Origin of the sequence: Falsiroseomonas selenitidurans, assembly GCF_012103215.1 — a bacterium.
Classification (GTDB): domain Bacteria; phylum Pseudomonadota; class Alphaproteobacteria; order Acetobacterales; family Acetobacteraceae; genus Falsiroseomonas; species Falsiroseomonas selenitidurans.
This window is the reverse complement of the sequence record NZ_JAAVNE010000003.1, coordinates 1-54597: the sequence shown is the minus strand read 5'-3', so window position 1 is coordinate 54597 and position 54597 is coordinate 1. Positions and strand designations below refer to the sequence as shown.

54 protein-coding genes (1 of these 54 only partly in view) are annotated in these 54597 nt (G+C 71.9%); 30 read left to right on the top strand and 24 right to left on the bottom strand.

Annotated features, from left to right (window positions below):
* Both HEQ75_RS02960 and HEQ75_RS02955 read left to right on the top strand, forming a co-directional pair.
* Positions 1-1313, top strand: the 3' portion of a protein-coding gene (locus tag HEQ75_RS02960; protein ID WP_168027438.1) for an FAD-binding oxidoreductase. Its footprint begins 229 nt before the window's first position; 1313 of the gene's 1542 nt are visible here — the last part of the coding sequence; its start codon lies off the left edge, out of view; its stop codon occupies positions 1311-1313.
* Positions 1304-2968, top strand: a complete 1665-nt coding sequence (locus HEQ75_RS02955) for an alpha/beta fold hydrolase (protein ID WP_168027437.1) — start codon at positions 1304-1306, stop codon at positions 2966-2968. The genes HEQ75_RS02960 and HEQ75_RS02955 overlap by 10 nt, the downstream gene beginning before the upstream one ends.
* 229 nt (positions 2969-3197) lie before the next feature.
* Here the strand turns inward: HEQ75_RS02955 and HEQ75_RS02950 are convergent, their stop codons facing one another.
* The 5 genes from HEQ75_RS02950 to HEQ75_RS02930 all read right to left on the bottom strand — a co-directional run bounded on the left by HEQ75_RS02950 (position 3198) and on the right by HEQ75_RS02930 (position 9819).
* The gene (locus tag HEQ75_RS02950) at positions 3198-3884 is read right to left on the bottom strand and encodes a GntR family transcriptional regulator (RefSeq protein WP_168027436.1); all 687 of its coding nucleotides are present in this window, start codon (positions 3882-3884) and stop codon (positions 3198-3200) included.
* A gap of 82 nt (positions 3885-3966) precedes the next feature.
* Complete coding sequence (locus tag HEQ75_RS02945) at positions 3967-5169, bottom strand: hypothetical protein (RefSeq protein ID WP_168027435.1); 1203 nt, start codon at positions 5167-5169, stop codon at positions 3967-3969.
* 116 nt (positions 5170-5285) lie between these two features.
* A complete protein-coding gene (locus HEQ75_RS02940; RefSeq protein ID WP_168027434.1) occupies positions 5286-6224 on the bottom strand; it encodes a dimethyl sulfoxide reductase anchor subunit family protein in 939 nt (312 codons plus the stop codon).
* Positions 6221-6958, bottom strand: a complete 738-nt coding sequence (locus HEQ75_RS02935; RefSeq protein ID WP_168027433.1) for a 4Fe-4S dicluster domain-containing protein — start codon at positions 6956-6958, stop codon at positions 6221-6223. Before HEQ75_RS02935 ends, HEQ75_RS02940 begins: the two co-directional genes overlap by 4 nt.
* Entirely contained in the window at positions 6955-9819 is a 2865-nt protein-coding gene (locus HEQ75_RS02930; RefSeq protein WP_168027432.1) for a molybdopterin oxidoreductase family protein, read from the bottom strand. The genes HEQ75_RS02935 and HEQ75_RS02930 overlap by 4 nt, the downstream gene beginning before the upstream one ends.
* A 159-nt stretch (positions 9820-9978) precedes the next feature.
* Between HEQ75_RS02930 and HEQ75_RS02925 the strand changes: the two genes are divergently transcribed.
* Positions 9979-10215, top strand: coding sequence for an AbrB/MazE/SpoVT family DNA-binding domain-containing protein (locus HEQ75_RS02925; RefSeq protein ID WP_168027431.1), 237 nt, complete (start codon positions 9979-9981; stop codon positions 10213-10215).
* 13 nt (positions 10216-10228) lie between these two features.
* Positions 10229-10645 carry a type II toxin-antitoxin system VapC family toxin gene (locus tag HEQ75_RS02920; RefSeq protein WP_328733361.1) on the top strand — a complete coding sequence of 139 codons (417 nt, stop codon included), beginning with the start codon at positions 10229-10231 and terminating at the stop codon, positions 10643-10645.
* A 9-nt stretch (positions 10646-10654) separates the two neighbouring features.
* Here the strand turns inward: HEQ75_RS02920 and aroC are convergent, their stop codons facing one another.
* The 3 genes from aroC to fabI are packed head-to-tail and all read right to left on the bottom strand — an operon-like array spanning position 10655 to position 12936.
* Positions 10655-11758 carry a chorismate synthase gene (gene aroC / locus HEQ75_RS02915; RefSeq protein WP_168027430.1) on the bottom strand — a complete coding sequence of 368 codons (1104 nt, stop codon included), beginning with the start codon at positions 11756-11758 and terminating at the stop codon, positions 10655-10657.
* A 7-nt stretch (positions 11759-11765) separates the two neighbouring features.
* Positions 11766-12071, bottom strand: coding sequence for a hypothetical protein (locus HEQ75_RS02910; protein ID WP_168027429.1), 306 nt, complete (start codon positions 12069-12071; stop codon positions 11766-11768).
* A gap of 16 nt (positions 12072-12087) precedes the next feature.
* Positions 12088-12936: an enoyl-ACP reductase FabI gene (gene fabI, locus HEQ75_RS02905; RefSeq protein ID WP_168027428.1), complete on the bottom strand. Its 849-nt coding sequence runs from the start codon at positions 12934-12936 to the stop codon at positions 12088-12090.
* Positions 12937-13049: 113 nt separating this feature from the next.
* Between fabI and pdxH the strand changes: the two genes are divergently transcribed.
* The 3 genes from pdxH to HEQ75_RS02890 are packed head-to-tail and all read left to right on the top strand — an operon-like array spanning position 13050 to position 16053.
* Entirely contained in the window at positions 13050-13631 is a 582-nt protein-coding gene (pdxH, locus tag HEQ75_RS02900) for a pyridoxamine 5'-phosphate oxidase (RefSeq protein WP_456237376.1), read from the top strand.
* 14 nt (positions 13632-13645) lie between these two features.
* Positions 13646-15130, top strand: coding sequence for a bifunctional aminoglycoside phosphotransferase/ATP-binding protein (locus HEQ75_RS02895; RefSeq protein WP_168027426.1), 1485 nt, complete (start codon positions 13646-13648; stop codon positions 15128-15130).
* 44 nt (positions 15131-15174) lie between these two features.
* Entirely contained in the window at positions 15175-16053 is an 879-nt protein-coding gene (locus HEQ75_RS02890) for a universal stress protein (protein WP_168027425.1), read from the top strand.
* A gap of 6 nt (positions 16054-16059) precedes the next feature.
* Here HEQ75_RS02890 and HEQ75_RS02885 read toward each other — a convergent pair whose 3' ends face one another.
* Complete coding sequence (locus HEQ75_RS02885) at positions 16060-16548, bottom strand: DUF1203 domain-containing protein (RefSeq protein ID WP_168027424.1); 489 nt, start codon at positions 16546-16548, stop codon at positions 16060-16062.
* A gap of 203 nt (positions 16549-16751) precedes the next feature.
* Between HEQ75_RS02885 and HEQ75_RS02880 the strand changes: the two genes are divergently transcribed.
* Both HEQ75_RS02880 and HEQ75_RS02875 read left to right on the top strand, forming a co-directional pair.
* Positions 16752-17462 carry a pirin family protein gene (locus HEQ75_RS02880; RefSeq protein WP_168027423.1) on the top strand — a complete coding sequence of 237 codons (711 nt, stop codon included), beginning with the start codon at positions 16752-16754 and terminating at the stop codon, positions 17460-17462.
* 160 nt (positions 17463-17622) lie between these two features.
* Positions 17623-19062, top strand: coding sequence for a calcium-binding protein (locus HEQ75_RS02875; protein ID WP_168027422.1), 1440 nt, complete (start codon positions 17623-17625; stop codon positions 19060-19062).
* A 2-nt stretch (positions 19063-19064) separates the two neighbouring features.
* On the opposite strand, the gene HEQ75_RS02870 is transcribed toward HEQ75_RS02875, so the two are convergent.
* The 3 genes from HEQ75_RS02870 to HEQ75_RS02860 form a co-directional block, all read right to left on the bottom strand.
* Complete coding sequence (locus tag HEQ75_RS02870; RefSeq protein ID WP_168027421.1) at positions 19065-19856, bottom strand: lipase family protein; 792 nt, start codon at positions 19854-19856, stop codon at positions 19065-19067.
* Positions 19853-20881, bottom strand: a complete 1029-nt coding sequence (locus HEQ75_RS02865; protein ID WP_168027420.1) for an NADP-dependent oxidoreductase — start codon at positions 20879-20881, stop codon at positions 19853-19855. The genes HEQ75_RS02870 and HEQ75_RS02865 overlap by 4 nt, the downstream gene beginning before the upstream one ends.
* A 106-nt stretch (positions 20882-20987) precedes the next feature.
* Positions 20988-23042, bottom strand: coding sequence for a 4Fe-4S binding protein (locus tag HEQ75_RS02860; RefSeq protein ID WP_209318319.1), 2055 nt, complete (start codon positions 23040-23042; stop codon positions 20988-20990).
* Between the two features lie 86 nt (positions 23043-23128).
* Between HEQ75_RS02860 and HEQ75_RS02855 the strand changes: the two genes are divergently transcribed.
* From HEQ75_RS02855 to HEQ75_RS02795, 13 genes are all read left to right on the top strand, one after another.
* A complete protein-coding gene (locus HEQ75_RS02855; RefSeq protein WP_168027419.1) occupies positions 23129-23851 on the top strand; it encodes a biotin/lipoate--protein ligase family protein in 723 nt (240 codons plus the stop codon).
* An 8-nt stretch (positions 23852-23859) separates the two neighbouring features.
* A complete protein-coding gene (locus tag HEQ75_RS02850) occupies positions 23860-24402 on the top strand; it encodes a DUF6505 family protein (RefSeq protein ID WP_168027418.1) in 543 nt (180 codons plus the stop codon).
* Positions 24399-25445, top strand: coding sequence for a DUF6352 family protein (locus HEQ75_RS02845; RefSeq protein ID WP_168027417.1), 1047 nt, complete (start codon positions 24399-24401; stop codon positions 25443-25445). The genes HEQ75_RS02850 and HEQ75_RS02845 overlap by 4 nt, the downstream gene beginning before the upstream one ends.
* Positions 25445-25963 carry a DUF3305 domain-containing protein gene (locus tag HEQ75_RS02840; protein ID WP_168027416.1) on the top strand — a complete coding sequence of 173 codons (519 nt, stop codon included), beginning with the start codon at positions 25445-25447 and terminating at the stop codon, positions 25961-25963. The genes HEQ75_RS02845 and HEQ75_RS02840 overlap by 1 nt, the downstream gene beginning before the upstream one ends.
* The gene (locus HEQ75_RS27780; RefSeq protein WP_209318318.1) at positions 25960-26580 is read left to right on the top strand and encodes a DUF3306 domain-containing protein; all 621 of its coding nucleotides are present in this window, start codon (positions 25960-25962) and stop codon (positions 26578-26580) included. Before HEQ75_RS02840 ends, HEQ75_RS27780 begins: the two co-directional genes overlap by 4 nt.
* A gap of 84 nt (positions 26581-26664) precedes the next feature.
* Positions 26665-26886 carry a hypothetical protein gene (locus tag HEQ75_RS02830; protein WP_168027415.1) on the top strand — a complete coding sequence of 74 codons (222 nt, stop codon included), beginning with the start codon at positions 26665-26667 and terminating at the stop codon, positions 26884-26886.
* A 159-nt stretch (positions 26887-27045) separates the two neighbouring features.
* Positions 27046-27681 (top strand): TorD/DmsD family molecular chaperone, encoded by a 636-nt coding sequence (locus HEQ75_RS02825; protein WP_168027414.1) that lies wholly within the window; start codon positions 27046-27048, stop codon positions 27679-27681.
* A 19-nt stretch (positions 27682-27700) separates the two neighbouring features.
* Positions 27701-27916, top strand: a complete 216-nt coding sequence (locus tag HEQ75_RS02820) for a twin-arginine translocation signal domain-containing protein (RefSeq protein WP_168027413.1) — start codon at positions 27701-27703, stop codon at positions 27914-27916.
* A 25-nt stretch (positions 27917-27941) separates the two neighbouring features.
* Entirely contained in the window at positions 27942-30863 is a 2922-nt protein-coding gene (locus HEQ75_RS02815; RefSeq protein WP_168027412.1) for a formate dehydrogenase subunit alpha, read from the top strand.
* 2 nt (positions 30864-30865) lie between these two features.
* A complete protein-coding gene (fdh3B, locus tag HEQ75_RS02810) occupies positions 30866-31462 on the top strand; it encodes a formate dehydrogenase FDH3 subunit beta (RefSeq protein WP_168027411.1) in 597 nt (198 codons plus the stop codon).
* Complete coding sequence (locus HEQ75_RS02805; RefSeq protein ID WP_168027410.1) at positions 31462-32652, top strand: formate dehydrogenase subunit gamma; 1191 nt, start codon at positions 31462-31464, stop codon at positions 32650-32652. Before fdh3B ends, HEQ75_RS02805 begins: the two co-directional genes overlap by 1 nt.
* A 79-nt stretch (positions 32653-32731) precedes the next feature.
* Positions 32732-33262 carry a molybdopterin-guanine dinucleotide biosynthesis protein B gene (gene mobB, locus HEQ75_RS02800; RefSeq protein WP_456237378.1) on the top strand — a complete coding sequence of 177 codons (531 nt, stop codon included), beginning with the start codon at positions 32732-32734 and terminating at the stop codon, positions 33260-33262.
* Positions 33246-34493, top strand: a complete 1248-nt coding sequence (locus HEQ75_RS02795) for a molybdopterin molybdotransferase MoeA (protein WP_168027408.1) — start codon at positions 33246-33248, stop codon at positions 34491-34493. The genes mobB and HEQ75_RS02795 overlap by 17 nt, the downstream gene beginning before the upstream one ends.
* Positions 34494-34503: 10 nt before the next feature.
* Here HEQ75_RS02795 and HEQ75_RS28680 read toward each other — a convergent pair whose 3' ends face one another.
* From HEQ75_RS28680 to fdhD, 3 genes are read right to left on the bottom strand one after another with little or no spacing between them, the layout of a single operon-like run.
* Positions 34504-34629, bottom strand: coding sequence for a hypothetical protein (locus HEQ75_RS28680; RefSeq protein WP_268887702.1), 126 nt, complete (start codon positions 34627-34629; stop codon positions 34504-34506).
* 46 nt (positions 34630-34675) lie between these two features.
* On the bottom strand, positions 34676-35308 hold the full coding sequence (gene mobA / locus HEQ75_RS02790) for a molybdenum cofactor guanylyltransferase MobA (protein ID WP_168027407.1): 633 nt from the start codon (positions 35306-35308) through the stop codon (positions 34676-34678).
* A complete protein-coding gene (fdhD, locus tag HEQ75_RS02785) occupies positions 35298-36194 on the bottom strand; it encodes a formate dehydrogenase accessory sulfurtransferase FdhD (RefSeq protein WP_168027406.1) in 897 nt (298 codons plus the stop codon). The genes mobA and fdhD overlap by 11 nt, the downstream gene beginning before the upstream one ends.
* Before the next feature lie 128 nt (positions 36195-36322).
* Here fdhD and HEQ75_RS02780 point away from each other — a divergent pair, with 128 nt between their 5' ends.
* The gene (locus HEQ75_RS02780; protein ID WP_168027405.1) at positions 36323-37474 is read left to right on the top strand and encodes a nitrogen regulation protein NR(II); all 1152 of its coding nucleotides are present in this window, start codon (positions 36323-36325) and stop codon (positions 37472-37474) included.
* 14 nt (positions 37475-37488) lie between these two features.
* Here HEQ75_RS02780 and HEQ75_RS02775 read toward each other — a convergent pair whose 3' ends face one another.
* Together HEQ75_RS02775 and HEQ75_RS02770 are read right to left on the bottom strand one after the other, a co-directional pair.
* Positions 37489-37944, bottom strand: coding sequence for a hypothetical protein (locus HEQ75_RS02775; protein WP_168027404.1), 456 nt, complete (start codon positions 37942-37944; stop codon positions 37489-37491).
* 127 nt (positions 37945-38071) lie between these two features.
* Complete coding sequence (locus tag HEQ75_RS02770) at positions 38072-40324, bottom strand: fused MFS/spermidine synthase (RefSeq protein WP_168027403.1); 2253 nt, start codon at positions 40322-40324, stop codon at positions 38072-38074.
* 192 nt (positions 40325-40516) lie between these two features.
* Here HEQ75_RS02770 and HEQ75_RS02765 point away from each other — a divergent pair, with 192 nt between their 5' ends.
* The 4 genes from HEQ75_RS02765 (at position 40517) to HEQ75_RS02750 (ending at position 45658) form a co-directional block, all read left to right on the top strand.
* Positions 40517-42058, top strand: a complete 1542-nt coding sequence (locus HEQ75_RS02765; RefSeq protein ID WP_168027402.1) for an acetolactate synthase large subunit — start codon at positions 40517-40519, stop codon at positions 42056-42058.
* A 5-nt stretch (positions 42059-42063) separates the two neighbouring features.
* Positions 42064-42837 carry a short-chain dehydrogenase/reductase gene (locus HEQ75_RS02760; RefSeq protein ID WP_168027401.1) on the top strand — a complete coding sequence of 258 codons (774 nt, stop codon included), beginning with the start codon at positions 42064-42066 and terminating at the stop codon, positions 42835-42837.
* Positions 42838-43046: 209 nt separating this feature from the next.
* Complete coding sequence (locus HEQ75_RS02755) at positions 43047-45281, top strand: ATP-binding protein (protein WP_168027400.1); 2235 nt, start codon at positions 43047-43049, stop codon at positions 45279-45281.
* Positions 45278-45658 carry a glyoxalase superfamily protein gene (locus tag HEQ75_RS02750; protein ID WP_209318317.1) on the top strand — a complete coding sequence of 127 codons (381 nt, stop codon included), beginning with the start codon at positions 45278-45280 and terminating at the stop codon, positions 45656-45658. Before HEQ75_RS02755 ends, HEQ75_RS02750 begins: the two co-directional genes overlap by 4 nt.
* 7 nt (positions 45659-45665) lie before the next feature.
* Here HEQ75_RS02750 and murA read toward each other — a convergent pair whose 3' ends face one another.
* The 4 genes from murA to HEQ75_RS02730 form a co-directional block, all read right to left on the bottom strand.
* Positions 45666-46919, bottom strand: coding sequence for a UDP-N-acetylglucosamine 1-carboxyvinyltransferase (murA, locus tag HEQ75_RS02745; RefSeq protein WP_168027399.1), 1254 nt, complete (start codon positions 46917-46919; stop codon positions 45666-45668).
* A gap of 61 nt (positions 46920-46980) precedes the next feature.
* Entirely contained in the window at positions 46981-47535 is a 555-nt protein-coding gene (dcd, locus tag HEQ75_RS02740; protein ID WP_168027398.1) for a dCTP deaminase, read from the bottom strand.
* Positions 47536-47596: 61 nt separating this feature from the next.
* On the bottom strand, positions 47597-47809 hold the full coding sequence (locus HEQ75_RS02735) for a hypothetical protein (RefSeq protein WP_168027390.1): 213 nt from the start codon (positions 47807-47809) through the stop codon (positions 47597-47599).
* Positions 47810-47811: 2 nt separating this feature from the next.
* The gene (locus HEQ75_RS02730; protein ID WP_168027397.1) at positions 47812-48786 is read right to left on the bottom strand and encodes a Bug family tripartite tricarboxylate transporter substrate binding protein; all 975 of its coding nucleotides are present in this window, start codon (positions 48784-48786) and stop codon (positions 47812-47814) included.
* Positions 48787-48890: 104 nt separating this feature from the next.
* Here HEQ75_RS02730 and HEQ75_RS02725 point away from each other — a divergent pair, with 104 nt between their 5' ends.
* Positions 48891-49670 (top strand): maleate cis-trans isomerase family protein, encoded by a 780-nt coding sequence (locus HEQ75_RS02725; RefSeq protein ID WP_168027396.1) that lies wholly within the window; start codon positions 48891-48893, stop codon positions 49668-49670.
* Positions 49671-49781: 111 nt separating this feature from the next.
* Here HEQ75_RS02725 and HEQ75_RS02720 read toward each other — a convergent pair whose 3' ends face one another.
* From HEQ75_RS02720 to HEQ75_RS02710, 3 genes are all read right to left on the bottom strand, one after another.
* On the bottom strand, positions 49782-50129 hold the full coding sequence (locus tag HEQ75_RS02720) for a DUF3597 domain-containing protein (RefSeq protein ID WP_168027395.1): 348 nt from the start codon (positions 50127-50129) through the stop codon (positions 49782-49784).
* 72 nt (positions 50130-50201) lie between these two features.
* Complete coding sequence (locus HEQ75_RS02715; protein ID WP_168027394.1) at positions 50202-51029, bottom strand: alpha/beta fold hydrolase; 828 nt, start codon at positions 51027-51029, stop codon at positions 50202-50204.
* Complete coding sequence (locus HEQ75_RS02710; protein ID WP_168027393.1) at positions 51029-52195, bottom strand: acyl-CoA dehydrogenase family protein; 1167 nt, start codon at positions 52193-52195, stop codon at positions 51029-51031. Before HEQ75_RS02710 ends, HEQ75_RS02715 begins: the two co-directional genes overlap by 1 nt.
* 65 nt (positions 52196-52260) lie before the next feature.
* On the opposite strand from HEQ75_RS02710, the gene HEQ75_RS02705 reads away from it, so the two are divergent.
* Positions 52261-53361, top strand: coding sequence for an aminotransferase class V-fold PLP-dependent enzyme (locus HEQ75_RS02705; protein ID WP_168027392.1), 1101 nt, complete (start codon positions 52261-52263; stop codon positions 53359-53361).
* Positions 53362-53374: 13 nt separating this feature from the next.
* Positions 53375-54484, top strand: coding sequence for a DSD1 family PLP-dependent enzyme (locus HEQ75_RS02700; protein WP_168027391.1), 1110 nt, complete (start codon positions 53375-53377; stop codon positions 54482-54484).
* The last annotated feature ends 113 nt before the right edge of the window (positions 54485-54597 follow it).

Sequence of the window (54597 nt, the reverse complement as noted above, 5' to 3'; positions counted from 1 at the left end):
CCGGCGTGGTGCCCCAGGCGCCGGCCGTGGTGGTGGATACCGGCCGCATGGCCGGCATCAAGGTGGATGCGCCGAACCTGACGGCGGTGGTCGGCGCTGGCGCCACCTGGCAGGCGCTGGCCGCGGCGCTGGCACCCCATGGGCTGCGCGCTGCCCAGGCCTCGCCCATCTCCGGCTCCGTCAGCACCATCGGCGGCACCGTGGCGCAGAACCTGCCGGGCGGGATGGACGGCATCCTCGGCCTGGCCGTGGTGCTGGCGGATGGCAATGCGGTGCGCACCGGCGCGCTGGCGCTGCGCAACGCGCCACCCTTCTGGCGGCACATGGGCCCGGACCTCACCGGCCTGTTCCTCGGCGATTGCGGCGCCTTCGGCGTGAAGACCGAGGTGGCGCTGCGCCTGGCGCCGGAACGCGAGGCCGCCTTCGGCTCCTTCGCCTTCGAGACCGGGGCGGCGATGATGGCGGCGATGGTCGGCATCGCCCAGGCCAATGTGGTGACCCGCGCCTTCGCCATGGACCCGGTGCGCAGCCGCAGCGCCATGAAGGTGGAAGCGGTGGAGGCGCTGCGCACGGCGGGTGCCGTCGCCGCCCGCGCCGGCTCCGTCTACAGGGCGATGCGCGACGTGGCGGGGCTGGCCCGCACCGCCCGCGGCGCGCAGGCCGAAGCGGCCTGGAGCCTGCACCTGACCGCCGATGGCGTGACCGAGGCCGCCGCCGAGGCCGGTATCGAGGCGGCGCGCCGCATCGCCCTCGGCGCCGGGGGCAGGGAGGTGCCGCCCTCCATCCCCAAGGCGCTGCGCGCGCGGCCCTATTCCATCCGCGGCCTGGTGGGGCCGGAGGGGGAGCGCTGGGTGCCGGTGCACGGGATGTTGCCGCTGGGCCAGGCGCGTGCCTGCCTTGCGGCGCTGGAGGCCCGCTACGCGGCGCTGGCGCCGGCGCTGGCGGAGGCAGGGGTGACCATCAGCCACATCATCTCCTCGCTCGGTGCCTATGTGACGATCGAGCCGATGTTCTACTGGCGCGACCGGCTGGACGCGCTGCACCTGAACAACCTCTCCGACAGCAACCGCGCCCGCTTCGGCGACTTCCCCGCCAACCCGGCAGCGCGCGACCTGGTGCGCGGGGCGCGGGAGGTGCTGTCCGGCATCATGGACCAGCACGGCGCGGTGCACGCCCAGATCGGCCGCTTCTACCGGCTTGGATCGCGCATGGAGCCCGGGGCGGCGCAGTTGCTGCATTCGGTGAAGGCCATGCTGGACCCGCGCGGGCGGATGAACCCCGGCGCGCTGGAGGGGGTGCAGGGATGCGGCTGACCCGTCACTTCCTGACGCTCGGCACGCGCCGGCTGCACTATACGCGCATCGGCCAGGGCCCGGCGGTGTGCCTGCTGCACGCCTCCCCCTGCTCCGCCAAGGTGCTGCAACCGGTGCAGGAGGTCTTCGCCAGCCATTTCACCGCGCTCGCCTTCGACACGCCGGGCTTCGGCCTGTCCGACCTGCTGCCGCAGGACCCGCCGGAGATCGAGGATTTCGCGGACGGCCTGGCGGCGGCGCTGGAGGCCCTGGGCGTGGACCAGGCCTCCACCTATGGCCGGCACACCGGGGCCTCCATCGCCGTGGAATTCGCCCGTCGCCACCCGGCCCGCTGCGCCATGGCGCTGACCGATGGATTTCCCGTGTTTTCCGCCAAGGCGGCGGAGGAACGGCTGGCGCGCTACCTGCTGCCGCTGGTGCCGCAATGGGATGGCGGGCACCTGCTGTGGCTGTGGTACCGCTATCGCGACCAGCATGTGTTCTGGCCCTGGCACAACCAGACCCTGGCCTTCCGCGCCGATACGGACGCGCCGGAGGCCGCGTTCAACCATCGCGGGGTGGTCGAATTGCTGGAGGCCGGCGATGGCTACCGCATCGGCTATGCGGCCGCCTTCCGGCATCGCGGCCTGGCGGTGCTGCCGGAGCTGACGGTGCCGGTCTGCTTCGGCAATCGCCCCGGCGACAGCCAGCACCGCACCATGGCGGCCTACCCGCCGGAAGCCTGGGTGCAGGAAATGCCGCGCGACCCGCTGGCCGCGGCCGCGGCGGAACGCGCCATCCTGCTGCGCCACAGGCCGCGCGGGGCGGTGCCGCCTTCGCCACTGGCCACGCCCATCCCGGGCCGCAGCACCACCAACTATGTCGATGTCGGGGGGCGGCAGGTGCTGGTGCGGGTGATCGGCGACCTGCATGCGGCGCCGCCGCTGGTGATCGCCCCACATGTGCCGGGCTCCTCCGCCCTGTACGAGGATCTGCTGCGGGCGCTGGGGATCCCCGCCATCGCCTTCGACCCGCCCGGGCATGGCGAGAGCGAGGCGGCCGGGGAGCAGGGTCCTGAGGCCTGGGCGGCGGCGCTGTGGGGGGTGTGCGACGCGCTGGGCGTGAAGGCCGCCCATCTGCTGGGCCACAATGCCGGCGCCACCACGGTGGTGGCCGCCGCCGCGTCGCGGCCGGACCGGGCGCTGTCCGTGCTGCTGGATGCGCCGATCGCCCTGCCGGCGCGGCTGCGCGCCGAATGGGCGCCGCGCTGGGCACCGGACGTGCTGCCCGCCTGGGATGGCAGCCATCTGCTGCGGATGTGGCACATGCGGCGCGACATGGGCCTGTGGTTCCCCTGGTGGGACCGCCGGCTGGAGAATGCCCGCGCCACCGAACCGATGGTGGAGCCGGCACGCCTGCAGGCGGAGATCCGGGAGGTGGCGAAGAACCCTGAAAGCTTCGCCCCGGCCTGGCATTCCGCCCTCGCCTGGCCGCTGCCGGAACGGCTCGCCGCCCTGCCGCAGCGCGTCGCCTTCCTGGCGGCGGCGAACGACCTGTTCGTGCAGTGCCTGGACCTGGCCTTGTCCCTGCGGCCGGAGGCGAAGCTGCACCGAAGCGGCGACGGCCCGGCGGACAAGGCCGCCGCCATCCGCGCGGCCCTGGCCGGGATCGCCTGACGCGCCCAGGCGGACCCGGCGGCAGCACGGTACCCAGGGGCCGCGCCACCGCGAGCGGACAACTGAAAAAGCCCTCTCCACCCGCCGGGGAGAGAGGGTCCGGGTGAGGCGGCGCGACGGTCGGGAGCGACCCCGTTTCACCGCAAGCGAAGACGGTGAAACGGCTCCAGCTTGTTGTTTCGACGCATTTTCCGAGTCGCCTTGCGAAGCCGCAAGGCTTGAAAATGCTCTATCCCGCCAGCTCGGCCTGCATCACCCCGGCCGGCAGCACCACGCGCAGCGCCAGGTCGCGGTCGGCGCGCAGGTGCTGGCGCATCAGGGTCTCGGCCGCCTCCGGCCGGTTGGCAATCAGCGCCTCGATGATCTCGCCATGCTCGGCCAGCGCCCGCTCCACCCGGCCATGGCGCAGCGTCAGCAGGCCGAAGCGGTGCACCTGGTCGCCGAGCTGCGCCATGAACTGCTTCAGCCGGGAATTGCCCGCGAGGTCGAGGATGCGGCCATGCATGAGCACGGAGCTGTCATAGGCTGCCCGCAGCCGCCCGGCATGCATATGGGCCACCGCGTCCCGGTGGTCCGCCTGCATGGCCTCGGCATCCGCCGGCCCCAGCCTTTCGGCGGCGATGCGCACGGCGAAGCCTTCCAGCTGTTCGCGCAGCTGGTAGACCTCGACGATGTCGTGCACCGAAAGCTCGGAGACCACGATGCCGCGCTGCGGCAGGATGCGCACCAGGCCGCCGCCGGCCAGCTCCCGCAGCGCCTCGCGGATCGGGGTGCGGCTGATCTGCAGTTCTTCCGCCAACTGGTTCTCGGACAGCAGGGCGCCGGGGGGGTAGCGGCTGTCGAGGATGCCGCGCCGGATCGCTTCCAGCGCCTGCTCGCGCAGGCTGCGCGGCGGTTCGGTCCTGTCGCTTGTCATCGCTGCGTCCGGTCGTGCCCCGCCTCCCGCCAGTGCGGGAAGCCCAGGCCAAGATGTATACCGGCCGCCGGCCCGGGGCAAATCAGACGGAGGAGGCGACCGCCGGGGCCAGCGCCGGGCTCTTCCCGGCCGGATGGCCGGGGTTGCGGAAGCGCAGCTCCCCTTCCGCCGCGCCATCCGGGGGCGCCACGCCGAACAGCTCCATCCGGCTGGTGCAGGCCACGGCGACCACATGCCGCGCGGCCGGTTCCGTCATCCAGCGGCGGGCGGCGCCTTCCAGCTCCAGCCTTTCGCGCAGCGCGCGCCATTCGGCGCGGTCCACATCCTCCACGAACATTGCCAGCAGGCCGGGGCGCGTGCCGCTCAGCCGACTTTCCGCCACCAGGGCGCAGCGGCGCGTCACCGCGGCGGCGATGGAATTCTCCCGCCCCGCGCGGGCCGCCATCACGAAGACGGAGCCGGAGCCGGGGGTGGCCGTCACCGCCAGATGCGCTTCCTCGCCGAACTGGGCGCGCAGCTGGGCGGGCAGGGCGCGGCCCGCGGCCTGGGCGCCGGCCAGCACCAGCGGGTCCAGCTTCAGCACCGCTTCCGCACTGGAATCCTGGCGCTTCTGCGCCGCCAGCAGGGCGGCGATGCGGCCATGCAGCTCCGCCACCTGGGCGTCGGTCGCCATGCCGCCGGGCAGGGTCATCTTCAGCAGGTAGCGGCCGGGATGCGCCGCCAGCCAGGTCTGCAGCTCCGGGTTCACCTTGTCGACCAGGGCGCACCAGTCGCCGCGATGCACTTCGCGGCCTTCCTCGGCCGAGACCGTCTCGCACACCACCTCGGCGGCGACGCCCTCGCGCTCGATCAGCAGGTCGAAGCTGGCATCCTCCGCCAGGCCGGCGAAGGTCACGTCGAAGCCGCGGCTGCGGTGCAGGGCGGCGGTGCGCAGCAGGTGGAACAGCGGCATCAGCGTGGCTTCGCCGGTCAGCCCCGCCGCGATCTGCGCCCGCAGCCGGGCGCGCTGGGCGGCCGGCAGGCGTTCCGCCAGTTGCACCGCTTCCCGGGCGAAGGCGCAGGCCAGGCGTTCCGCCGGGGTGGCGCGCGCCAGGGCGCGGGGATCGGCCAGGCGGGCCAGCACGAGTTCCAGCGCATGGCGCTGCTGCGCCGCCCGGCCGGAGAGCGAGGCCGAGGCCGTGCGCTGCGCCAGGTCACCCAGCCGTTGCTGCCAGAGCCTTGCCCCGCAAAGGGCCTGGAACCGCGCGAGATCGGCCGGTTCCGGCCGCTGGTCGGCGAAAGGCATCTTCGGCTTCTCGATCCTGCTGACCTGCTATCCCTAACGCCTTCCAGGGGTCGATCGTCAAGTTCCGCCTGCGTGATAGACGAGTATTTTCGTCGGAAATCGCCGCGGCGCCGCCGTCAGGCCTCCCCGGTGTAGAAAAGTGTCACCGTGTGGGTGGCCTCGGCGAACATCAGCCAGCGTTCCACCAGCAACCCGCCGAGCGCCAGCAGCGCCCCCGCCGCCAGCAGCAGCGCCGCCAGCGGGCCGCCCAGTGGCAGCGCCAGCAGCGCCAGCAGCGCCGCGCCGCCGAAGCCGCCCAGCGCCAGGCCGCGCAGCCGGTCGCGGTGCTTGCGGGCAATCCGGAAGCCCATCTCCCGCAGCAGCCAGTTCTGTTCGGTGTGCGGCGGATCCAGCGGCCGGGTGCGGCCGATGCGGCCGAGGCCCGTCGCGCTCTCGATGGTGGGCGTGCCGCGGGGCGGCTTCGCGTCGATGGCCGCCCAGTAGCGCCGCTTCAGCACCAGCGCCGCCAGCCCCAGCCCGATCGCCAGCAGGGCCGGCACCGTCGCCCGCCCGGCCAGTGCACCCAGCGCCGCCAGCAGCGCCGCGCCGGAAAACCCGGCGAAGACCATGTAGCCCGGCGCCACCAGCGGGTGGTGCCACTGTCGGATCGGCTTCAGCGAGGCGTAGATCATGCCGGTGCACCACACCGTGGCCGCCGCGCCGAGTGCCGCCAGCAGCCCGGCCGGCACCGCCAGCCCGTCCCACCCCGTCAGCAGCCCCAGCCCGAACAGCCCGGCCGGGACGAAGGTGGCAATGGCGGCCACGCCTTCCCGCGACAGCCAGGAGGAGCGCCATTGCGACAGCGCCCGCCAGGCACGTTCCGGCCGGCCGAGATGCAGCAGGGAGGAAGCCAGCCCGGCCACGATCAGCACCAGCGCCACCGCCAGCGCCAGCAGCCCGAATTCGGGGGCATGTGGCGCCATGCGCAGCGGCCGCAGCAGGCCCAGCCAGAAAAGCAGGCCATAGCCGGCGCCGGAGGCGGTGGTGAAGAAGACGATGGAGGGGGCGGGGTTCATCGGCTCAGCGCCCGGTCCAGCCAGCGCAGCAGCGGGTTGCGGATCTCCGCCGCGCTTGGCTGGGCTTCCGCCGGCGGGTTGGGGTTGGGCGCCGGGCGTTCGCGCGGCGGCAGGTACTTGTTCACCGGGCGGTAGCCCATCTCCGGCATCAGGTCGTAGCCGCCGCGCGCCGCGACCAGCTTCGAGACATCGCTTTCGGGGTCACCGAGGTCGCCGAAATGCCGGGCGGAGACCGGGCAGGCGATGACGCAGGCCGGCTGGCGCTGCGGTGCCGGGATCGTCTCGTTGGTGATGCGGTCGACGCAGAGGGTGCATTTCTTCATCACCCCCGCATCCTCGTCGAGTTCGCGCGCGCCATAGGCGCAGGCCCAGGCGCAGAGGCCGCAGCCGATGCAGGCCTCCGCATTCACCAGCACGATGCCATCCTCCGCCCGCTTGTAGCTGGCGCCGGTGGGGCAGACGGTGACGCAGTCCGGCGTCTCGCAATGCAGGCAGGAGCGGGGGAAATGCACGGTGCGCCCGGCCTCGCCCTCGCCGGCCTCATAGGAATGGACCCGGTTGAACCAGACCCCCTCGGCGCCGGCGGAATAGGGCTGGAAGTCCGGCAGCGGCGCCGCATGGCCGCCGGCATTCCATTCCTTGCAGTTGGTGGCGCAGGCCTGGCAGCCGACGCAGGTATCCAGGTCGATGACCAGGCCAAGCTTCTTCGCGGAAGGCGGCGGCAGTTCGGTCATCGGCCGGGCCTCCGCAGGATGCCGGGCACGGCGGGCATGTTGGGCGGTGCCTTCAGCGTGGTGGGGTGCGGCGCGGTCTGCGCCGCTTCCCCCGGCGTGCATTTCGTCACGGCGACGCGCAGGTCATACCAGGCGGCCTGGCCGGTCACCGGGTCCGCATTGGCGCTGCGAAAGCCTTCCTGCGCCGGCAGCCATTCGGTGATGACATGGTTCAGCAGGAAGCCCCGCTCCGCCTCCGGGCTGTCGGGCGAGAGCTGCCAGGCGCCGGCGCGCTTGCCGATGGCGTTCCAGGTCCAGACCGTGTCCGGGTTCACGCCTTCCATCAGCGCCACCTGACCCTTCACCCGGCCGACCCGGCTTTCCACCCACACCCAGTCATCCTGCGCGATGCCCTGCCGTTCCGCCGTGGCGCGGGACATGTAGAGCCGGTTGGCGCCGTGGATCTGCCGCAGCCAGGCGTTCATCGAGCCCCAGGAATGGTACATCGCCATCGGCCGCTGGGTGACGGCGGAGAGCGGATAGGCCGCCGCGTCCTGCGCCTGCTGGTCCAGCGGCGCGTACCAGATGGGCAGCGGGTCGAAGAAGGTGCGGATGCGCCCCCGCAGCCGGTCCGGCGGCTGCTTCGCGCCATGGCCCTCCGCCGCCAGGCGGAACTTCTGCAGCGGTTCCGACCAGATCTGCAGGACGATCTGGTTGGACTGCCCCATCATCCCCATGGCCCTGGCGTCGTCCAGATAGGCGCGGTTGGCCTGCTTGAAGTAGCCCTGTTCCGGCGGCAGCTTGTGCTGCCAGAAGCAGCCATTCTCGATGTAGCGCTGCAACTGGTCGGGGTTGGGCTCGCCCACGCCCTTCTTCGTGCCATCCGCGCCGCGCCAGCCGGCCAGCGGGCCGACGCCCGGGGTGCGCTGGTGATTGGTGATGTAGTCCGGGTAGTCCTTCCAGCGTGGCGAGCCATCCTCCTTCACGAAGGCCGGCAGGCCGAGCCGCGCGCCCAATTCGATCAGCACGTCCTGGAAGGGCCGCACGTCGCGGTCCGGCTTCACCACCGGCTGGCGGATCGCATCCCCCGGCCCGTGCGAGGACCCGATCGGCCGGTCCAGGATGGAGATGCAGTCCCAGCGCTCCAGGTAGGTGGTGTCCGGCAGGATCAGATCGGCATAGGGCACCGTCTCGCTGAAGAAGGCGTCCGCGTAGATGACGTGCGGGATGCGGTAGCTGCCATCCGCCTTCTGCTCCGTCAGGATGCGGATGGTCTCCAGCGGGTTCATGGCGCTGTTCCAGGCCATGTTGGCCATGAACATGAACAGCGTGTCGATCGGGTAGGGGTCCTCGGCGCCGGCATTGTGGATGACGGTGTGCATCATCCCGTGCAGGCCGAGCGGCGCTTCCCAGGAGAAGGCCTTGTCGATTCGCAGCGGGTTGCCGGCCTCGTCCACCAGCAGGTCGTCCGGGCCGTGCGGGAAGGCCAGCAGGTTGCCGGCGATGGGCGTGTTCGGCGCGCTGGTCTTGCCGGCCGGGCCGGGGCCGGGCGGGATCGGCCGCGGGAAGGGCGATTTGTAGCGCCAGGAGCCGGGGGTATCGATGGCGCCCAGCAGCATCTGCAGCAGGTGCAGCGCGCGGCAGGTGTGGAAGCCGTTGGAATGGGCGGAGATGCCGCGCATGGCGTGGAAGGCCACCGGCCTGCCCACCATGGTCTCGTGCCGCCTGCCCAGCGCATCCGTCCAGGGCTGGTTGAGCGTGATGGTCTGGTTGAAGGCGACGTCGGCGATTTCGGCGGCCAGGCGGATAATGCGCTCGGCCGGCACGCCGCAGCGTTCCGCCACCGCCGCCGGCGCGTACTCGGCGCCGAGGTAGCGTTCCGCCATAAGCTGGAACACCGGCACCGCGCGGCGGCCGTCCGGCAGGGTGAAGTCGCCGACGATGGCGGGCTGCATGTCGGGCGTCGCGGCATCGGCCGGAGCCTGCGCCACGCGGTCCCAGGACAGCGGCTTGCCCTCCGCATCCCGGACGAACAGCCCATCATCGGCGCCGCCCGGGTTGCGCACCACCAGCCAGGCAGCGTTGGTGTAGCGCACCAGGAAGTCCAGATCGACTCGGTCCGTGCGCAGCAATTCGTGCATCAGCGCCATCACCAGCAGCCCGTCGGTGCCGGGGCGGATGCCGATCCATTCATCGGCGATGGCGGAATAGCCGGTGCGGATCGGGTTCACGGAGACGAACTTCGCCCCGCGCCCCTTCATCTTGCCGAGCCCGATCTTGATCGGGTTGCTGTCGTGGTCTTCCGCCACGCCGAACATCACCAGGTATTTGGCGTGGTCCCAATCGACCTCGCCGAATTCCCAGAAGCTGCCGCCGATGGTGTAGAGTCCGCCAGCGGCCATGTTGACCGAGCAGAAGCCGCCATGGGCCGCGAAATTCGGCGTGCCGAACTGCGCCGCCCAGAAGCCCGTCAGGCTCTGCGACTGGTCGCGGCCGGTGAAGAAGGCCAGGCGCCGCGGGTCCGTGGCGCGAACCTCCCGCAGCCATCCCGTCGCCATCTCCATCGCCTCGTCCCAGGAGATCTCGGCGTATTCGCCGGCGCCGCGGGGGCCGACCCGCTTCAGCGGCGCCTGGAGGCGCGCCGGGGAGTATTGGGTCATGATCCCGGCGCTGCCCTTGCCGCAGATCACGCCGCGATTGACCGGATGGTCCGGATTGCCCTCGATGTAGCGGACCCGGCCATCCTTCAGATGGACTTTGATGCCGCAGCGGCAGGCGCACATGTAGCAGGTGGTGGTCTTCACCGCGTCGCCGATGGGCTGCTGCGTTTCAACCCGGTCGCCCTGACCGGTCATGCGCGGCGGCAGGTGGGTATCTGGCATGCGGCTTGGTCCCCCTTGCCGGGCATTGTTGCGAAGCCCGGGCGCCACGGGAAGCCCCACCCGGATCGACACAGGGGTTGGGGGGGCGGAAGGCGCTGGAAGCGGGCGGTGGGAGGGCCTAGGGATTACCGCGGCGCAGACGGTAACACCGAGGATGCGATGACCACGCTGACCAGCAAGGGGCAGGTGACGATTCCGAAGCGGGTGCGCGACCATCTGCGGCTGGAACCGGGCAGCCAGGTGGTCTTCGACCTGGCATCGGACGGGCATGTCGTCATCAGCCGGGCGGATGCCCCGCCGGCGAAGGGGAACCGCTTCCAGCGCTTCCGGGGCGTGGCCGGGCCGGGGCTGAGCACCGACGAGATCATGGCGCTGATGCGTGGCGAGGAGGACTGACCTGGCCACCTTGGTGGACAGCCGCGTCCTGCTCGACCTGCTGACCGACGATCCGCGCTGGGCCGCCTGGTCGGCCGCGATGCTGGAGCAGGCGGCGACGGCTGGCCCCATCGGCATCAACGACGTCATCGATGCCGAGATCTCCGTCCGCTTCGCGGTGCCGGAGGCGCTGGACGCCTTCCTGGCCGATGCCGGCGTGGCGCGCCTGCCGATGTCGGGGCCGGCGCTGTTCCTGGCGGCGCGGGCGCATGCGCGCTATCGGGCGCGGGGCGGCACGCGCAGCGGCGTCCTGGCGGATTTCTGCATCGGCGCGCAGGCCGCGGTGGAGGGCTGGTCCCTGCCCCTGCTGACCCGCGATACGCGGCGCTATCGCAGCGCTTTCCCGGGCCTGGATCTCATCGCGCCCGAGGGTTCGGAATCAAGCCCCTGAGGCGCCGCCTCAGTTCCGCGGCAGCCGTGCCTGCCCCGGCGCGTCCGGGTTCTGGGCGCGGTGGCGCAGCAGGTGGTCGGCCAGCACCAGGGCCAGCATCGCCTCCCCCACCGGCACGGCGCGGATGCCGACGCAGGGGTCGTGGCGGCCCTTGGTCAGCACCTCGGCATCCTGGCCGAAGCGATCCACGGATTGCCGCGGGGTCAGGATGGAACTGGTCGGCTTCACCGCGAAGCGGGCGACGATGGGCTGGCCGGTGGAGATTCCGCCCAGGATGCCGCCGGCATGGTTGGAGCCGAACAGCACCTGGCCATCCGGGCCCATCCGCATCTCATCCGCATTGCCCTCGCCGGACAGCGCCGCCGCGGCGAAGCCGTCGCCGATCTCCACGCCCTTGACCGCGTTGATGCTCATCAGCGCGGCGGCGAGGTCCGCATCCAGCTTGCCATAGATCGGCGCGCCGAGGCCGGGGGGCACGCCCTCCGCCACAACCTCCACCACCGCGCCGAGCGAGGAGCCGGATTTGCGGGCGGCGGTCAGCCGGGTTTCCCAGCGGGCAGCAGCCTCGGGGTCCGGGCAGAAGAAGGGGTTCTGGTCCACCTGCGCCCAGTCGAAGCGACCGCGGTCAACGTCGTCGCCACCCATGTTCACCAGGGCGCCGCGGATGGTCACGCCCTCCAGCACCTTGCGCGCGACGGCGCCGGCAGCGACCCGCATGGCCGTCTCCCGCGCCGAGGACCGGCCGCCGCCGCGATAGTCGCGCACGCCGTATTTCAGCTCATAGGTCAGGTCCGCATGGCCGGGACGGAACCGGTCCTTGATCTCCCCGTAATCCTTGCTGCGCTGGTCCGTGTTCTCGATGTGCAGCGCGATGGGGGTGCCGGTGGTCACGCCTTCGAAGGTGCCGGAGAGGATGCGGACGGCATCGGCTTCCTGGCGCTGGGTCACGAATTTGGACTGGCCGGGGCGGCGGCGGTCCAGGAAGGGCTGGATATCCGCTTCCGTCAGCGCCAGCCGCGGCGGGCAGCCATCCACCACGCAGCCGATGGCCGGGCCGTGGGATTCGCCCCAGGTGGTGACGCGGAACAGGTGGCCGAAGGTGTTGTGGCTCATGCGGGTCTCAGCGCGCCGCCAGGTCGCAACGGAGCCCCAGCGCGCGGGTCTCCGGGGTGGGGCGCACGGTGCGCGTGCGCACCGAGTCCGGTTGGCAGAGGCCGTCCCTTTGCAGCACGAGCGCCTGGCCAGCCGTGGTCATCGCCACATCAAGCCGGCTGCCCGGTGGGCATCGGTGCCGCGCCACATCGGCGGTCACCTCCGCCGCGCTGCGCAGCGGCGTGTAGCCGGAGGCGGCGCAGGATGGCGGCTGCTGCGCCATGGCCAGCCCCGGCAGCAGGCCCAGCAGCATGGCGGCAAGGCGGTGTCGCATCCTGTCGGCCTCCGGCTCAGACCGTCGCGATATCCGGCGCGTCCGGGTTCTTCATGCCGACGATGTGGTAGCCGCAATCCACATGGTGCACCTCGCCCGTCACGCCGGAGGACAGGTTGGACAGCAGGTACAGCCCCGCCCCGCCCACATCCTCGATCGTCACGTTCCGCTCCAGCGGCGCGTTGTACTGGTTCCACTTCAGGATGTAGCGGAAATCGCCGATGCCGCTGGCGGCCAGCGTCTTGATCGGCCCGGCCGAGATCGCGTTCACCCGGATGCCGGAGCGGCCGAGGTCGGCCGCCATGTAGCGCACGCTGGCCTCCAGCGCCGCCTTGGCCACGCCCATGACGTTGTAGTGCGGCGTCACGCGCTCCGCGCCCAGATAGGACATGGTGAGCAGGGACCCGCCCGGCTTCATCAGCGGCACGGCGCGCTGCGCCACGCTGACGAAGGAATAGACCGAAATGTCCATCGCCTGCAGGAAGGCGCCGCGCGGCGTGTCCATGTAGCGGCCGCGCAGGAACTGCTTGTCGGCGAAGCCGATGGCGTGCACCAGGAAGTCGATGCCGCCCCATTCGGCGCCCAGCCGGCTGAACACCGCATCTACGCTGGCATCGTCCGTCACGTCGCAGGGCAGCACCAGGCTGCTGCCGATGCTCTCGGCCAGCGGCCGCACCCGGCGCTCCAGCGCCTCCCCCTGGTAGGTGAAGGCGATCTCGGCGCCCTGGGCGGCAAGCGACTGCGCCACGCCCCAGGCGATGGAGCGGTCATTCGCCACGCCCATGATCACGCCGCGCTTGCCCGCCATCAGCGTACCCGTGGGCACACCCGTGCTGGCGGCTTCGGACGGAACGTCGTCTGGCATGGATGGGGGGCACCGGAGGCTGGTTGCGGAGGCCTGAGCGGGATGGCACATGCCCTTGCCACGGGCAAGGGGCCTCACACCTGTCGGGCGGCCCGCGGACAGGAGTAGCCCAGTTGGACGCCCACGACCCGATCGCCGAGTTCGAGGCCTGGATGGCCGAGGCGGCGCAGAGCGAACCCAATGACCCGAACGCCGTCTGCCTGGCCACCGCCACGCCGGAAGGCCGGCCATCCGCGCGCATGGTGCTGCTGAAGGACGTCGATCCGCGAGGCTTCGTCTTCTACACCAACCTGGAAAGCCGGAAGGGCCAGGAACTGGCGGGCAACCCCTTCGCCGCGCTGTGCTTCCACTGGAAGACCCTGGCGCGGTCCGTGCGGGTGGAAGGGCGGGTGGAGGCGGTGAGCGCGGCGGAGGCCGATGCCTACTACGCCTCCCGCGCCCGCGGCTCGCGCATCGGCGCCTGGGCCAGCCGGCAATCGCGCCCGCTGGAATCCCGCTTCGCGCTGGAAAAGGCGGTGGCGGAGCAGACGCTGCGCTTCGGCCTGGGGGAGATCCCCCGACCGCCGCACTGGTCCGGCTTCCGGCTGCTGCCGGACCGCATGGAATTGTGGCGCGACATGCCCTTCCGCCTGCACGAACGCCGGGTTTTCCACCGCGACGGCGCCGGCTGGCGGATCGAGATGCTGTACCCCTGACCGGAGGCCCAGCAATGGCCATCCCCGACAGCCAGGCGGAGGCCGCTGCCCTGTTGCGCCGCCTGGCCGGCGGTGGCGACCCGATCGAGACGCATATCTCCGCCATCTTCATCGGCGCCGACACGGTGTGGAAGCTGAAGAAGGCGGTGCGGCTCGGCTTCCTGGATTTTTCGGATCTCGCCGCGCGGGCACATTTCGCCCGGCGGGAATTGGCGCTGAACCAGCCGCATGCGCCGGGGCTGTACCGGGACGTGGTGCCGATCACCCGCGGGCCGGCCGGGCTGGCGTTGAATGGCGAGGGTCCGCCGGTGGAATGGGTGCTGCGCATGGCGCCCGTCCCGCCCGGGGATTTCCTGGACGCGATCGCCCGCCGCGGCGCGCTGGCGCCGGCGCTGCTGGACGGCATGGCGGATGCCGTGGCGGCGCTGCACCAGGCGGCGCCGCCCGCCCCGCCCGGCTTCGACGCGCCCGGCGCCGCCGGCCGCGTGCTGGACGGCAATATCCGCGATTGCCTGGCCAATGGCCTGGCGGAGGCGCGTGTCCGGGCGCTGGGCGGCGCGATGCGGGCGCGGCTGGACGCGCTGGCCCCGCTTCTGGCAGCCCGCGCCACGGCGGGGCGGGTGCGGCGCTGCCATGGCGATCTGCATCTGGGCAATCTCTGCCTCTGGCAGGGCCGCCCCACCCCCTTCGACGCGCTGGAATTCGACGAGGCGCTGGCCACCACGGATACCGGCTACGACCTCGCCTTCCTGCTGATGGACCTTTGCCAGTTCGGCCAGCGTGCGGCGGCGAACCGGGTGATGAACCGCTACCTGGGGCGAAGTGGCGATGTCGGCCTGCTGGCGCCGCTCGGCTTCTGGATGGCCCTGCGCGCCATGGTGCGGGCGCATGTCGCGGCACGCCGCGGCGATGACGGCATGGCCTATCTGGCGGCGGCGGAGGGCTTCCTGGCCCCGTCCCCGCCGCGGCTGGTGGCCATCGGCGGGCTGCAGGGCACCGGCAAGACCTGGCTGGCGCGGGCCCTGGCCCCCGACCTCGGCGCCGCCCCCGGCGCGTTGCACCTGCGCACGGATGAGACGCGCAAGCGCCGCGCCGGCCTGCCGCCGGAGGCGCGGCTGCCGGCGGAAGCCTATGCCGAGGCCGAAAGCCGCGCCGTGCATGCCGAGATCTTCGCCGCCGCGCGCCAGGCGCTGGCCGCCGGGCACAGCGTCGTGCTGGATGCCGTCTTCCTCGACCCCACGCTGCGCGCGGCGGCGGAATCGGCGGCGGCGCCGCATCCCTTCACCGGCTTCTGGCTGGCCGCGCCGCTCGACCTGCTGCGGGAGCGGGTGGCGCGGCGCAGTGCCGAGGGCACCGATGCATCGGATGCCACGGTGGCGGTGCTGGAGCAGGCGGCGCGGGCCGACCCGGGTGCGATCGGCTGGCAGGTGCTGGACGCGACCGCGCCGTTGACACCCGCAAGGGCCACGCTGGCCTTACACCCCGGAACTGGGGCATAAAGTTGCCGGGAAGGCTTCAAAACCCTGGATGAAGGAGAGGCGCGATGGCCTATCGCCGCCTGTTGCTGCCGTTGACCGGGACCGCTGCCGGGGAGGCCGCCTTGGCCACCGGCCTGATGGTCGCCCGGATCTGGAGCGCGCATCTGCATTGCCTGCATGTGCGGGTCGATGCGCGCGACGTTGCGCCGCTGGCCGGGGAGGGCCTGTCCGGCGCCATGATCGAGGAGATGATGGCGGCCACGGAACGCGAGAGCGGGGAGCGTGCCGGCCGCGTGCGCGCCCTGTTCGAACGCTTCACCGCCACCCATGGCGACCTGACCATGGCCGCGAACCCGGACACGGCGCTGAAGGTGCCGGGCGTCACCCTGTCCTTCGAAGCCATTGCGGGGCGGGAGGAGGACATCGTCGCCCAGCAGTCGCGGCTGTACGACATGGCGGTGGTGCCGCATCCGGAGGCGGATGAGGATGTCTCCTCCTCCGACGCGCTGCATGCGGTGCTGTTCGATTCCGGCCGGCCGGTGCTGATCGCGCCGCGCACGGCGCCGGCCGTCATCGGCTCGCGCGTCTGCATCGCCTGGAACGGCAGCGCCGAAAGCGCGGCGGCGGTGGCCGCGGCGCTGCCCTGGCTGCACCGCGCCCAGGCCGTGCGCATCCTGCATTCCGACGACTACCAGCGCCGCGGCCCCGCCGCGGAGGGCATCCAGGCCTATCTGCGCTGGCACGAGATCGATGCGGAACTGTTCCCCTTCAAGTCGCAGACGCGGGAGGTCGGCGCCGGGCTGCTGGGCGCGGCGCGCGACTTCGGCGCCGACCTGATGTGCCAGGGCGCCTACAGCCATTCCCGGCTGCGCCAGCTCATCCTCGGCGGCGTCACCCGGCATGTGCTGGAGAATGCCGAGATCCCGATCCTGATGTGCCGCTGAGGCAGTTCAGGCCGCGGGCAGACGCTCCACCGCCGTCAGCAGGCAGCCGGGCCGGGCGGTGTGGATGTTGACCCGGTGGGTGCGCGGGTCGTCCAGCGCGCGGGCCAGGGGGGCGGCCACGTCCGCGCCCTCCGTCACCTGGCCGAGGTCGTACAGGCACAGCCCGTCGGCGTCATAGGCGCGGACCGAGACCAGGCCGTTGGCCAGCACGGTCGGGGCGATGGCGTCCGCCGCCTCGAAGCGGGGGCAGTCGGCGGCCTCGGCGTGCAGGAAGATCGGGCTCGGCGTCCAGTAGACGCCGAGCGGGAAGGGCAGGTCGTAGCTGCCCAGCAGCATCGCCTCGCCCACCTGGCCCAGCCGCAGGCAGTGCCGGCAGGGGAAGCCCGGGCCGTCGACAAGCCGGCGGATCAGCGCGTTGCCGCGATCGTCCTGGCCAGTCTGCCGCCAGCGCGTGGCGGTGGCCTCGGGGATCGGGGTGCAGCGGAATCGGGTCATGTGCGGTCTCCTTCGATGGGACCATGCTGGGCGCCATGGCCCGGCGCCCGCCATCCGACGGTTGCGCCGCAATGCCGTGCCATTCACCGGCTGAATGAGGCCGATCCGCGCGCCCCCGCTGCGCCCGGGCCGGCAACACCCTATCTGCGCCCTCGACAAACGGTTGCGGGGCCCCCTGGCCCGGCACAGCGGGAGACAGAACGATGATCGACGTCCGACCCTTCGCCAGCCTCGGCGGCGCTGACCATGGCTGGCTCAAGGCGAAGCATCATTTCTCCTTCGCCAACTACCACGATGCGGGGCGCATGAACTGGGGCCGCCTGCGCGTCTGGAACGATGACGAGATCGCCCCCGGCACCGGCTTCGATGCGCATCCGCACCGCGACATGGAAATCATCACCTATGTCCGGGAAGGCGCCATCACGCATCGCGACAATCTGGGCAATGAGGGCCGCACCGGCGCGGGCGACGTGCAGATCATGTCCGCCGGCACCGGCGTGGTGCACGCCGAATACAACCTGGAGCCGGAGACGACGAAGATCTTCCAGATCTGGATCATGCCGGACAAGCGCGGCGCCAAGCCGAACTGGGGCGCCAAGACCTTCCCCAAGGCTGCGCGCGACGCGGCCTTCGAGGTCCTGGCCTCCGGCCGCCCGGCGGATGCCGGCCAGGGTGCCCTGTCGCTGAACGTCAACGGCGCGGTGATGGCCGCGACCCTGGCCAAGGGGCAGACGCTGGAACAGGCGCTGGCGCCGGGCCGCGCCGCCTATCTGGTGGTCGCCAAGGGCGCGGCCACGGTGAACGGCGCGGCGCTGGGCACCCGCGATGGCGCCGGCATCGTGGATGAGGACGCCATCCGCATCACGGCGGAGGAAGATGCGGAACTGGTGCTGGTCGAGGTGGCGAAGGAATAACCTGGCTAGCGCCCCGGGGCGGTGGATCCGCCCCGGGGCCGATGCCACGGCGCCGCTTGTCTCATACGGCTAGATTTTGGGCATTGATTTATCATTCGTTGCGCGCACTTATCCGGCAGGCCGCGACCAGACGGTCGCGGTGTCCCAGGAGAGCGTCTGCATGCTTGTCGATGTTGTTAATATCAGCCGGTTCCAACCAGATGGCTTCACGGTCATCCTCCCGGTCTGGCTGTTCACCACCGGGCCGCTGCAGGCTGTTTCGGTCCAGGTCGAGGATTGGGGCGATGGCGTGTCGGAGACGCTCACGCCGGCCTTTCCGAGCTTCGCCTTCACCGCGACCCATTCCTATGCGCCGGAGCCCGGCCAGCCGCTGCTGGTCGATGGCGTCGCCAGCTTCACCGCCAACCTGCTCGACCCGCCCGGCGCGACGGAGCGGGAACAGGTCACGGTGCATCTGAGCCCGGACATCGCCACGCCGCAGGACCGCGACGAGCGCGACGATTTCCGCAGCCTGGTCGTCACCGGCGCCGGCAACGACACGCTGATCGGCGGCGGGCAGCGCGACACGGTCGAATCCGGCGAGGGTGCCGACCGCGTGCTGGGCATGGCCGGTGCGGATCTGATCCGTGGCGAGGGCGGCAACGACACGCTGATCGGCGGCGCCGGCAACGACAATCTGGAGGGCGGCGAGGGCGATGACCGCCTGGTCGGCGGCTTCGGCGATGATGCGCTGGAGGGCGGCGCCGGCAACGACATCCTGACCGGCGGCGATGGCAACGACTACCTGCAGGGCGCGGAAGGCAACGACAACCTGGTGGGTGGTGCCGGTGGCGACGGGCTCTTCGCCGGTCTCGGCGACGACAAGCTGTCCGGCGGCAACGGCAATGACGACATGGATGGCGGCGACGGCCAGGACGTCCTGGTGGGCGGCGACGGGGACGACAACCTCTATGGCGCCGAGGGCGCCGACACCATCCGCGGCGACGATGGCAATGACGACGTCTTTGCCGGCGCCGGCGACGACCGCGTCCAGGGCAATGCGGGCAACGACTCCGTGCTGGGCGAGGCCGGCAACGACCTGCTGAACGGCGGCGCGGGCAACGACACGCTGGATGGCGGCGACGACCATGACAGCCTCCTGGGCGGCGAGGGCAACGACCTGCTCTATGGTGCTGACGGCAACGACCTGCTGAACGGCCATGCCGGCGTCGACAATCTGTTCGGTGGCGCGGGCGATGACACCATCATCAGCGGCGCCGGGGCCGACACCATCTTCGGCAACAGTGGCGCCGACCTGATCGTGACCGGGGCGGACGGGGACCAGGACGTGTTCGTCTACATCTCGGAGGAGGATGGCGGCGACGTGATCCGCGGCTTCGTGGCCGGGGAGGATGTGGTGCGGCTGTTCATGGGCACGCCGGGCACGCTGGTGGAAGGCGATGGCGCGGTGGCGCAGGCGGCGGAGGCCACGCTGCTGTTCGACACCGCCACGGATTGGCTGAGCTACGACCTGGACGGCACCGGCACCGATTTCGAGGCGGTGCAGATCGTCCGCATCATCGGGCTGGAAAGCGCCGTGGGGAACGTCTTCTTCGGCTGATCTCAGCCGGGCGGCTCCAGCCCGGCCAGCCAGGCGAGTTCGGTGCGCAGCACCCCCACGGGGTCGCGCCCCGGGCCGCCCGAGACCAGCGCCCGGTGGCCACCTTCCAGCACAAGCTGGCGGGCCCCGGGCAGCAGGGCGGAGGCGACCGGCACCAGCCCGTCGCCCGGCCCATGCCCCTCCTTCGCCATCCAGGCGGCGAGCGGCCGGTACATCCCCTCCCGCCAGTCGCGGCCATGGGTGATGGCGCTGGCCAGGGTGGCGACGGGGATCGTCGCCACCAGGGCGGCCACCGCGGGGCCATGGGCGCGCATCCAGCCCTGCCGCGCCGCGCAGGTCAGGTCCCGCAGGCCCCGCCCGGTGCCCAGCCGGGACAGCCGCGCCACATGGTGCACCGCCAGCAGCACCGGCCGCCGCCGCAGGATCAGGTCCGCCACCGGAGAGCCATGGAAGGGCGCCTGCAGGGCGATGAAGCCGCGGCAGCGCGCCGCCATGCCCGGCCGTAGCAGGGCCGAAAGCGCCTCCAGCCCGCCCTTGGAATGGCCGACCAGCAGGCAGGGCGAGGGATCGGCCAGGATGGCGGCGGCGATTCGCCCGGCATTGACGCCGACCGGGGCGGCCGTCGGCAGGTCCACCACCTGCACCGCCAGGCCCAGGCCGCGCAGCCAGGCCAGCTGCCCGCCCATGTAGTCCAGCCCCACCGGCGCCAGCCCCGCCATCACCTCGCCCAGCAGCCCGTAGCACAGCAGCACGCGGCTGCCGGAAAGGGCCTGGGCGAGCGCCGCGTCGGTCATTCCACCGCGACCACCTGCTTGCCGAAGTTGCGGCCGGCCAGCATGCCGATGAAGGCCTGCGGCGCCGCCGCCAGGCCCTGCGCCACATCCTCCTTCCAGTGCAGCCGGCCTTCGCGCAGGTGGCCCAGCATCTCCGCCCGGAAGGCGCCGTAGCGCCTCCAGCCGGTGTCGGAGACGATGAAGCCCTGGATGCGCAGCCGCTTGCGCACCACCGGCCCCAGATTGGGTCCGGGCATGGCGCCGGTGGCGGCGGCACCGGCGGCGGTGTTGTACTGCGCGATCATGCCGCACATCACCATGCGGCCGAAATCGTTCAGCCGCGGGAAGACCGCCGCCTGCACTTCGCCACCCACATTCTCCCAATACACGTCGATGCCTGCCGGGCAGGCGGCATCGAGCTGCGCGTCGAGGTCGCCGCGATGGTCGATGGCGGCGTCGAAGCCCAGCGTGTCCCGCACGAAGGCGCCTTTGGCGGCGCCGCCGGCGATGCCCACCACCCGCGCGCCCCGCAGTTTCCCAAGCTGCCCGGCCACCTGGCCCACGGCGCCGGAGGCGGCGGAGACCACCAGCGTCTCGCCGGCCTTGGGCTGGCCGATATCCTCGAGCCCCACCCAGGCCGTCAGCCCGGGCATGCCGAGCACGCCGAGCGCGGTGGAGGGCGGCGCCTCCGCCGGGTCGATCGGGATCAGCGCCTTGCCCGGCCGCACCGAGAAACCCTGCCAGCCGAAGCCGCCCAGCACCCAGTCGCCTTCCCTGAACCGCGAATCGCGGCTCGCCGCCACCTGGCCCACCGCCTGGCATTCCATGACGCCGCCGAGCGCGACCGGCGCGGCGTAGGATTTCGCGTCGTCCATGCGGCCGCGCTGATAGGGGTCCAGCGACAGGAAACGGTGCCGCACCAGCACCTCGCCCTCGCCCGGCTCGGGCATCGGCGATTCCACCAGGCGGAAATCCTCCGGCACCGGGGCACCCTGCGGCCGGCGGGCGAGCAGGATCTGCGGGTTCTTCATGGTGATGTCCTCCATCGTCTGGCGATGGGCGCGGCGGATGGGCCCATCCGCCGCGCCGATGATGCGGGTCGCTTCGTCGTCAGCGGGGCGAGGATGGGGCCGGGCCGGTGGGGCGCCGCGATCAATCCGCGTCCCGCTCCGCCTCCCGCAGCCAATCCTCCGTGGTCTTCGCCACCGGGCGGGCAGGGCCGGCATAGGGGTCCATCTGCGCATCGGTGGCGGCGAAGGCGCGGCAATCCTCGCACAGCCGCAGCAGCGCAAGCTGCCTTCCGTCGCGGTACATCCAGTGGCCGGTCTCGGCCAGCTTGCGGGTCACCCGGTCGATCTGCGCCTTCACCCCGAAAGGCTTGGCGCAGCGTTCGCAGCAGAAGGGCTCCTCCTGCTTCACCACGCGAAGCTGCGCCGCTTCCGCCGCCAGGTTCAGCCGCGGCGCCAGGGTGATCACCTTCTCCGGGCAGGTGGTGGCGCAGAGGCCGCATTGCACGCAGGCATCCTCCAGGAAGCGCAGCTGCGGCGTTTCCGGATTGGCGGTGAAGGCGCCGGTCGGGCAGACCATGGTGCAGGCCAGGCACAGCGTGCAGCCCTCGGTCGCCACCTCGGCCACGCCGAAGGGGGCCAGCGCCGGCATGGGCAGCACGGCGTCGCGCCGCTCGGCGCCCTCCGCCAGCGCGCGCCCGGCCTGGCGCAGCACCTCCCGCCCCTGGCCCAGCGCGTGGAAGGTGGCGGGGGGGAAGGGCAGGCCGCGACGGGGCAGGGCGGCCAGCGCCTCGCCCAGCGTGAAGGGGTCGTCCGTCTCGATCGCGGCGGCGCGCGGCGCCCCCTGGTCGGGCACGGCGAGGCCCGCCAGCACCGCCTCGGCGTAGTCCAGGTTGCGCAGCACGCCTTCCACGCCATGCCGGCGCCGGGCCGGCAGCAGCAGGCGGATGCGCGCCGCGCCCCAGGCGAAGCCGGCCAGCAGCAGGCCGAGATCCAGCTGCGAGACCTCGTTCACCCGCAGCGGCAGCACCCGCGCCGGCAGGCCATCGCCCTGCCGGGCCAGGGCGTCCACCAGCGCCTCCCCCACCGCATCCACCACCAGCAGCACCGGCGCTTCCCCGCCCGCCTCGCGATAGGTCAGCAGCAGGGTGCGCAGGCGGCGGGCCAGGGCGGTGGAAGGCGGCAGGGCGTAGCTGGCGGCGCCGGTCGGGCAGATGGCGGCGCAGGCGCCGCAGCCGGCGCAGATCTCCGCCGAGATCACCACATGATTGCCCACGCCGACGCCCGACGGCGCGACGGAGGGGGTGATGGCGCCGGTCGGGCAGAGATCGAGGCAGCGGGTGCAGGCGACGCGCCGGTTGCGCGCATGGGCGCAGAGGCCGGCGTCGAAGGTCACGAAGCGCGGCTTCTCGAAGCGGCCGACCAGCCCTTCCGCCGCCACCAGGGCGCGTACCACCGCGGCGGCATCGGCCGGGTCGGCGCGCAGATAACCCTGGCGAAGCTCGCCGGCCGGGAACAGCGGCGCGCCGCCGGTCAGGTCCAGCAGGATGTCGCAGCGGCTGAGCGCGCCGTCCCGCCGGGGGCCCCACTCATAGGCGGCGCGGGAAGATGGGCGCGGCATGGCGTGGCCATCCACCACCACCTCGAAGCCGCCAAGCCAGCCGGTGGCGGCGCGGGCGCGGCCGCGGGCGACGGGGAAATCCGCGGCGCGCAGCGGCTGCACCGGCTCCCGCCCATCCAGCAGCACGGTCACGTCCAGCGTCGCCGCCAGGCGTTCGGCGGCGGCCAGGGCCACCGCGTCGCAGCCCAGCACCAGCGTCACCCCCTGGCTTTCCAGCGGCACCAGCGGCGTGGCGGGCATCGGCACCGCGGCGGCGGCGATCAGCGCGGCCATCTTCGGGCCCGCCGCGCGGCCCTCGGCGGACCAGCCGGCCGTCTCCCGCAGATTCACGAAGTCCAGCGCGCCGGCGAAGCCCGCCGCCTCCGCCTCCTGCCGGAACAGCGGCGCCTGGGCGGTGCAGGCGACGGTGACGGCGGAAGGCGCCTCCCCCAGCGCGGCGAGGAAGCGGTCGAGCTGCGACTGGCAGAGCTGTTCCGCCAGGCGCGGCGCCCCGCCGGCGCAGCCGCGCGCGATGGCGCGGCCATCCAGCGCCATGGTGTCCTCGCAGCTGCAGACGAAGGTGATCGGCGTCCTGGTCATCCGGCTCCCGGTGGCCCTGTTTGCGGCCCTGTCCCCCGCATATATGCCCCGGATCGCGCCCTTGCGAGCACCCGCCCGGAAACGCCGTGTCCCAGGACCTGCCCGACCTGCCCAGCGCCTTCACCCCCGTGGTCCGGCTGCGCGAAGGCGGCGATGCGCTGCGCCGCGCCATCGCCCTTGCCCCGCGCCACGGCGCCGGCACGCTGGCCTGGGTCGCCTCCGCCGCACGGATCGAGGCGGCGGTGGTGCTGGAGCCGGAGATGCCACTGGCCGCCGCCCGCGCCGCGGTCTTCGCCGCCGCCAGCGCGCTTGCCGATGCGCTGGGCGCCTATGGCCCGCCGGAAGCCGCGATCAGCTTCGGCTGGCCGGCCACCATCCGCATCAATGCCGGCCGCATCGGCCAGGCCCGCCTCGCCTGGCCGCCCGGCACGGCGGAGGACGCGGTGCCGGACTGGCTGGTGGTGGGGGTGGAGGCGCGGCTGTCCTTCCCCGCGGGGTGGGAGGCCGGGCACGGCCTGCAGCAGACCGCGCTGCATGAGGAAGGCTGGCTGGCGGAAGACGCCTCGGCCGCCGATCTCACCGCCGCCTGGGCGCGGCATCTGATGGCCGGGCTGGCGGAATGGCAGGCGCCCGGGCCGCAGGGCGGCTTCCCCCGGCTGGCCAGCCGCTATCTGGCGCGGCTGGAGCCGGAGGCCGGGATGGGCGCGGCGCGGCTTGGCCTGGACCCCGCCTCCGCTGCCCTGGTGCTGGAGGCCGGGGGCACCCGCCGCCTTCTGCCCCTGGCCGAAGCCCTGGCCCAGGCCGCATGATGCACGCCATGACGCACCGCCTGCCGCGCACCCTGCGCCTCGACCCCTCGGACACCGTGATCTTTGGCACGGCGGCGGAGCCCGGCGAATGGGCAGTGCCCGGCGGCTTCGAATTCTGGGACGAGGCGCCGGAGGCACTCTCCGGCCGGCGCCGTCAGGCCTTCCGCGGCGGCTTTCTCGGCCTCTCCAGCTTCGGCTGGTCCACCCTGGTCGAGGTGGCGGAGGCCACGGCCGAGGAACGCGCCGCGGCGCTGGCCCGGCTGGCGCGGCACATCCTGACCCGCCACGGCGCGCCGGATGCAGCCGCCGCCGAGGCCGCGGCGCGGGAGGAGCTGGATTTCGCCGCCAGCCTCTGCAACCACCCCCTTGGCACCGTGCTGGCGCTGAGCCGCGGCGTGGAGGAGGGCGCGGTGCGCGAACGCTTCCGCACCCTGCACCGCCGCGCCGGCACCGGGCTGGAGGGCCTGCCGGTGTTTGCCCTGGTGGAGACCGACGCCCCGGAGCCGGACCGGCCGGACCTGGCCGCCCTGGCGCGAGGCGGCACGCCATGAACGCCCCGGCAGGGCTCGCCCCCGGTGATTTCTGGGTCGCCAGCGGGCATCATCTCTGCGACCGCGACGCGGCGGGCCGCATCCACGCCACGCCGGATCTCTGGCGCGCCTTCTGCGCGCGGCCGGAGCTGGTGCCGCCCGAGGAAGCCTGCCCGGCGGAACGCGCCCTGCACGCCGCCCTGCTGGCGGAGCCGTTGCGGGCGGTATCCCCTGCCGATCTGGCAGCTTTGGCCGACCCCGATGCGCGGGAGAACTTTGCCGTCTACCTCGGCTTCCGCGACCGGGTGCGGGCGCAGCCGAGCCTGGAGGCCGCCTGGCTGGCATTGTACCGGGAGGGCGTGGCGGGCATCCCGCCGATCTTCCTGCAGATGCTGACCCACCTGGTGGCCCGCGCGGCGCTGGAGGGGGTGGAGGATTCCTTCACCCTGCGCGCCGCGGAGCTGTTCTTCCGCCCGCAGCGCGCCGCCATCCACCAGGGCGCGCTGCTGCTGGCGGACCAGGAGGTGGTGGACAACCGCAGTGCCGATGGCGGCTTCGGCCCGCTCGGCCAGTTGCTGGCGGAAGCCGGCTCCCCGCCGCGGGAGGTGGAGCTGGACGTGCTCTCGGAGGAGAATGCGGCGCTCTATCGCGGCCGGTCGGATGCGCATGACCTCGCGCTCGACATCGCCGAGAACCGCCCCGGCCAGCACGGGCTGGCCCGCGCGCTGGAAGCCTTCATCGGCCATGTGATCGGGGAACGGGTGGCGATCCGCCCGGTGCCGGTGATCGAGGATCGCCACTGGACCTGGCATGTCGGGCTGGATGCGGAAGCCACCGGCATCGCCAACGACCTGTGGCAGGGGAAGAAGGTGAAGCAGGCGCGGCTGGCGCGCATCCTCTGGCTGGGCGTGCTGGAATTTGCCGAAGCCTCGCGGGTGCTGCCGCGCCTGGCCGGGAAGCCGGTGTACCTGGCGCTGGCGATGGATGCGGCGCAGCTGGTGCGGATGAAGCCACAGAACCTGGTCACCGGCCTGCCGCTGCGCCCGAAGCAGGACGGCGCCTGATGCGCGCGCACAACCCGGAAAGCCTGTTCATCCCGCTCGCCGTGCTGGTGGAACGCCGCCCCGGCGTGACCCGCTGGGCGGAGGAGGTGTGGCGCGCCATCGAGGTGCTGGAGGAAGCGCCTGCCATCCCGCCCTGGACCCTGCTGCGGCAGGAGCCGGGCCGGTCGGTGTTCTTCGCCGGGGTGGGGGATGTGGCGCTGCACCCGACGGACACCGACAATTACCGGCATAATCTGGCCTCCGCCCAGCCGCTGGTCTGGGCGCTGCTGCGCCCGGCGGAGACGCCGCCGGGCCTCATGTTGCACAGCGTCACCGCCGACCCGGGGGAGGCGCATCTGCACGCCGATGTGGGGCAGGACCTGCTCGAATCGCTGCCCATGCCGCCCGGGCTGCGGGCGACGATGGAGGCCTTCTGCGCCCGCCACCACAAGGAACGCGGCTTCTGGAAGCGTCGGCGCGACCAGGCGGACCCGGAGGCGCTGGCGCATCGCAGCCGCATCGCGGAGCCGGAGGAATGACCGCAGGAACGCGTGGGGAGGCGGATGGCTTCCTCAGCCGCTGGTCCCGCCTGAAGCGCAGCCCGCCCCGCGCGCCGGAGCCGGTGCCTGAGCCGGCGCCTGAGGCCGTCGCCGAGGCCACGCCGCTGGCCGAGGCGGTGGCCGTGCCGGTCGAACCGGTGGCCGACCTCGACCTGCCGGCGCTGCCCCCGATCGAGGCGCTGACGGAGGCGAGCGACATCACCGCCTTCCTCCGCCCCGGCATCCCGACGGCGCTGCGCAGCGCGGCGCTGCGGCGCATGTGGTCGCTGGACCCGGCGATCCGGGATTTCATCGGCCCGGCGGATTATGCCTGGGATTTCAACGATCCCGCCGGGATGCCCGGCGGATTCGCGCTGGACCTCGGTGGCGATGTGAAGACGTTGCTGGCCCAGGCGATCGGCACGCCGGAGCCCCGGGCGCCGGAGCTTGCGGTGCCCGACCCCGTGGCGCCGCCGCAGGACGAAGCCGCGCCGCTGTTGGCGGAGGCCGCGCCGCCGCAGGAGGAACCCTTGGCGCTGCCGCCGGAGGAACCGGCGGCGGAGGAGGAGGACCAGCCGCCGCCGCGGCGCCGGCATGGCAGCGCGCTGCCCGCCTGACGCTGCTGCCGAAGCTCTCGGGAATGTTCAGCTCCTGGTTTTGCCATCGCCTCTAGGCTGTGGCGTTCCCTGGATATGAGCAGCATGGACCGACCCGACCTGGCCCGTTCCGAATTGGCGCGCCTGGGCGCCGACCTGGTGGTGAACCCCCGGCTCTGCGCGCGGCTGGCGGCCGCGCTGGCGCCGGATGCCCCGCCCGGCGTTGCCGCCGGCCTGTTTCGCGCCGCCGGCTATGCCATCGACCCCGCCTCGCTCGGCGCGCGGCCGGAGGCTGAGGCCGGATCGGACGGGGCCGCCGGCGACTGACCTCCCGCCGGGCCAATTGCGAGCGATTCTCATCCATTTTTCAAACGCTTGCATCCGCCCCGGCTTTGCGCTTCGCTGGTCGCCCGGCGCGTGTCGGATGGGGCTGGGGAGCCCCCCGCGCGGTGCCGCAACCCGGTGAATGCCGGAAATGGCCTCAGGATGACGGAAACGCAGGACGCTGCCGCGGCCGGCCCGCCCCGCGCGGGCCACACCCCGCTTGATCTCGACCCGGTGGATGCCGAGCGCGCGCGGCTGTTCGCGCTGCTCGGCCGGCTCCTCGGTGCCGCGCCCGATGCCGGGCTGCTGATCCGGATGCGCGCCCTGGCCGGCACGAGCGGGGAGCTGGGCGGGGCCTATGCCGCCCTCGCCCGGGCTGCCGGCGCGACGCGGGCCGAGGCGGCGGAGCGGGAGTTCTTCAACCTGTTCATCGGCGTCGGCCGGGGCGAGTTGCTGCCCTATGCCAGCTACTACCTGACCGGCTTCCTGCATGAACGTCCGCTGGCCGATCTGCGCGGCGACCTCGCCTCGCTCGGGATCGAGCGGGCCGAAGGCGTGGCGGAGCCGGAGGATCACATCGCCTTCCTGTGCGAGGCCTATGCCGGGCTGCTGGCCGGGGCCTTCGCGGTGGAGCCGGATGCCGCGGCGGGCTTCTTCGCACGCCACCTCCGGCCCTGGGCGGCGCCTTTCTTCGCCGATCTGGAAAAGGCCCAGATGGCGGATTTCTACAAGGCGGTCGGGCGGCTCGGCCGCGTGGCCGTGGAGATCGAGGCCGCGGCAGCGGATCTGCCCGCCTGATGACAGGGAGTTGCCAGGGATGAGCGAACAAGGCACCGAAAGGCCCGTGCGCCGGGGTTTCCTGAAGGCCATCGGCCTCGGGGCCGCCGTCGCGACCCCCGCCTTGGCCCAGCGCGCGGACAGCGTGCCGGCCGGGGAGGCCCGCAAGGAGAACCAGGCCCAGCGCGTCGCCGCCCGCTACAAGGCGGATTCGGCGGATGTGCAGGCCTTCTACCGCACCAATCGCTACGAATGAGCCGCATCCGGGGGGGCACGCCAGAATGCTGATCAAGCGCTCCGAGGGCCGCGCCGCGCGGCAGCGGCTTTCCGCCGCCTATCAGGGGCTTTCATCCGGCGGGCTCGACCGCCGCAGCTTCCTCCGCCAGGCCGGCTTCGCCGGGGCGGGGCTGGCCGCGCTGGGAGGGCTCGGCGCGTCCCGCGCGCAGGCCGCCGGCGCGGCCATGGGCGTGCACGACCATGCGAAGCCGGTGCAGCGCATCAAGAACATCTGCACCCATTGCTCGGTCGGCTGCACCGTCACGGCGGAAGTGCAGAACGGCGTCTGGGTGGGGCAGGAACCCACCTGGGCCAGCCCGATCAACCGCGGCACGCATTGCGCCAAGGGCGCTTCGGTGCGGGAACTGGTGCATGGCGACCGCCGCCTGAAATACCCAATGAAGCTGGTGGGCGGCCAGTGGCAGCGCCTGTCCTGGGACGTGGCGCTGTCCGAGATCGCCGAGAAGATGATGACGATCCGGCAGGAATCCGGGCCGGACAGCATGTTCCTGCTGGGCAGCGCCAAGTTCTCGAACGAGGGCGCCTACCTGTTCCGCAAGTTCGCCGCCTTCTGGGGCACCAACAGCGTCGACCACCAGGCGCGCATCTGCCACTCCACCACGGTGGCCGGCGTGGCCAATACCTGGGGCTATGGCGCGCAGACCAATTCCTACAACGACATCCGCAATTCCAAGACCATGATCATCATGGGCGGGAATCCGGCGGAGGCGCATCCGGTCAGCCTGCAGCACGTGCTGTCGGGCAAGGAGCGCAACCGGGCGAACCTGATCGTCATCGATCCGCGCTTCACCCGCACCGCCGCCCACGCCAATGAATATGTCCGCATCCGCCCGGGCACCGACATCCCCATCATCTGGGGCATGCTGCACCACATCTTCGCCAACGGGTGGGAGGACAAGGACTTCATCGCGAGCCGCGTCTACGGCATGGACCAGATCCGCGCCGAATGCGCGAAATGGACGCCGGAGGAGGTGGAGCGGGTCACCGGCGTGCCCGGCGCCCAGCTGAAGAAGGTGGCGGAAGCCTTCGCGACGCAGAAGCCCTCCACCCTGATCTGGTGCATGGGTGCGACGCAGAAGACGGTGGGCACGGCCAATGTCCGCGCCTTCTCCATCCTGCTGCTGGCCACCGGCAATGTCGGCAACAATGGCGGCGGCGCGAACATCTTCCGCGGCCATTGCAACGTGCAGGGCGCCACCGATTTCGGCCTCGATGTCACCTCGCTGCCCGCCTATTACGGGCTGGACCAGAATGCCTGGCGGCACTGGTCCCGGGTCTGGGGCGTGTCCTACGACAGCATGGTGGCGCGCTTCGACAGCGCCGCGATGATGGGCACGCCCGGCATCCCCACCACCCGCTACTTCGATGCGGTGACCCTGCCCAAGGACCAGATCCAGCAGCGCGACCGCCTGCGCGGCATGCTGGTGGTGGGCCATGGCGGCAACACCGTCACCCGCATGCCGGAAGCGGTGAAGGGGCTGGAGGCGCTGGACCTGCTGGTGGTGGCGGACCCGCACCCCACCACCTTCGCCGTGCTGTCGAACCGCAAGGAGAACACCTACCTCCTTCCCGCCAGCACGCAGTTCGAATGCGACGGCAGCCGCACCGCCTCCAACCGCTCCCTGCAATGGGGCACGCGGGTGGTGGCGCCGCTGTTCGAATCGAAGACCGACTACGAGATGATGTACCGCCTGGCCGGCGCGCTGGACGGTGCGGCGGAACGGAAGGGCATGCCCGTCCGCTTCCAGGCGGAGATGTTCAAGCCCTACGAGATCCGCGACAACGCGCCGACCGCCGAGAGCATCCTGCGGGAGATCAACCGCGGCGCCATCAGCACCGGCTATTCCGGCCAGTCGCCGGAACGGCTGAAGCTGCACATGGAACACCAGGACAAGTTCGACCTGGTGACCCTGCGCGGCGCCGCCGGCACCCCGGTGGAGAACGAGTTCTACGGCCTGCCCTGGCCCTGCTGGGGCACGCCGGCGATGAAGCACCCGGGCACGCACATCCTCTACAACACCAATCTGCACGTGAAGAACGGCGGCGGCACCTTCCGCGCCCGCTTCGGCGTGGAGCGGGAAGGCCAGACGCTGCTGGCCGAGGGTTCCTACTCCCTGGGGTCGGAGCTGACGGATGGCTACCCGGAATTCACCGTGGCGGTGCTGAAGCGCCTCGGCTGGTACGAGGAGCTGACCGAGGCCGAGCGCGGCTGGATCGAGGCCAATGGCGGCACCTTCTCCTGGGCCACCGACCTGTCCTGCGGGATCATCCGCGTGGCCATGGAACATGGCTGCGTGCCCTACGGCAACGCCAAGGCGCGCGCCGTCGCCTGGAACCTGCCGGACCCGGTGCCGGTGCACCGGGAGCCGATCTACACGCCGCGCACCGACCTGATCGCGCGCTATCCCACCCTGCCGGACCGCCGCGGCTTCCGCCTGCCGCACCTGGGTGTGTCCGTGCAGAACCGCAGCCACCAGGTCGCCGGCGACTTTCCCATCATCCTCACCTCCGGCCGGCTGGTGGAGTATGAGGGCGGGGGCGAGGAGACGCGCTCCAACAAGTGGCTGGCCGAGCTGCAGCAGGACATGTTCGTGGAGATCAACCCGGCCGATGCCTCGGCCCGGAACATCCGCGACGGCCAGTTCGTCTGGGTCTCGGGGCCGGAGAACAATTCCCGCGCCCGGGTGAAGGCGCTGGTGACGGAGCGCGTCGGCCGCGGCGTGGCCTTCATGCCCTTCCACTTCGCCGGCTGGTTCATGGGCGAGGACCAGCGGAGCAAGTATCCGCAGGGCACGGACCCGATCGTGCTGGGCGAGAGCGTGAATGCCATCACCACCTATGGCTATGATCCGGTGACGTTCATGCAGGAAACCAAGGTCACGCTCTGCCAGATCAGGAGTGCCTAGCCATGGCGCGCATGAAGTTCCTCTGCGACAGCGACCGCTGCATCGAGTGCAACGCCTGCGTCACCGCCTGCAAGAACGAGCATGAGGTGCCCTGGGGCATCAACCGGCGCCGCGTCGTCACCATCAATGACGGCAAGCCGGGCGAGCGCTCCATCTCCATGGCCTGCATGCATTGCACCGATGCGCCCTGCGCCGCGGTCTGTCCGGTCAGTTGTTTCTATACCACGGCGGACGCCATCGTCCTGCACGACAAGGATCTGTGCATCGGCTGCGGCTACTGCTTCTACGCCTGCCCCTTCGGCGCGCCGCAATATCCGCGGGTCGGCAATTTCGGCGGCCGCGGCAAGATGGACAAATGCACCTACTGCGCTGGCGGCCCGCAGCAGGACAACACGGTGGTGGAATACACCCAGTACGGCGCCAACCGCATCGCCGAGGGCAAGCTGCCGCTATGTGCGGAGATGTGCTCCACCAAGGCCCTGCTGGCCGGGGACGGGGAGATGATCGCCACCATCTACCGGGAGCGGGTGCAGATGCGCGGCTATGGCGCCGGCGCCTGGGGCTGGCGAACCGCGTATCGCGAGACGGTGACGGTGTGATGCGCCAGATCCTTCCCACCCTGGCCGTGGCCCTGCTGCTGGCGGCCCCGGCCTTCGCCCAGTCCCAGCCCGGCGCGCCGCCGGCCGGCGCCCCGGCCATCCAGGCCCCGGTGCCCGAGGTCGGCGCCGGCCGCGGCAGCCAGCCCGCCGGCCAGCCGCCGGAAAGCACGGTTCGCGGGGATGTGCCGACCGGCACCCCGGCGCCTGCCGCCGCCGCCGCGCCACAGCCGCGCCAGCCCTCCAACGTGCCGCCCACCCCGGCGCCCTTCAGCGACCGCGGCCAGATTTCAGCCGAGGAGATGGAATTGCAGGCGGCGCTGCGCGGGGAGCGCATCGGCGGCCGCATCAGCATCCCGGACGCCACCGCCGCCACGCTGATCCAGCCGGAAGGCCGGGAATGGCGGGATTTCCACAACCGCACCCTGACGCTGGTCGGCGGCATCGCCGTGCTCGGCATGGTGGCGATCCTGGCACTGTTCTACCTGGCGCGCGGGCGCATCCGCATCGATGCCGGGCCCGCCGGGCGCACCATCCAGCGCTTCAACCTGTTCGAGCGCGTGGCGCATTGGATGACGGCCACCAGCTTCATCGTGCTGGGCCTCACGGGGCTGAACCTGACCTTCGGCCGCTACCTGCTGCTGCCGCTGATCGGGCCGGAAGCCTTCACCGCCTTCAGCCTGTGGGGCAAGATCGCGCACAACTTCCTGGCCTTCCCCTTCACGCTGGGCATCGTGCTGCTGTTCCTGGTCTGGGTGAAGGACAACATCCCCGGCCGGCTGGACTGGGCCTGGGTGAAGGCGGGCGGCGGCTTCCTCAGCCATGGCCACCCGCCGGCGCACCGCTTCAACGCCGGCCAGAAGATGGTGTTCTGGATCACGGTGCTGGGCGGCACGCTGGTCGCCGTTTCCGGCTATGTGCTGATCTTCCCCTTCACCGTCACGGGGATGGAGGGCCAGCAATTGGCGCATACCGTGCACGGGATCCTGTCCGTGCTGATGGTCGCCGCCATGCTGGCGCATATCTACATCGGCTCGCTCGGCATGCAGGGCGCCTTCGACGCCATGGGCAGCGGCGAGGTCGACCTGAACTGGGCCAAGGAACACCACGCTCTCTGGGTGGATGACGAACTGGCCAAGGCCCGCACCACCGTCGCCGGCCCCACCGGCGCGCGGCCGCTCGGCGCCGACTGAACCGGACTTGCCGAGGGGGGCCGGCCGTGGTGGAAGCCATGGCCGGCCTTTCCCGTTTTCAGGACCCAGCATCTTGCGCGTGATCGGACTGGCGGGCTGGAGCGGCTCCGGCAAGACCACCCTCTTGACCCGGCTGCTGCCGGTGCTCGGCGCGCGGGGCCTTGCGGTCTCCACCCTCAAGCACGCGCACCACGCCTTCGACATCGACCAGCCGGGCAAGGACAGCCATGCGCATCGGCAGGCCGGGGCGCACCAGGTGCTGGTCTCCTCCGCCCGCCGATGGGCGCTGATCACGGAACTGCGCCAGGCGCCGGAACCGCCGCTCGCGGCGCTGCTGCGCCGCTTCGACCCGGTGGACCTGCTCATCATCGAGGGCTTCAAGCGCGACCCGCATCCGAAGCTGGAGGTGCATCGCGCCGCCAATGCCAAGCCCTGGCTGCACCCGGGGGACCCGGCCATCATCGGCCTGGCCGCGGATGTCCCGGCGCCGGCGGGCGCGCCGCCCTGGCGCGACCTGGACGATGTGGGGGGCATCGCCGACCTGCTGCTGGCCGCGGCGGTGCCGCTGCGGGATCTGCTGGAAGGAGGCAGGCTTGGCGCAGCTGAGTGACGACTGCTTCGCCTTCGGCGGCCGGCTCATGGCCGTGGAGGAAGCGCAGGCGCTGATCGCGGACCGCATCCCGCCGCTGCCGGGCACCGCCCCGGTGCCGCTGCGCGCGGCGCTGGGGCGCGTCCTGGCCGGGGCGCTGCGCGCGCCGCTGCCGCTGCCGCCCTTCTTCAACGCGGCGGTGGATGGCTATGCCTTCCGCCACGCCGACCTCGCGGCGGAAGGCGAAACCCGGCTGCCCATCGCCGGGCGGCTGCAGGCCGGCCAGCCGCCATCGCCGCTGTGCCCCGGCACGGCGCTGCGCATCTTCACCGGCGCCGCCATGCCCGAGGGCGCCGATACGGTGATGATGCAGGAGGATGCGCAGGAGGAAGGGGGGGCCGTGCTGCTGGTGCCCGGCCTGAAGCGCGGCGCGAATTGCCGCCCGGCGGGGGAGGATGTGCCGGAAGGCGCCCTGGCGCTACCGGCGGGCCGCCGGCTGTCGCCGCCGGATATCGGCCTGGCCGCCGCGCTGGGCCTGACGACGCTGCCGGTGCGCCCGCTGGTGCGCGTCGGCGTGTTCTCCACCGGTGACGAGCTGGCGGAGCCCGGCACCGCGCTGGGCCCGGCGCGCACCTATGATTCCAACCGCTTCACGTTGCTGGCGCTGCTCGCCGGCTTGCCGGTGGACGCCACCGACCTCGGCATCCTGCCGGACGAGCCCGCCGCCACCGCCGCCGCCCTGGCCGGCGCCGCCGCGCGCCACGACCTGCTGCTGACCTCCGGCGGCGTCTCGACCGGCGAGGCCGACCATGTCCGCGCCGCCATCGGGGCGGGCGGCAGCCTGGTGTTCTGGCGCCTGGCCATCAAGCCAGGGCGGCCGGCGGCGATGGGGGTGGTCGGCGGCACGCCGGTGGTGGGGCTGCCGGGCAACCCGGTGGCGGCCGTCGTCACCTTTCTGCACCTGGCCCGGCCGCTGGTGCTGCGCCTGGCCGGCGCACTGGCCGAGCCGCTGCCGCGCTTCGTGGCGGAAGCCGGCTTTGCCTATCGCAAGAAGGCCGGGCGGCGCGAATATGTCCGGGTGCGGCTGGTGCCGGGTGAGGAACTGCCGCTGGCGCAGAAATTCGCCCGCGAGGGCGCCGGGCTGTTGACCTCGCTGACGCAGTCCGACGCGCTGGTCGAACTGCCGGAGGGCATCACCCAGGTCAGCCCCGGCGACCGTGTGGCCGTGCTGCCCTTCCGCGGGGTGTTCTGACCGGGACGACCTACAGCCGCACGCCCTGCGTGGCGTAGCGCTGGTCGGCGGTCTGCTGGAATCGGGCATCCAGCACCGCATAGGCGCCGATGGCGAGGACGATGGCGGCGATGGCACCGAGCAGGACGGATTTCATGCGGGCGGGCTCCCCAGGGCGCTGAAGCGCAGCCTCCTGTATCGGATCAGCCGGGCGCGTGTGCAAGACCGGGTTGCGCCAGAAGCCGCTCGGCCTCCGCCAGATCCTCCGGCGCATTGGCGTTGAAGAAGGGGTCGATGGGGTCTGCCGGCCAGTCGGCCCAGGCGATGCCGTGCCGCGCCGTCCAGCGGTCGATCTTGCGCTCCCCGCCCTGCAGCGCCGCGCGCAGATCCTCCCGCAGTGCAACGGGCCACAGCCCGATCGGCGGATGCGTCTGCCCGGCGGAGCGCGCGCAGGCCAGCGGCACGCCCGCCGCCGCCCGGGCCTGGTGCAGCCGCGCCACCAGGTCGTTCGGGATCAGCGGCGAATCGCCGGGGACGGAGGCGACCCAGGGCAGGTCCGGCCGCTGCGTGGCCGCCCAGTCCAGCGCCGCCAGGATGCCGGCGAGCGGGCCGGGATGGTCCGGCAGCCCGTCGCCCACCACGGGCAGGCCCCAGGCGGCGAAGCGCGCGGGGTCGCCATTGGCGTTCAGGATCACCGCCGCCGCCTGCGGCCGCAGCCGCCCCAGCACATGGTCCAGCAGCGGGCGGCCGGCCAGGTGGCGCAGCGGCTTGTCGCCGCCGCCCATGCGCCGCGCCAGCCCGCCGGCCAGCACCACCGCCAGGGTTTCAGGGTGCATCGCCGGCCTCCATCGCCGCGGCGCTGTTCTTGCGCCAGTGCCGGGCGCTTTCCTCCGGCACCTGGGCTGCGTCGGCGTCGAAGACGATGCGTGCTTCGCCCGCCAGGGCGACGAAGCGGCGGCCCTTGCAGCGGCCGATCAGCGTCAGGTTCGCCTCCCGCGCCAGCTCCACCCCCCAGGCGGTGAAGCCGGAGCGGCTGATGAGGATGGGAATCCCCATGCGGACGGTCTTGATCACCATCTCCGAGGTCAGCCGGCCGGTGGTGTAGAAGATCTTGTCGCCCGGCGCCTCGTTCTCGCGGAACATCCAGCCGGCGATCTTGTCCACCGCATTGTGCCGGCCGACATCCTCCATATAGGCGATGGGCTGGTCCTGCCGGCACAGCGCGCAGCCATGGATGGCGCCGGCTTCCAGGTACAGGCTCGGCAGCGTGTTCAGCGTGTGCAGCAGCCGGTACAGCCAGCTGGTGTGCAGCACCGCCTCCGGCGGCAGGCGGATGGTGGCGAAATCCTCCATCAGATCGCCGAAGGCAGTGCCCTGGGCGCAGCCGGAGGTCAGGGTCTTCTTGCGCAGCTTGGCCTCGAAATCCGTGCGCGCCTCGGTGCGGACGACGACGACCTGCAGATCCTCGTCATACTCCACGCCGGTCACCCGGTCCTCGCGCCGCAGCATGCCCTGGTTCAGCAGGTAGCCCAGCGCCAGGTCCTCCGGCCGGTCGAGGATCGTCATCATGGTGACGATCTCCTGCCCGTTCAGATACAGCGTCAGCGGGCGCTCCACCGTCACACTGGTCTCGACGGGCTGGCCGGCCTGGTCGAGCCCGCGCAGCCGGCGGGTCAGGCGCGGGTCCGAAGGGTCGGGCTGGACGCGAAGCGGGTGTGTCATGGGCCGAAGGGTGGCGAAGCCCGGCCCTGGCTGCAAGCTTGCCACACCATGCATGCGATTGCAGGCAAGGCTCCCGCTGCGCGGCCGGGGGGCATTTCAACTTTTCGGCAACCTGTTATTGTCGAATCGTGATCAGCACAACCTCGGCACCCTCCCCCGACGCCTTTGCGCTCGACCTCTACACTGCCCTGCTGGATGGTCGCGGGCTGGCGCGCGCCGTCGCGCCGCTGGCCCGGGCGCTGGGCACCAGCACCCATGCGGTGCACCTGATGCAGTACGAGCAGGGCGTGCTGCGTGAAAGCCGTTGCGAGGGCAATGGCCTGGCCGCCGATGTGACGGCCGAATACGACAGCCACTGGATCCACCAGGACCCCTGGGCACGCGCCGCCGCCCGGCACGGCGACGGCGTGCTGAACCTCGCACGCGCCGTGCCCATCCCGGCCTATCGCGCCGCCCCCATCTGGAACGACTGGAAGGCGCCGCGGGATGGCGCCTTCCATTGCATCTCAGCCCTGGTGCGGGCGCCGGACGGCATGGTGGGGCGCATCGCCTTCCATCGCTCGGTGCGGGCGGAGCCCTTCGGCCCGGCGCAGGAAAAGCTGCTGGAGCCGATCTACCCGCATCTGCGCCGGGCCCTGCTGGCGGAAGCGCGGCTCGCGGCCGGCGGCTGGCACACGGCGCGGGCGCTGCGCGCCGGCTTCGCCGCCCTGCGCCAGGGCGTGGTGCTGCTGGACCGCAACCGCCGCATCGTCGCCACCAACCCGGCGGTGGAAGCCATGTCGCGGCAGCAGGATGGGCTGGCGCTGCTGACCGAGGGCGGGCTGCTGAGCCCGAATCCGGAAGCACGCCAGGCGCTGCAACGCGCCATCGGCTCCGCCATCGCGGCGATCTCGGGCCAGGTGAAGCTGATGCCGGATGCCGCCAGCGTCGCCCTGCCACGGCGCAGCGGCGCCGCGCCCTACCTGGTGCAAGCGCTGCCGCTGCGGCGGCTGGAGGCGATGGGCATGCCGGAGGGCTTCACCGGCGTGATGCTGCTGGTGACGGATGACGTGCAGCGCCCGCGGCCGCGCGCGCCGCTGCTGCGCCAGGCCTTCGGTCTGACCCCAGCGGAAGGCGCCCTGGCCGCCTCGCTGGCCGCCGGGCGCAGCCTGGCGCAGCACGCGGCGCAGCGGCGGATCAAGGTGGGCACCGCGCGCGGCCAGCTGGCCGCCGTGCTGCGCAAGACCGGCTGCGACCGGCTGGCCGATCTGACGGCGCTGCTCGGCCGCCTGACCGGCTGACCGCCGCCACGCCTTCAGCCGCCGCGCATGGAGAAGGGACGCATCAGGAAGGCCGCGCCCCAGCCCCAGGCGCCGTTCAGCAGCACCGCCCGGGCCCAGACGATGGTGTTGCCGCCGGCCCACATCGGCGCGCCGCGCAGCTCCGCCACCAGGGTGAAGCCCACCACGCTGCACACCACGCCGCCCAGCACGAAGCCGGTCAGCAGATCCGGCATCCGCGCCCAGCGCACCAGCCCGGCCAGCACGACGCCCCACACCCCGCCCCAGAAGGCAAGCGACAGCACCTGCGGCACGCCGAGCGGCGGAACGGAGCGGATGTTGAAGCCGGCGCCGCCGGGGCGGAAGGCGTCCGGCACGCCCAGCAGCTTCAGCAGCGGGAACTGGTGATACAGCAGGAACAGCGTGCCCTGGTGGAACACCACCACCGCCAGTGCACCGCAGATGAAGCCGACCAGCAGAACCTTCTTCATCGCGGCAATCCCCAGCCTGTCGCATCAACCTAGAGCATCTTCAAGCCCGGCGGAATCGCCTGACCTCGCGGAAGATGCATCGCACCCGGAAGCTGGCGCCGGTGTGGCTGGAACCCGGCGGCCTGGGCTATTCCTCATCGGCCAGGTCCTCCGGCCGGCGCAGCGTGTCGGTGTAGCGGACGCCGTTGTTCAGGTAGAATTCGTCACGTGGGAAGACATCCGTCAGCAGCACCGGGGGGCGAGGGTCCCCGGGCGCCCAGGCCAGGGCCGGCTGCGCGAACATCCCGTCATAGTCGCGGAACTCCCGGTTGCCGCGGCCGAGATGAGCCGTCACCTCAGGCTGCGCGAAGCGCCGCGCCAGCCGTGCCGGGTCATAGGGGATGGGGCTGTCCGAGCCGATGAGCACGGAGCCCGGCATCAGCAGCAGCGTGTGCGGGAACACCGCCGCGAAGGTCGCGACCACCCGGCGGCTCGGCCCCCACTGCACATAGAGGCCGCCCGGCGCCAGCCGGCTTCGGACCTGGCGCAGGAATTCGGCGGAGTAGAGCAGGCCGGAATGCGAACCCTCCGGCAGGATCGCATCGGCCTGGATCACGTCATACAGCTGGTCCCCGCGCGCCAAAGCGCGGCGGCCATCGCCATACTCCAGCGCCCAGCGGGGGTTGGAGACCATCTCCGCGATCGGGCTGGCTGGGTAGCGGGCGGCGATCGCCGCATGCGCGGTCAGCACCGGCCCCACCAGCTCGATGGCGCGGACCGACTGCGTGCCGGCGGCGACGCCCGCCGCCCAGGGCGTGCCGCCCGAGCCGATGCCGATGCACAGCACCGCCTTCGGGTCCGGATGCAGCAGCGGCCCGACGGCGCCGAGGAACTGGTGGATCGGCAGGAAGGGGATGCGCCCCTGGCTGAAGCCCTGGATGAAGAAGGGGCCGTGCGGCCCGGCGCCGGGCCGGTTGTCGTCACGGAAGAAGGCGATGCCGGAGCGGTCCTCGGACCAGGAAACGGTCTGCCCCGGCTGTTCCGCATGCAGGCGCGACCACAGCGCCGCATTGCCCGGCAGCGCCACCAGCGCCAGGGCGCAGGCGGCGGCCAGCGCCAGCTCCGGCCGCCGCCGGCGGCCGGCGCGCCACAGCCAGCCCAGCATCAGCAGCAGCGACAGCGCCGCCAGCAGCCGCAACGTGCCGGCGGTGCCGATCAGGTGGAAGGTCACCAGCCCGGTCAGGATGGATCCCGCCGCATTGCCCAGGATGTTGGCCAGCTGCACCCAGCCGACGCGGGCGCCGACGCTGGCCAGGTCCTGCTGCACGGCGCGCTGGACGAAGGGGAAGGTCATGCCGATGAGGAAGCTCGGCGGGCCCACCACGGCCAGCGTCAGCAGCACCGTCGTCACCAGCCCGCCATCGCGCAGCCGGTGCATGTCGGCGGAGACGAATTGGTTGATCGGCCAATGCGGCAGTGCCCAGACCAGCAGCAGGATCAGCGCCGCCCCCAGGGCGAAGCCGCCCGCCTGGGTCAGGAAGAAGGCTGGCCGCGGGTCGCGCAGCCGCCGGACCAGGCGGGATGCCACGGCGATGCCGGCGCCATCCGCCAGCAGGAAGATGCCAAGGACGGTGGGGAACAGATAGGCATGGTATTGCCCGACCTGCCCCATCAGCCGCACCCAGACGATTTCCATTGCCACGATGATGTAGCCCGAGAGGAACACCAGCAGGCACCACAGGCGCAGGCTGCCGAAGGGCTCCGCCGCCGCGGTGGCGAGGCGCGCCGGCGGGGGCGGTGCGGTGCGGGGCAGCCCCGGCAGCAGCGTCAGCGCCAGCAGGGCCGCAAGGACATCCAGCCCGGCCGCCAGGGCCAAGGCGCCGACGAAGCCCAGATTCCCCACAAGCACCCAGCCGCCCAACAGGGCGCCCAGCCCGGCCCCCAGCGTGTTCAGCCCGTAGAGGCTGCCGATGCGTTCCGCCACCGTCTCCAGGCTGGTGGCCACCGCGCGCGCCAGCAGTGGCAGGGAGGCGCCCATCAGCGTGGTCGGCAGCACCAGCCCGGCAAAGCACAGCGCGAAGATCGCCGCCGGGTTGTCCACCACCCCGGCGAGGTCGGTCGCCAGGACATCATACAGGAACAGCTTGGAGACCAGGGCGAAGCCCGCCACCCCGGCCTCCGCCAGCGCGAAGCCCAGCAGGGCGTGGAAGGGCGAGAGCCGGTCGGCCAGCTTCGCCCCGATGATCGACCCCAGGCCAAGCCCGGCCAGGAAGGCGCCGACGACGAGCGCGGCCGAGATGGTGTCGGAACCCGCAAAGATGCCGAGCATGCGCTGCCAGACGATCTGGCACAGCAGGGCGGCGAAGCCCGAGCAGAAGAAAGCGATGGCCAGGCGTGGCATGCCCGGAACCTCCCCCCAGAAGCGCCGAAGCCCCCCTTCTGACGCCGCGACGATGATTGCCGAATACGGAATTTTACGTAACCAGCCGGCCATGTTCCGGCCATAAAATGACAGAGTGGCAATCTTTCGCCGCCCTTGCGGCGAAAGGCCCGGCCGCGCACCCTGCGCCCCCTGTCGTTCGGGAGGATTGCGGTGAACGGAGCCGAAAGTCTGGTGCACACCCTGCTGGCCTCGGGGGTGGACACATGTTTCGCCAACCCCGGCACCAGCGAGATGCATTTCGTCGCCGCGCTGGACCGCATCCCGGGCATGCGCTGCGTGCTCGGGCTGCAGGAAAACGTCGTCACCGGCATGGCGGACGGCTATTTCCGCATGGCGGGGAAGCCGGCGGCGACGCTGCTGCATTGCGGCCCCGGCCTGGCGAACGGCCTGGCCAACCTGCACAACGCGCGCCGTGCCCGCTCCGCCATGGTGAACTGCGTCGGCGACCAGGCCACCTACCACCGGCCGCTGGATGCGCAGCTGACCGCGGACACCGAGGGTTTCGCCCGCGGTGTCTCCGGCTGGGTGCGGACCGTGGAGAAGGCGACGCATGTGGCGCGCGACGCGGCGGTGGCCGTGCAGGCGGCGCAGACCTCCCCGGGGCAGATCGCCACGCTGATCCTGCCCTCAGACGTCTGTTGGGACGAGGCGCCGGATGGCCCCGCCGCCGCCCTGCCGGTGCCCGCCGCGCCGCAGGCGGACCCGCTGGCCATCCGCAACGCCGCCAACGCGCTGCGCGGCCGCAAGGATGTGCTGATCCTGCTCGGCGGCCTGGCGCTGACGCAGCAGGCCCAGGCGCTGGCCTGGCGCGTCGCCCAGGCGACCGGCGCGCATGTGCTGGCGGAGATGTCCAACAGCCGGGTGGAGCGGGGCCAGGGCCGCCTGCCGCTGGAACGGGTGCCCTATCCGGTCGATCTCGCGATCGAGGCGCTGAAGCCCTACACCACCATCATCCTGGTCAACAGCAAGGCGCCGGTGGGCTTCTTCGCCTACCCCAACAAGCCGTCCCGCCACCACCGGGAAGACGCCGACATCCTGCTGCTGACGCGCTACGAGGCCGACCCGATCCAGGCGCTGACGGCGCTGGCCGAGGAGCTGGGCGCGCCGGCCGCCGCCATCCCGGACCCCGGCCCGCGGCCGGAACCGGGCCGCGGCGTGCCGACGCCCGAAGGCCTGGCGCAGACGCTGGCGGCGCTGATGCCGGAACAGGCGGTGATCGCCGATGAATCGGTGTCCTTCGGCCGCGGCTTCTACAAGTTCACCCACAACGCCCCGGCGCATGACTGGCTGCACATCACCGGCGGCGCCATCGGCTGCGGCATCCCGCTGGCCACCGGGGCGGCGATCGGCGCGCCCGGGCGCCGCGTGGTGAACCTGCAGGCCGACGGCTCCGGCATGTACACGCTACAGGGGCTGTGGACCCAGGCGCGGGAGAAGCTGCCGATCACGACGATCATCATCGCCAACCGCAAATACCAGATCCTGCTGGGCGAATATCAGGGCGTCGGCGCCAATCCGGGCCGCACGGCGATGGACATGCTGGACCTCGGCAACCCGAACCTGGACTGGGTGAAGCTGGCCAGCGGCATGGGCGTGGAGGCGGCGCGCACCAACACGCTCGAAGGCGTGGCGGATTTGATGCGCCAGAGCTTCGCCAGTGACCGCCCCTTCCTCATCGAGATGGAGGTCTGACGCGCATGGACATGAACCTGGCCGGCCGCCGCGTGCTGGTCACCGGCGGCTCCAAGGGCATCGGCCTGGCCTGCGCCCAGGCTTTTGCCCGCGAGGGCTGCGACGTGGTGCTGGTGGGGCGCGACGCCGCGACGCTGGGCGCGGCGGCGGATGCGCTGCGCGGCGCCGCCCAGGTGCGGGTGGAGACGCTGGCCGCGGACCTGTCCCAGCCGATCGAGCGCGAACGCCTGCACGCCGCCTTCCCGGAGGTGGACATCCTGGTGAACAACGCCGGCGCCATCCCGGCGGGCCGGCTGCAGGACATCCCCTTCGCCCGCTGGCAGCAGGCCTGGGACCTCAAGGTCCTCGGCTACATCCACCTGTGCCAATTGTACTATCCGGGGATGGAAGCGAAGCGCGCCGGCGTCATCCTGAACATCATCGGCATGGCCGGGCGCGCGCCGCGCATGGGCTACATCTGCGGCGGTACCGGCAATGCGGCGCTGGTTGCCTTCACCTCCGCGCTCGGCGGCGCGGCCCAGGCCAGCGGCGTGCGGGTGCTGGGCATCAACCCCGCGGCGACGCGGACCGACCGCATGGAGACCCAGGCCCGGGTCAACGCGCAGCTGCAGTTCGGCGACCCGGCGCGCTGGGCGGAGACGCTGACCGGCCTGCCCTATGGCCGCCCGATCGAGGCGTCGGAGATCGCCGATCTCTCGGTGTTCCTCGCCTCGCCGCGCGCCGCTTATGTGAACGGTACCGTGGTGGATGTGGATGGCGGAGGAATGTTCCGCGCCTGATGGCGCGCGGTGGTTGCGATACCATCATGGTAGCGCCACATAGCTCTTGTCCCGCCTTAATAGCTGCGTTTACATCTGCCTGCCTCGCCTGCACGATGGGCGGATGCAGGGGACGGAAGGGCGGCGCCATTCCGGCGCATGGCCACGTTGCGGGGCGGCTCTGCCGCGTCACCAGCCAGCCCCGGCAGGCAAGCGGGGTGGTCTGAGGCATGAGCATCCGCGGCCGATTGTTCTGGCTGGTGGCCGTTGCGACGCTGGTACCAGCCCTGCTGGTGGGGCTGCGCTTCCTGCAGGACCGCCAGACGCAGATCGCGGCGGCGACGGAACGGCTGCTGACCACCGCCAATGCCGTCAGCCTCGACCTGAACGATCGAATCCTGTCCACCGGCCAGCTGCTCTATGGCCTGAGCCGGGCGCAGGACCTGCTCACCGGCGACCGCGACGCCTGTTCCGCCTTCCTGGCCAGCGTGCGGGAACAATACCCGCAATTCACCGGCATCCTGTCCATCACCCCGGAGGGCGACCTGTTCTGCGATTCGCTGCAGACCGGGCGCAGCCTGGATCTGCGCGACCGCACCTATTTCCAGAGCGCGCTGCAGGGCGAGTCGGGCGTGGTGGTGCAGCCCGCCTTCGGCCGGCTGACCGGGCTGCCCGTGCTGCAGGTCGCCTGGCCGCGGCGCGGCGCCGGCGGTGACCTCGCCTTCGTCCTGCTCGCCTCGCTCAACCTGGGCGACTTCCTGAAGGAGCAGGGGCGACTGATGGAGCCCGGGCTGGAGGTGGCGCTGGTCGGGCCGGACGGCATCGTCCTGGCCTGGGAGGGGGCGACGGACCATGGCGCGCCGATTGGCGAGCCCCTGGCGGATCCCGGGCTGCTGGGCTTCCTCGAACCCTCCGACCAGGGCCCGGCGGTGGCGCTGCGCGATGTCAGCGGCGCCACCTGGATCTGGGCGGTCAACCGCGATGCGGGCGCCACCCGGACCGGGCTGCGCGTGCTGGTGGGCCAGCGGCGGGCGGAGCTGGTGGCGGCGGCCGATCTGCGGCTGCGCCAGGACCTCACCATCCTGGCGCTGATCTCGATCGGCCTCGCCGTGGCGGTGTGGCTGATCGGCGAGGTGGGCATTCGCCGGCAGGTGGTGCGGATCAGCGACATGGCGGTGCGGCTGGGCCAGGGCGACCTGTCGGCCCGCATCCTGCCGCCGCATCCGGGCGGCGAGCTGGGCGGTCTGATCGCCGTGCTGAACCAGACCGCCGCCTCGCTCCAGCGGCAGCGGGAAGCGATTGCGGAGCTGGACCGCAAGCTCCTGCAGGCGCAGCGGATGGAGGCGGTGGGCCAGCTGACCGGCGGGCTGGCGCATGATTTCAACAATTTGCTGACCGTCATCATCGGCAGCGCCGAATTGCTGGCAGAACGGCTGGAGCATGACCCGGACCTGCTGCAGCTGGCCGAGACCACCCGGATGGCGGCGGAACGCGGCGGGGAGCTGACGCGCAGCCTGCTGGCCTTCGCCCGCCGCCAGCCCCTGGAGCCGCGCGCCACCGATGTGGGCGCGGAGCTGCGCCGGATGGAGATCCTGCTGCGCCGCACGCTGGGCGAGCATGTGGAGTGCCGCTTCGACCTGGCGCCTCGCCTGCCGCCCGCGCTGGTCGATCCGGCCCAGCTGGAGGCGGCGCTGTTGAACCTGGTGCTGAACGCGCGCGACGCCATGCCGCAGGGCGGGCTGCTGACGGTGGAGACCGCGGCGGTGGAGCTGGATGCCGACTATGCCGCGCAGCAGGAGGAGGTGACGCCGGGCGAGTACATCGCCATCGCGGTGACCGACACGGGTCGCGGCATGCCGGCGGAGGTGCTGGCCCAGGTCTTCGAGCCCTTTTTCACCACCAAGGAATTCGGCCGCGGCAGCGGGCTCGGCCTCTCCATGGTCTATGGATTCGTCAAGCAGTCCCGCGGCCATGTGCGCATCTATTCCGAGCCGGATCATGGCACCACGGTGAAGCTGTACCTGCCGCGCGCGCCCGAGGACGGGCCCGGCGCCCGCCGTTCCGGCGCCCGCCTCGCCACGGTGGGCGGGCATGAAAGCGTGCTGGTGGTGGAGGATGACGACATGGTGCGCGCCCATGTGGTGGGTGAGCTGACGCTGCTCGGCTACCAGGTGCTGGCGGCGCGCCATGGGCAGGAGGCGATGGAAATCCTGCGCAGCGAGGTGCCGGTGGATGTGCTGTTCACCGATGTGGTGATGCCCGGCGGCATGTCCGGCCCGCAGCTGGCCGCCTCCGCCCTGCTGCTGCGGTCGGGGCTGCGCGTGCTGTACACCTCCGGCTATACCGAGAACGCCGTGGTCCATCACGGCCGGCTGGATCCGGGCGTGGTGCTGCTGAGCAAACCCTATCGCCGCCAGGAACTGGCGGAGAAGCTGCGCCAGGTGCTGCGGACGGAGGCGGGATGACGGCATCGGCAATCAGTTTCGAGGCGGCGGTGCCGATCGTGCGCATCTTCGACGTGGCAAAGGCCCAGGACCATTACATCGGCTTCCTGGGTTTCACGGTGGATTGGGAACACCGCTTCGGCGCCGATTTCCCGCTCTACTGCCAGATTTCGCGCAGCGGGCTGCGGCTGCACCTCTCGGAGCATGCCGGCGATGCGACGCCGGGCGGCAACATGGTGGTGTACCTGTCCGGCCTGCGGGACTTCCATGCGGAACTCGCCGCCCGTCCCTACCGCTACGCCCGCCCCGGACTGACCGACCAGGCATGGGGCCTGGAGATGCAGGTCGCCGACCCCTTCGGCAACCGCATCCGCTTCATCGACCGCCGCACCGTCTGACGGAGCCTCAGATCCGTTCGATCTCCGCCCCCACGGCCGAAAGCTTGCGCTCGATCGCCTCATAGCCGCGGTCCAGGTGGTAGACGCGGTTGACGATGGTCTCCCCCTGCGCCGCCAGCCCGGCCAGCACCAGGGACACGCTGGCGCGCAGGTCGGTCGCCATCACCGGGGCGCCGGACAGCTTCGGCACGCCGCGCACGATGGCGGACTGGCCATGATACTTGATGCGCGCACCCATGCGGGTCAGTTCCGGCACATGCATGAAGCGGTTCTCGAAGATCGTCTCCGTGATCATGCTGGCGCCCTCGGCCACGCACATCAGCGCCATGAACTGCGCCTGCATGTCGGTGGCGAAGCCGGGGAAGGGCTCCGTCATCACATCGGCGCCGCGCAGGCCGTTGCTGCGGGTGATGCGCAGCCCGGCCGTCTCCTCCGCCACATCCACCCCGCATTCGCGCAAGGTTCGCACCACGGCGCCGAGATCGACCATCCTGGCGCCTTCCAGCAGCACCGTGCCGCCGGTGATGGCGGCGGCGCAGGCATAGGTGCCGGCCTCGATCCGGTCCGGGATGATCGGGTGCGTCGCGGCGCCGAGCCGCTTCACCCCCTCCACCACAAGGCGGTCCGTGCCGATGCCCTCGATCCGCGCGCCCATGCGCATCAGGCACATGGCGAGGTCGCCGATCTCCGGCTCCCGCGCCGCGTTCACCAGCTCCGTCGTGCCTTCGGCCAGGGTGGCCGCCATCAGCAGGTTTTCCGTGGCGCCGACGCTGACCTGCGGGAAGATGATGCGCGCGCCGCGCAGGCCCTGCGGCGCCTTGGCATGCATGTAGCCGCCTTCCAGGTCGAAGACGGCGCCCATTTGCTCCAGCCCCTTGATGTGCAGGTCCACCGGGCGGGTGCCGATGGCGCAGCCGCCGGGCAGGGAGACCCGGGCCTCCCCGAAGCGGGCCACCAGCGGGCCGAGCACGAGGACCGATGCGCGCATCTTGCGCACGAGGTCGTAGGGCGCTTCCAGATTGTCGGCCGCCCCGGACAGCACCAGGCGGCGCTCGGCCTTGTCCTGCGTCACCTGCATGCCGTGCTGCACCAGAAGGTGGCGCATGGTGGTGATGTCGGCCAGGTCCGGCGCGTTCTCCAGCGTCAGCGGGCCCTCCGAGAGCAGGCCGGCGGCCATCAGCGGCAGGGTGGCGTTCTTGGCGCCGCCGATCGGGATGCGGCCGGAGAGCGGCTTGCCGCCACGGATGCGGATGCGGTCCATCAGCTGTGTTTCCCTGGCCGGATCGACGTGGCGTGGCGGGCGGCCCGTGCCGCCGGCCGTCTCATAGCTTCGGCAGCGCGACGCCGCGCTGGCCCATGTACTTGCCCTTCCGGTCGGCATAGCTGACCTCGGGCGGGGCGCTGCCCTGCAGGAACAGGAACTGGCAGATGCCCTCATTGGCATGGATGCGGGCCGGCAGGGGGGTGGTGTTGCTGATCTCGATGGTCACCTGGCCCTCCCATTCGGGCTCCAGCGGCGTGACGTTCACGATCAGCCCGCAGCGCGCATAGGTGGATTTGCCGAGGCAGATCACCAGCACGTCGCGCGGGATGCGGAAGTATTCGATGGTGTGGCACAGCACGAAGCTGTTCGGCGGGATGATGCAGGTCTCCCCCCGCCGTGTGACAAACCCCTGGTCCGAGAACACCTTCGGATCCACCAGCGCATTGTCGACGTTGGTGAAGATCTTGAACTCGTCGGCCAGGCGGGCGTCGTAGCCGTAGCTGGACAGGCCGTAGGAGATCACGCCCTCCCGCCGCTGGCTTTCGACGAAGGGCTCGATCATCCCCGTCTCCTGCGCCATGCGGCGGATCCAGGTATCGGGCATGATGGACATGGCGGCGCGGCCCTCTGGCGATCGGGTGCGCGGGGTTAGCCGATGCGGGCGGGCGCGTCCATCAGCCTGCCTCCTCGGCCGGGTTCGGTGCCGCCCCGCCCACCGCCGGGGGCGCCTCGTCCACCGCCGGCGGCGCCTCGCCCACGGCCGGCGGCGCCGTCCGCGCGCGGGCCTGCGCCTTGCGGCGGCGCAGATTGTCGCGCAGCGCCGCGGCGAGCCGGGCCTCCCGCTCGGTCTGCGCCGGGCGCTTCGGGGCGGGCGGCTTCCCCTCCATGCTCAGTCCAGCCGGATGCCGGCATCCCGCACCACCGCCGCCCAGCGCGTCACCTCCGCCGCGACGAAGGCGCTGTAGTCGGCGGCGGACATCCGCCGCGGCGTCGCGCCAGTCTCCACCAGCCTGGCGCTGATCTCGGGCGTGGCCAGCGCCGCCAGCACCTCCGCGTTCAGCTTCGTCACGATCGCTTCCGGCGTGCCGGCGGCGGCGGAAAGGCCGAACCAGGTGGAGGCGACGAGGTCCGGATAGCCCAGCTCCTTGAAGGTGGGCAGGTTGGGCCAGCCCGGCACCCGTTCGGCCGCCGTCACCGCCAGCAGGCGGAAGCGTTCGTTGCGCCCGGCCTCCACCAGCGTGGTGATCATGGATTCGAGGGCGCCGCCGGCCACGTCGTTCATCATCGGGCCGCTGCCGCGATAGGGCACATGCGTCGTCTCGATGCCGGCGGCGCGTTGCAGGATGGCCTGCTTGGCGTGGGAGGAGGTTCCATTCCCCGGCGAGCCGACATTCAGCCCCGGCCGCGCCTTCGCCGCGGCGATGAAATCCGCCAGGCTGCGGATCGGGCTGCTGACATTCACCGCCAGCACCGAGGGGATCTCCGCCATCAGCGCCACATGCGCGAAGTCGCGCACCGAATCATAGGGCATGGAGCGGTAGACGCTGGGGCCGACGCCGAAGCTGGCGATGTTGGAGACGATCAGCGTCTGTCCGTCGGGCGGGCTCTTCGCCACCAGATCGGAGCCCAGCGTGCCGCCGGCGCCGGCGCGGTTCTCCACCACGAAGGTCTGGCCGAAGACCGTGGTCAGCCGGGCGCCGACCAGGCGGGCGATGAAGTCCGTGGTGCCGCCGGGCGGGAAGGGGACGATGACGCGCACCGGGCGGGCCGGGTAGCCGGCCTGTGCCAGCGCCAGGGAAGGCAGGGCGAGGGAGGGCGCGGCCAGGGCACCCGGCAGCAGGGACAGAAGGTGGCGGCGACGCATGCGAAAATCCTCCGCTCGGATGGCGCGGCAGTAAGCCCTGGCGGGGCCTGACGGACAAGCGACTTGCATGCCAGTTTGTGCCGCCACCGGGTGGAGGAGAGAGCATGACGGTCGAATATGCCCCGCGGGGGCTGGTGGGCGTGCTGACGCCGCAGGCCAACACCACGGTGGAACCGGAATTCGCCATGCTCTGGCCGCCCGGCATCGCCATGCTGAATGCGCGGATGACCAGCAGCAAGCCGACCATCATCGCCCGCCTGCTGGACTATCTGGCCGAGTTGCCCAGCGCCGCGGCGCAGTTCGCCAATGCCCCGATCGACGCCCTGGCCTTCGCCTGCACCGGCGCCAGCTACTATGCCGGGGTGGCGGAGGAGGATGCGCTGGTGGCGCGGATGCAGGATGCGCTGGGCATCCCCGTCATCACCGCCGCGCTGGCGGTGCGCGATGCGTTCCACGCGGTGGGGGCGGAACGCATCGGGCTGGTCTCGCCCTATCCGGACGATCTGACCGGCGCCGCCGTGGACTACTGGACCGCGCGCGGCTTCGAGGTGGCGGCGGTCTCCCGCGGCGCCATGGCCGATGGCAGCTTTCATCCCATCTACGCCATGACGGCGCAGGGTGCCGCCGCCGCCCTGGCCGCGCTGCCGGCGGGGCGCGTGCAGGCGGTGGCCATGCTCGGCACCGGCATGCCGACGCTGGGGCCGATCCTGGGGCAGCCCTTCCTGGGGGAGGCGCCCGTCACCTCCTGCATGCATGCCTTGGCCTGGCGCAGCGTCTGCGCGGTGACGAAGCAGGCGCCGGAGGCCGAGAATTTCCTGGCCTGGGTGCGCGGCGAGGGCTGGGGTGCCCGCTACCGCGAACGCATGGCTGCGAAGGCGGCATGAGGGCAACCGCTCAAGCCCGGGGTCCGGCATAACCCCCGGCATAACCCGTTGAGTGACCCGCGCCCCGAGCGCGCTGGAGCCGTTTCACCGCAGGCGAAGACGGTGAAACGTTCAGGCGCGCAGGGAATTCGGCACCCGGCCGCCCTGCTCCGCCAGCTTCGTCATCACCTGGCGATGCAGCCAGAGGTTGAGCGTGGGCAGGTCCGCCATATCGCCATGGTAGCGCAGTTCCTTCGCCAGCTCCCGCCGCGAATCCTGCGTGGAATCCAGGCCGAGCAGCTTCAGCAGGTCGACGATCGAACGCCGCCAATCCAGCTTCTGCTTGGAGGCGGAGGCCAGCTTCATCAACACCACCTCCACATCCACCGGCGGCACCGCAACCGGCTTGGTGCCGGGCGTTGCGGCCATGGCGTCAGGCTCGCCCAGGATCTTGGTACGGATGGATAGGAAGATGCTCAAGCGGACTGCTCCCGAAGGCCAAGGCGGCCCGTCGGCTCCATAGCCGAAAACGCGCCGCCTTGCTTGGTCCGCTCATCGATTCGGGGTGATCCAGTCCCGCAGCAGGGCATCCAGCGCCGCCGCCGCCTCATAGGCCACCCAATGGCCGGCGCCGGGCACCACGGCCACGCGCGCATCCGGCCGCGCTTCCTTCAGCGTCTCGATGCGACGCTGCAGGTTGGGCCAGGCCACCGCGTCGCGCTCCCCCCACACGGCATTCACCGGCACGCCCTGCGCCGCGGCCAGCGCATCCTTCAGGTTGGCGGAAGGCGCGAATTGCCGGCTTTTCAGCCGCGCGGCCTGGGAATTGATCTCCTGGATCGCCAGCGCCAGCGGGTCGATCCTCTCCGGGTCGGCGAACATCAGCGCCGCCAGGTTGTGGCGGTGGGCGGCCACCCTCTCCGCGCCCTGCTTGTCCCGCACCTTCACCAGGCTGGTCGGGCTGCGCGGCGTGCCCAGCGCGCCGGCGCCGCAGATGGTCACGCTGCGCAGCCTCGGCGCCAGCAGCCGCGCCACATGGCCCGCGGTGATGGCGCCGAAGGAGAAGCCGACCAGGTCCATCGCGGCCGTGTCCGCCACGATCCCGGACAGGCCCTCCACCAGCACGCCGGCGATGGTCGCCGGGTCCTGCGGTTCCGGCGGGTCGTCGCTTTCGCCCAGGCCCGGCAGGTCGGGCGCGATCACCATCCGCTGCGCCGCCAGCCAGGGGATCTGCTTCACCCAATGCCGCCAGGACCCGCTGCCGCCGTGCAGCAGCAGCACCGGCGCACCGCCCGGGGCGTTCCACACCCGCCAGACCATCCGGCCCGCGCCGCACGGGGTCTCATGCCGCGTGGCGGCGGCTTCCAGCCCCGCCAGCATCAGTAGCTGCGGGGCAGGCCGAGCACGCGCTCGGCGATGTAGCAGAGCACCAGCTGCGGGCTGACCGGCGCGATGCGCGGGATCAGGCTTTCGCGCAGCAGGCGTTCCAGGTGGAATTCCTGCGCATAGCCATAGCCGCCCAGGGTCATCACCGCCTGCTGGCAGGCGTTGAAGCCGGCCTCGCCGGCCAGGTATTTTCCGGCATTTGCCTCGGCACCGCAGGGCAGGCCCTGATCGTATTTCCAGGCGGCCTGCATCACCATCAGCCGCGCCGCTTCCAGCTGCATCCAGCAGGCGGCCAGCGGGTGCTGGATGGCCTGGTTCTGGCCGATCGGGCGGCCGAAGACCACGCGGTCCTTCGCATAGGCGCTGGCGCGGGCGATGGCGGCATGGCCGATGCCGATCGCCTCCGCCGCGACCAGGATGCGCTCCGGATTGAGGCCATGCAGGATGTAGTCGAAGCCGCGGCCTTCCTCGCCGATGCGGTCCGCCTCCGGCACCTCCAGCCCGTCGATGAACAACTCGTTCGAATCGACGCCATGCCGGCCCATTTTGGGGATCTCGCGCACCTGGACCTTGCTGCGGTCGAGCCGCGTGTAGAACAGCGACAGGCCCTCGCTGCGCTTCCCTACCCGCTCCAGCGGCGTGGTGCGGGCCAGGATCAGCATGCGGTCGGCCACCTGCGCCGTGCTGATCCAGACCTTCTGGCCCTTGATGACGTAGCCTGTGTTGCTGCGCGCCGCGAAGGTCTTGAGCTGCGTTGTGTCGAGGCCGGTGTTGGGTTCCGTCACCGCGAAGCAGGCCTTCTCGGCGCCGGCGATCAGCGGCGGCAGCATGCGGTCCTGCTGCGCTTCCGTGCCATGCACCACCACCGGCATGGGGCCGAAGATGTTCATGTGGATGGCCGAGGCGCCGGTCATGGCGGCGCCGGATTGGGCCACCGCCTGCATCATGATGGCCGCCTCCGTCACGCCGAGCCCGGCGCCGCCGACGCGCTCGGGCATGCAGATGCCGAGCCAGCCATCCTCCGCCATGGCGGCGTGGAATTCCTGGGGGAAGCGATGGCCACGGTCGGCCGCGAGCCAGTAGTCATCGCCGAATCGGGCGCAGAGCCGCGTCACGGCGTCGCGCAGCGCCTCCTGCGCCGGCGTCAGGGCAAAATCCATGGGTTGGCTGTCTCCTTGCCCGACAGCGTGCCAAGCTGGCGGCGAAGCGCAACCCTTGGTGCCGCATGCCCCTGTTCGACCCGGCCGACTTTCTGATCCCCGCGGGCCTGGTGCATGTCTGCGCCGCCGGCGAGACGCCGGTGCTGCACGCCCAGGCCATGGCCCTGTCCCGCCATGCGCTGGACAAATCCACCGGCCCCGCGGGGCGCGCCAAGCTGGATGCGGAGGTTGAACGGCTGCGCGCGCGGCTCGCCGCCTTCTGGTCCGTGGAGACGGGCGATATCGGCCTCGTCGCCTCGGTGGCGGAGGGGATGTCCCTGCTGGTGGAGAGCCTGGACTGGCGCCCCGGCGACAATGTGCTGGTCGATCGCAACGAATACGCCTCCGTCGTCGCGCCGCTGTCGCTGCGCGGCGTGGAACTGCGCTTCGTGCCGATGGCGGAGCCGGAGGCCGTTGCGGCGGCGGCCGATGCGCGGACGCGGATGGTCGCGGTCTCTGCCGTCTCCTACCTCGATGCGCGGCGGCACGACCTGGCGGCGCTGCGGGCGGCAGCCGATGGGGTGGGGGCGCTGCTGGTGGTGGATTTCACCCAGGCCAGCGGCTGGATGCCGATCGAGGCGAGCATCGCCGATTTCGCCTTCTCGGCCTGCTACAAATGGATGCTGGGGATCACCGGCACGGCCATCGCCTATTGGAACCGGGCGCGCCAGCCCGGCTGGGCGCCGGCGACGGCGGGGTGGTATTCCATCGTCACCGGCCCGCGGCCGGACTACGCGGCGAAGCTGGCGCTGCGCCCCGATGCCGGCCGCTTCACCCGCGGCAACCCGGCCCATGCGCCCTGCTACGCGCTGCATGCCGCCTTGGACCACCATGAGCGCTACGACCGCGCCGCCGTGCAGGCGCATGTGCAGGCGCTGACCGTGGCGCTGCTGGCGCGGCTGGATGCCGCGGGCATCCCCAGCATCACCCCGCCCGATCCCCGCCGGCACGGTGCCAGCGTCTGCATCGCGCATGAGCGGGCGTCCCGCGTGGTGGAGGGCATGGCGGCGCGCGGCGTGCTGGCCTGGAATGGCCGCGGCCGCATCCGCATCAGCTTCCACGGCTACAACACCCTGTCGCAAATCGACCCCATCATGTGCGCCCTGACGGCCGCATTGTCCGACTGAGGAACCGACGAAGATGCTGCAAGCCCCGCCCGCCGAACCCGGCATGCGCGAGGAGGATGTCGAGACGCCGGCGCTGCTGCTGGACCTCGATGCCTTCGAGCACAACCTGGACACCATGGCGGCGATGCTGGCGCCGACCGGCGCGAAGCTGCGTGCCCATGCCAAGACCCACAAATCCCCCATCATCGCCCTGGCCCAGATGCGGCGCGGTGCCATCGGCCAATGCGTGCAGAAGGTGGCGGAGGCCGAGGCCCTGGCCTGGGGCGGCGTGCCGGACATCCTGGTGAGCAACGAGGTCATCGCGCCGCGCAAGCTGGCCCGCCTGGCGGCGCTGTCCTCCATCGCCAGGGTCGCCGTCTGCGCCGACGGCGAGGCCGGCATTGCCGCCATCGAGGCCGCGGCGGAAGCCGCCGGGCTGCGGATGACCGTGCTGGTGGAAATCGACTGCGGCGCCGGCCGCTGCGGCGTGGCGCCGGGGCCGGAAGCCGTGGCACTGGCGGAGCGCATCGCCGGCAGCCGGCATCTGGTGTTCGGCGGGCTGCAATCCTACCACGGCAGCGCCCAGCACCGCCGCACGCCGGAAGCCCGCGCGGAGGCCATCGGGGCCGCGGCGGAGGAGACGCGCCGCACCGTGGAACAGCTGCGCCAGCGCGGCCTGGCCTGCGCCATCGTCGGCGGCGCCGGCACCGGCAGCTTCGCGCATGAGCTGGCCAGCGGCGTGTGGAACGAGATCCAGGCCGGCTCCTACGCCTTCATGGATGCCGACTACGCCCGCAACGAGGACCCGCCGCCGTTCCGGCAATCCCTGTTCGTGCTGTCCCAGGTAATGTCGGCGCCGAAGCCGGGCGTGGCGGTGCTGGATGCCGGGCACAAGGCGGTGGCGGTGGATAGTGGCCTGCCGCTGGTGCACGGCCTGCCCGGCGTGACCTATGCCGGGGCGTCCGACGAGCATGGCAGCCTGAAGGCGGAGGACCCCTCCCTGCTGCCGAAGCTCGGCCAGTCCGTGCGGCTGGTGCCTGGCCATTGCGACCCGACGGTGGACCGCTACGACTGGTATGTCGGCGTGCGGAAGGGAAGGGTGGAATGTCTCTGGCCGGTGGCGGCGCGGGGCGGCATGGCCTGACCTCGCGGGCGCGGCCGGCGCGGGGCCGCCCGGCTCAGCGGCGCGGGCGGGGCGGGGGCAGGGGCTGGCGACAAGGGGATCCACCCCCTCGTGACAGAGATGATCCGCTTCTA

Excerpts from the sequence above, each read along its gene's own strand:
- HEQ75_RS02955 (WP_168027437.1), top strand. The coding sequence starts at position 1,304 with ATGCGGCTGACCCGTCACTTCCTGACGCTCGGCACGCGCCGGCTGCAC.
- HEQ75_RS02950 (WP_168027436.1), bottom strand. The coding sequence starts at position 3,884 with ATGACAAGCGACAGGACCGAACCGCCGCGCAGCCTGCGCGAGCAGGCG.
- HEQ75_RS02945 (WP_168027435.1), bottom strand. The coding sequence starts at position 5,169 with ATGCCTTTCGCCGACCAGCGGCCGGAACCGGCCGATCTCGCGCGGTTC.
- HEQ75_RS02940 (WP_168027434.1), bottom strand. The coding sequence starts at position 6,224 with ATGAACCCCGCCCCCTCCATCGTCTTCTTCACCACCGCCTCCGGCGCC.
- HEQ75_RS02935 (WP_168027433.1), bottom strand. The coding sequence starts at position 6,958 with ATGACCGAACTGCCGCCGCCTTCCGCGAAGAAGCTTGGCCTGGTCATC.
- HEQ75_RS02930 (WP_168027432.1), bottom strand. The coding sequence starts at position 9,819 with ATGCCAGATACCCACCTGCCGCCGCGCATGACCGGTCAGGGCGACCGG.
- HEQ75_RS02925 (WP_168027431.1), top strand. The coding sequence starts at position 9,979 with ATGACCACGCTGACCAGCAAGGGGCAGGTGACGATTCCGAAGCGGGTG.
- aroC (WP_168027430.1), bottom strand. The coding sequence starts at position 11,758 with ATGAGCCACAACACCTTCGGCCACCTGTTCCGCGTCACCACCTGGGGC.
- HEQ75_RS02910 (WP_168027429.1), bottom strand. The coding sequence starts at position 12,071 with ATGCGACACCGCCTTGCCGCCATGCTGCTGGGCCTGCTGCCGGGGCTG.
- fabI (WP_168027428.1), bottom strand. The coding sequence starts at position 12,936 with ATGCCAGACGACGTTCCGTCCGAAGCCGCCAGCACGGGTGTGCCCACG.
- HEQ75_RS02895 (WP_168027426.1), top strand. The coding sequence starts at position 13,646 with ATGGCCATCCCCGACAGCCAGGCGGAGGCCGCTGCCCTGTTGCGCCGC.
- HEQ75_RS02890 (WP_168027425.1), top strand. The coding sequence starts at position 15,175 with ATGGCCTATCGCCGCCTGTTGCTGCCGTTGACCGGGACCGCTGCCGGG.
- HEQ75_RS02885 (WP_168027424.1), bottom strand. The coding sequence starts at position 16,548 with ATGACCCGATTCCGCTGCACCCCGATCCCCGAGGCCACCGCCACGCGC.
- HEQ75_RS02880 (WP_168027423.1), top strand. The coding sequence starts at position 16,752 with ATGATCGACGTCCGACCCTTCGCCAGCCTCGGCGGCGCTGACCATGGC.
- HEQ75_RS02875 (WP_168027422.1), top strand. The coding sequence starts at position 17,623 with ATGCTTGTCGATGTTGTTAATATCAGCCGGTTCCAACCAGATGGCTTC.
- HEQ75_RS02870 (WP_168027421.1), bottom strand. The coding sequence starts at position 19,856 with ATGACCGACGCGGCGCTCGCCCAGGCCCTTTCCGGCAGCCGCGTGCTG.
- HEQ75_RS02865 (WP_168027420.1), bottom strand. The coding sequence starts at position 20,881 with ATGGAGGACATCACCATGAAGAACCCGCAGATCCTGCTCGCCCGCCGG.
- HEQ75_RS02860 (WP_209318319.1), bottom strand. The coding sequence starts at position 23,042 with ATGACCAGGACGCCGATCACCTTCGTCTGCAGCTGCGAGGACACCATG.
- HEQ75_RS02850 (WP_168027418.1), top strand. The coding sequence starts at position 23,860 with ATGACGCACCGCCTGCCGCGCACCCTGCGCCTCGACCCCTCGGACACC.
- HEQ75_RS02845 (WP_168027417.1), top strand. The coding sequence starts at position 24,399 with ATGAACGCCCCGGCAGGGCTCGCCCCCGGTGATTTCTGGGTCGCCAGC.
- HEQ75_RS02840 (WP_168027416.1), top strand. The coding sequence starts at position 25,445 with ATGCGCGCGCACAACCCGGAAAGCCTGTTCATCCCGCTCGCCGTGCTG.
- HEQ75_RS27780 (WP_209318318.1), top strand. The coding sequence starts at position 25,960 with ATGACCGCAGGAACGCGTGGGGAGGCGGATGGCTTCCTCAGCCGCTGG.
- HEQ75_RS02830 (WP_168027415.1), top strand. The coding sequence starts at position 26,665 with ATGGACCGACCCGACCTGGCCCGTTCCGAATTGGCGCGCCTGGGCGCC.
- HEQ75_RS02825 (WP_168027414.1), top strand. The coding sequence starts at position 27,046 with ATGACGGAAACGCAGGACGCTGCCGCGGCCGGCCCGCCCCGCGCGGGC.
- HEQ75_RS02820 (WP_168027413.1), top strand. The coding sequence starts at position 27,701 with ATGAGCGAACAAGGCACCGAAAGGCCCGTGCGCCGGGGTTTCCTGAAG.
- HEQ75_RS02815 (WP_168027412.1), top strand. The coding sequence starts at position 27,942 with ATGCTGATCAAGCGCTCCGAGGGCCGCGCCGCGCGGCAGCGGCTTTCC.
- fdh3B (WP_168027411.1), top strand. The coding sequence starts at position 30,866 with ATGGCGCGCATGAAGTTCCTCTGCGACAGCGACCGCTGCATCGAGTGC.
- HEQ75_RS02805 (WP_168027410.1), top strand. The coding sequence starts at position 31,462 with ATGCGCCAGATCCTTCCCACCCTGGCCGTGGCCCTGCTGCTGGCGGCC.
- HEQ75_RS28680 (WP_268887702.1), bottom strand. The coding sequence starts at position 34,629 with ATGAAATCCGTCCTGCTCGGTGCCATCGCCGCCATCGTCCTCGCCATC.
- mobA (WP_168027407.1), bottom strand. The coding sequence starts at position 35,308 with ATGCACCCTGAAACCCTGGCGGTGGTGCTGGCCGGCGGGCTGGCGCGG.
- fdhD (WP_168027406.1), bottom strand. The coding sequence starts at position 36,194 with ATGACACACCCGCTTCGCGTCCAGCCCGACCCTTCGGACCCGCGCCTG.
- HEQ75_RS02775 (WP_168027404.1), bottom strand. The coding sequence starts at position 37,944 with ATGAAGAAGGTTCTGCTGGTCGGCTTCATCTGCGGTGCACTGGCGGTG.
- HEQ75_RS02770 (WP_168027403.1), bottom strand. The coding sequence starts at position 40,324 with ATGCCACGCCTGGCCATCGCTTTCTTCTGCTCGGGCTTCGCCGCCCTG.
- HEQ75_RS02760 (WP_168027401.1), top strand. The coding sequence starts at position 42,064 with ATGGACATGAACCTGGCCGGCCGCCGCGTGCTGGTCACCGGCGGCTCC.
- HEQ75_RS02755 (WP_168027400.1), top strand. The coding sequence starts at position 43,047 with ATGAGCATCCGCGGCCGATTGTTCTGGCTGGTGGCCGTTGCGACGCTG.
- HEQ75_RS02750 (WP_209318317.1), top strand. The coding sequence starts at position 45,278 with ATGACGGCATCGGCAATCAGTTTCGAGGCGGCGGTGCCGATCGTGCGC.
- murA (WP_168027399.1), bottom strand. The coding sequence starts at position 46,919 with ATGGACCGCATCCGCATCCGTGGCGGCAAGCCGCTCTCCGGCCGCATC.
- dcd (WP_168027398.1), bottom strand. The coding sequence starts at position 47,535 with ATGTCCATCATGCCCGATACCTGGATCCGCCGCATGGCGCAGGAGACG.
- HEQ75_RS02735 (WP_168027390.1), bottom strand. The coding sequence starts at position 47,809 with ATGGAGGGGAAGCCGCCCGCCCCGAAGCGCCCGGCGCAGACCGAGCGG.
- HEQ75_RS02730 (WP_168027397.1), bottom strand. The coding sequence starts at position 48,786 with ATGCGTCGCCGCCACCTTCTGTCCCTGCTGCCGGGTGCCCTGGCCGCG.
- HEQ75_RS02725 (WP_168027396.1), top strand. The coding sequence starts at position 48,891 with ATGACGGTCGAATATGCCCCGCGGGGGCTGGTGGGCGTGCTGACGCCG.
- HEQ75_RS02715 (WP_168027394.1), bottom strand. The coding sequence starts at position 51,029 with ATGCTGGCGGGGCTGGAAGCCGCCGCCACGCGGCATGAGACCCCGTGC.
- HEQ75_RS02710 (WP_168027393.1), bottom strand. The coding sequence starts at position 52,195 with ATGGATTTTGCCCTGACGCCGGCGCAGGAGGCGCTGCGCGACGCCGTG.
- HEQ75_RS02705 (WP_168027392.1), top strand. The coding sequence starts at position 52,261 with ATGCCCCTGTTCGACCCGGCCGACTTTCTGATCCCCGCGGGCCTGGTG.
- HEQ75_RS02700 (WP_168027391.1), top strand. The coding sequence starts at position 53,375 with ATGCTGCAAGCCCCGCCCGCCGAACCCGGCATGCGCGAGGAGGATGTC.